This window comes from Acinetobacter sp. AYS6 (assembly GCF_025630795.1).
Taxonomy (GTDB): Bacteria; Pseudomonadota; Gammaproteobacteria; order Pseudomonadales; family Moraxellaceae; genus Acinetobacter.
In genome coordinates this window covers 123799-181469 of record NZ_JAOTNV010000009.1, presented here as the reverse complement: position 1 = coordinate 181469, position 57671 = coordinate 123799, and the positions used below count along the sequence as shown (strand labels likewise).

Genomic DNA, 57671 nt, shown 5'->3' with positions numbered 1-57671 from the left:
TGGCGAGTGGGCCAACTGGCATACCAGCTTTAAGCGCTGCCATTTCGATACGCGCTGGATGAACACCTTCGGCAAGCAAGCGCATACCTTCTTGAATGAACGTACCAAACACACGACTCGTAAAGAAACCACGGCTATCATTAACAACAATCGGTGTTTTTCCAATTTGTTGTACGAAGTCGTAGGCTTTAGCAAGTGTCTCTGCGGAGGTGTTTTTACCTTTAATAATCTCGACCAACTGCATTTTGTCGACAGGGCTAAAGAAGTGCAGACCGATAAAAGCTTTATCATCTTTACTTGCTTGAGCTAAACCTGTAATTGGCAGGGTTGATGTATTTGATGCCATTACGCCATTAGGCGCTAAATATTGTTCAGCTTCTTGAGTGACTTTAGCCTTGAGCTCTTGATTTTCAAATACTGCTTCAATAATTAAGTCACAGCCTTGTAGATCTGCTGCTGAAGCGGTAGCCGTAATCAGTGTTAAAACCTGATCACGTTTTTCTGCGGTCATACGGCCTTGTGAAACACGTTTATCAAGAAGCTTTTGTGAGTAAGCTTTACCTTTCTCAGCATTTTCAACAGATACATCTTTCAGTACAACTGGAATGCCTTTAATTGCGGCTGAATATGCAATGCCCGCACCCATCATGCCCGCACCTAACACACCCACTTTAGTCGCTTGCCATTTTGCAATATCGGCAGGGCGGCTCGCACCAGATTTAATTGCATTTAGACCGTGCCAGAAAGTGCCGATCATATTTTTAGAGATTTGGCCTGTTGTAAGCTGAGTAAAGTAGCGAGACTCAATACGCAGTGCAGTATCTACATCGACTTGAGCGCCTTCAACAGCGGCAGCCATAATCGCTTCAGGGGCAGGGTAACAACCTTTGGTTTTGTCTCTTAACATGGCGGGGGCAATTGCAAGAACTTGTGCAACTGCTGGAGTCTTTGGATCACCACCTGGAATTTTATAGCCCTTCACGTCAAAAGGCTGCTGAGATTTTGGATTTGCTTTGATCCAAGCAATTGCTTTATCTAAAAGCTCTTGTTCATTTTCAGCAGTATCGTGAATTAAGCCTAAAGATTTTGCTTTATCAACACCGAACTGTTTGCCTTCCATTAAAAATGGGAATGCATTTTGAAGTCCGAGTAGACGTACCATACGGACAATACCACCGCCACCTGGTAACAATCCTAAAGTGACTTCTGGTAAGCCAAATTTGCTTTTAGGGTCATTGATTGCAATACGGTGATGACAACTTAAAGCGATTTCCCAACCACCGCCAAGGGCTGTGCCATTTAATGCTGCAACGACTGGAATACCAATCGTTTCAATTGTGCGTAAATGACCTTTTAGCTTTTCAACCATATTGAAAAAGTCAGTCGCATGTTCAGGCTGAACTTGAATCAGCTCATCTAGATCACCGCCTGCAAAGAAAGTTTTTTTGGCTGAGCGGAAAATAACACCTGAAAGTTCTGTTTCTGCTTTAAGTTTCTGAGTCGCCTCATCGAGCGAGTCACGAAACTCGGCATTCATGGTGTTTGCAGATTGACCAGTTGAATCAAGCGTTAATATGACAATATTGTCGGCATTTTTTTCGTATTGAATTGCACTCATCTTTTATATCCCTAATTTTTATACGCGTTCAATAATGGTGGCAATACCCATTCCACCGCCAACACAGAGCGTCGCTAAACCGCGCTTTTTGTCTTGTCGTTCAAGCTCATCAAGTAGTGTGCCTAAAATCATGGCACCTGTTGCTCCTAACGGATGGCCTAAAGCAATTGCACCGCCATTTACATTGACTTTTTCAGCAGGGACGTTGAGCTCATTAATAAAACGCATAACAACAGCCGCAAATGCTTCATTGACTTCAAATAGGTCAATATCATCAATCGTAAGGCCAGCTTTTTCTAACGCTTTACGTGCAGCAGGAGCAGGGCCTGTCAGCATAATCGTTGGGTCAGTGCCGACTAATGCAGTCGCCAAAACTTTAGCACGTGGTTTTAAATTTTGTTCTTTTACCGCTTTTTCTGAGGCTAATAAAACAACAGCAGCACCATCGACAATGCCTGACGAGTTACCTGCGTGATGAACATGATTTATTTTTTGTGCTTCCGGATATTTTTGTAAAGCAACTGCATCAAAACCCATTTGCCCCATCATTTCAAAACTTGGGTTGAGCTTCGTTAGACCTTCGAGTGTGGTATTGCCTTTAATAAACTCATCTTTATCTAAAATCACCACACCTGCGTGATCTTTTACTGGTACGACTGAGTGATTGAAATAACCATTTGATTGAGCCGCCGCCGCTTTTTGTTGTGACTTCACAGCGAAATTATCAACATCTTCTCGGCTATAGCCATCTAATGTTGCAATGAGGTCGGCCCCGATGCCTTGTGGAACAAATGATGACTTAAGGTTTGTTTCTGGGTCTAGCGCCCATGGTCCACCATCGGAACCCATTGGAATGCGTGACATTAATTCAACACCACCAGCAACCACTAAATCTTCCCAGCCTGAGCGAACTTTCATGGCTGCCATGTTGACTGCTTCTAAACCTGAAGCACAAAAACGATTGATTTGTACCCCAGCAACATCATCATTCCAACCCGCTGCAATCGCTGCTGTTTTTGCTATGTCACCGCCTTGATCACCAATTGGTGTTACACAGCCCAAAACAATGTCGTCAACTTTAGATGTATCGAGTTGATGGCGCTGCTGTAATTCATTTAATAAAGTGGTGAGTAAGGTAATTGGTTTTACTTCGTAAAGAGAGCCATCTTTTTTTCCTTTTCCGCGTGGTGTGCGAATGGCATCAATAATATAAGCCTCGCTCATAACAGTTCCTTTTTTATTGCTTAAAATTTATTTGTGTTTTGAGTGTACTGGTTTTAATAGCGAGTGCAATGACGATAAGCGCACCAGTCAGGTGATGATTTTTGCCAATAGAAATACAAAAAAGCCCAAGTCGAACTTGGGCTAAATGTGAAACTAAAGAGATTTAAGAATTAGTGATAACCGTGTAGCTGGCGATATAAACCTGGGGTTACGCCTGTCCACTTTTTAAATGCACGGTGGAATGTACTGGTTTCACTAAAACCGACTTGTTGAGCAACGTCTTCAAGTGTTAATTCAGGGTTGAGTAATAAGTGAATTGCAGCATCTCGACGCAAAGCATCTTTTACGCCTTGATAGCTTTTCCCTTCAGCAGCCAAGCGGCGACGTAAGGTTTGAGGAGATAAATACAGCATTGATGCAACGTCATTAAGCGTTGGCATTTCTTCACCAATCTGGCTTTTGAGCACTTCACGAATACGAGAAGTCAGCGAGTTGGTGTTTTTGAATTTGACTAAAAGCTGAGCAGGTGCTGCTTTTAAGAACTCTTCTAGCGTTTTTTCATCTTGGCGGATTGGTAAATCAAGATAATCAGCCGCAAAGGTAATTTCAGTACGTGGTGCATCAAACTGCATGACTGGTGCAAAAAATAATGCATCATATTCATCTGCATGTGCAGGACGTGGGTAACTAAAATGAACACGCTCTAATGGCAAACGGCGTTCAATTAACCATGATGCTAGACCGTGCCAAATCATAAGCATACTTTCGGTAATGAAATGATCTGGATCTAAAGTTTTTGGAATGAGCGGAACTAGGCGTGCTTCATGCTTGTCACGTTCTAGGCTGACAGACCATTCATCGCCAAATAATTTGTAAAATTGAGATGACAGTTCAAGGGCTTGGCCCAATGTTTTTGCGTGAATAATCAACTGACACATAATGGCAAAAGTGCCCAGACGACGTGGTTGTACGTCAAATCCAACGTGTTCATCCTGTGTGACCATCCACAACATTTTTATAAAACGAGTGTATTGTTCTGGTGAGATTCGAGCTTTAGGTTGACGTAATAATTCCGCTTCAATGCCCACATGTGAAAGGAGCATTTCAACATCCATGCCAAGGCGCTTTACGCCTGTCAAAGCCGCATTCACGAAGTGGATGCTAATCGTATCGCGACTCATATTGAATCCTTCAGTCTCTTTGATGTTCACTTTAAATTGACCTAAATGACCGTCTAAAAAAATAAATTGGCGATTTACAACAGAGTAAAAGCACTTTTTACATGTTAAATTGCCGAAATGATCAAGGTAAATGGCTGAACATGACATTGTTTTAGAATATTTGCTTAACTAATATAAAAGAAAATATGAATAATAGTGGTTAAAAAAACGATGACGACAGCATTAAATGGACTTAAAGTTCTCGATTTCTCGACACTCTTACCTGGACCTTTTGCCACAATGTACTTAGCCGATATGGGTGCAGAAGTTATCCATATCGAATCTCCATCACGACCTGATCTAATTCGGATCATGCCGCCATACGCAAATGGGCAAGCAACAGCACATAGTTATTTAAATCGAAATAAACAGTCGATTGTTCTCGATTTAAAAGATCCGGCGAGTATTGAATTAATTAAAGCCAAGATTTCTGATTTTGATATTGTCATAGAGCAGTTTCGACCTGATGTCATGCACCGCTTAGGATTAGACTACTCAACACTTGCCGAAATTAACCCGCGTTTAATTTACTGCTCAATTACAGGTTATGGTCAAACTGGAAGCTATAAAGATAGAGCAGGGCATGACATTAACTATTTAGCCTTAGCTGGTATTGCTGGGTATAGCGGACGACAAGACAGTGGTCCGCCACCGCTCGGTATTCAAGTTGCAGATATTGCAGGTGGTTCCCTTCATGCGGTCATCGCTATTTTAGCTGCGGTGGTTGAACGTGAGCGTAGTGGAATGGGGCAATATATTGATATTTCCATGACTGATTGTGTTGCTAGCTTAAATAGTATGGCTGCTTCAGCCACACTTGCTGCACAGGTCGAGCAGGCTCCAGAGCATGGCATGCTCAATGGGGGCATTTTCTATGATTATTATATGACGCAAGATGGTCGTTATCTTTCAATTGGTAGTCTTGAACCACAATTTATGTCAGGTTTATCAATCGCTCTTGACTTGCCACTATTATTACAAAAAGGTGCTTCATTAGATGCCGAAGATCGACAAGAAGTTAAACAAGCTATTCAAGAAAAAATTAAAAGCAAAACATTTAAAGAATGGCATGAAATTTTTGCAAATCTTGATGTGTGTGTAGAACCTGTCTTAAGTCTAAATGAGGCATTAAATTCGCCCTTAGCACAACAACGTGGATGGATTGTGGATGTACCTTTGCAAAATAATACAGCCGATACCGAACCACAATTAGCTTGTCCAATTAAGTTTTCAAGATCAAAAATGAGATATTCCTTTATAGGTCAGAAACTTGGTGAGGGACGGTGGTAAAGAGCAGGGGCTATTTGTTATACAATGTGTATTAAGATTATTATTAGATTAATCAATTGATTAACATTTTGAATAATTTCTTTACATAAAATTAGCGTACCCTTTATAAACAAAGACATAAAAGGTATGTAAACATGAAAACACATAAATCCTTGATGGCTTCCTGTTTATCCGTTTTATCAATTACTCTTTTTATACAGCACGCACAGGCTGCTGCTGCATTTGACCCAAATAGTCCTTGGATGTTGGGTGATTGGAACGGTCAACGCACCGCGTTACAAGCACAAGGTTATGATTTTTCTTTTGGATATACCGGCGAATACGCCGGTATTTTAGATTCAAAAAATACATCTACGCATGGTAGTGCTTATACGGGGCAACTGGCATTAGGAACTCATTTTGACCTAAATAAAATTTTAGGGTGGCAAGATACCGAAGCTCAAATCACGTTAACTTATCGTGATGGGCAATCGCTTTCTGAACATTCACCAGCTTTAGCAGGGCATTTAAGCTCAGTACAAGAAGTGTGGGGGCGTGAGCAAACTTGGCGTTTAACAGATTTGTGGATTAAGAAAAAATTCATGGATCAAAAATTAGACGTTAAAGTCGGTCGTTTTGGTGAAGGTGAAGACTTTAATAGTTTTGACTGTGATTTCCAGAACTTGGCGCTTTGTGGCTCGCAAGTCGGTAACTGGGTAGGTGATCAGTGGTATAACTGGCCAGTTAGCCAATGGGCAATGCGTGTTAAATATAACTTGCAGCCTGACCTATATACGCAAGTAGGGGTATATGAATATAACCCAGAAAATCTGGACCGAGGCAAAGGTTTTAACCTAAGTACTGATGGTTCACATGGGGCAATTATTCCTGCCGAAGTGGTGTGGTCACCTAAATTAGGTGCTCAAAGCATGGCTGGTGAATACCGTTTAGGTTATTACTACAGCACTGCCGATGCCGAAGAAATTACAAATAAGGCTCAAACATCTCATAAGCAAGGTGTATGGGTAACTGCAAAACAAAAATTATTCCAGCCTGCTGATCAAACAGACCGTGGGTTGACTGGTTTTGTGAACCTGACGTTCCACGACTCTGATACCAACAAAATTGATAACATGCAAAATGTAGGCTTGGTCTATAAAGGTTTGCTCAATCAACGTCCTCAAGATGAGTTGGCATTAGGTGTTGCGCGTATCCATATCAACGATGATTGGAACGATGTCCAAACTAAAGAATATGACACTGAATACAATACCGAGCTTTACTACGGTATTCATGCGACAAACTGGCTGACTATCCGTCCAAATGTGCAATATGTTCGTCATGTTGGTGCATTAAAAAATGGTGATAACACTTGGGTAGGCGGTATTAAATTCTCAACTGCATTCTAAGCGTAATTACCCTGAAAACGGATTGTCGAGGACTAAATCATTGATTGAAGTATCCTGACCTTCCGTTTTTTCTTTATGCCTGAATTTTGTTTTAGATGTATTGGTGATGTCGATTTTTAATTTAAAACTCGGCATATCTTTCCGATAAAAATGATGATTGATAAGAGGTGGTTTATGAATCAACCTACTTCAAGATCAGGTTTAACGACTTTTACCGTAATTATTATTGGGTTATTAGCGTTATTCCTGTTAATTGGAGGTATTTGGCTCGCTACATTAGGCGGTTCAATTTACTATATTATTGCTGGTGTATTACTCCTTATTGTTGCATGGCAACTCTATAAGCGCGCATCTACGGCCCTATGGGTATATGCCGCTTTGATGCTAGGTACTATTATTTGGGGCGTCTGGGAAGTTGGAACTGACTTCTGGGCACTTGCACCTCGTTTAGATATTTTAGGTATTCTTGGTTTATGGTTATTGATTCCAGCTGTGACTCGTGGAATCAACAACCTTGGATCAAGTAAAGTTGCCTTATCTTCTACTCTAGCAATTGCAATCTTGTTGATGGTCTATTCCATTTTCAACGATCCGCAAGAAATTAATGGTGAAATCAAGACACCTCAACCAGAAACAGCTCAGGCTGTACCTGGTGTTGCTGAAAGTGACTGGCCAGCCTATGGTCGTACTCAGGCAGGTGTACGTTACTCTCCGTTGAAACAGATTAATGATCAAAACGTAAAAGATTTGAAAGTTGCTTGGACTTTACGTACTGGCGATCTTAAAACGGGTAATGACTCTGGCGAAACAACTAATCAGGTTACACCGATTAAAATCGGTAATAACATGTTTATCTGTACAGCTCATCAACAATTAATTTCGATTGATCCTGCGACAGGTAAAGAAAAATGGCGTTTTGATCCGAAGCTTAAAACGGATAAATCGTTCCAGCATTTAACTTGTCGTGGTGTGATGTACTACGATGCAAACAATACAACTGAGTTTGCAACGAGTCTTCAAGGCAAGAAATCTAACTCTACACAATGTCCGCGTAAAGTCTTCGTTCCAGTGAATGATGGCCGTTTAGTGGCTGTGAATGCTGACACTGGTAAAGCATGTACTGACTTTGGTCAAAATGGTGAAGTGAACTTGCAAGAGTTTATGCCATACGCTTACCCAGGTGGTTACAACCCAACATCTCCTGGTATCGTGACTGGTTCAACTGTTGTTATTGCTGGTTCGGTAACCGATAACTACTCAAGTAAAGAACCATCTGGTGTAATTCGCGGCTACGACGTTAACACTGGTAAACTTCTTTGGGTATTTGATACAGGCGCAGCAGATCCAAATGCAATGCCGGGTGAAGGAACTACTTTTGTTCATAACTCGCCAAACGCGTGGGCACCTTTAGCATACGATGCCAAACTTGATATCGTTTATGTACCAACAGGTGTAGGTACACCAGACATCTGGGGTGGCGACCGTACCGAGTTGAAAGAACGTTATGCAAACTCGATGTTAGCAATTAATGCTTCAACTGGTAAATTAGTGTGGAACTTCCAGACAACCCATCACGATTTATGGGATATGGACGTACCATCACAACCATCTTTAGCTGATATCAAAAACAAAGCTGGCCAAACTGTTCCTGCAATCTATGTATTGACGAAAACTGGTAATGCCTTTGTGCTTGATCGCCGTAATGGTCAACCGATTGTTCCTGTAACTGAGAAACCAGTTCCACAAACAGTTAAACGTGGACCACAAACTAAAGGCGAGCATTATTCAAAAACTCAGCCATTCTCTGACTTGAACTTGGCACCACAAGACAAATTGACTGATAAAGATATGTGGGGTGCCACTATGCTTGATCAGCTCATGTGTCGTGTATCTTTCAAACGTCTAAATTACGATGGTATTTATACTCCACCATCTGAAAACGGTACTTTAGTTTTCCCTGGTAACTTAGGTGTGTTTGAATGGGGCGGTATGTCAGTTAACCCTGATCGTCAGGTTGCTGTGATGAACCCGATTGGCCTGCCATTCGTTAGTCGTTTAATTCCTGCCGATCCAAACCGTGCAGAAACTGCAAAAGGTGCGGGAACTGAACAGGGCGTACAACCGATGTACGGCGTACCTTATGGTGTTGAAATTAGCGCATTCTTATCTCCGCTTGGTTTACCTTGTAAACAACCAGCTTGGGGCTATGTAGCTGGCGTAGATTTGAAAACTCATGAAGTGGTATGGAAAAAACGTATTGGTACAATTCGTGACAGCTTACCGAACTTGTTCCAGTTACCAGCTGTGAAAATTGGTGTGCCTGGTTTAGGTGGTTCAATTTCTACTGCCGGTAATGTCATGTTTGTTGGTGCAACTCAAGATAACTACTTACGTGCGTTTAACGTCACGAATGGTAAGAAACTTTGGGAAGCGCGTTTACCAGCGGGTGGACAAGCAACACCAATGACTTATGAAATCAATGGTAAGCAATATGTTGTGATCATGGCTGGTGGTCATGGTTCATTTGGTACAAAAATGGGCGACTATTTAGTGGCTTACGCTTTACCAGATAACAAATAAAATGCTTCTATAAAAAGAGCCCGGATTTATCCGGGCTTTTTTTATATTGATTTATATTAAAGCTTATCAATAAAACCGTTATTAAATATGCAAAAAAAGCATTTTATTGATGAATGAAAGCTCGCTATGCTATCCGCCTTAATAATGAATCTACTAGCCATACGCCATGTATTTATATACCGATTTCGACCAGCAGCTGGTTAATGAACGAGTTGCTCAGTTCCGTGATCAGACTGAACGCTATTTAGCTGGCAAACTTTCTGAAGATGAATATCGTCCGTTACGTTTGCAAAATGGTTTATATGTGCAACGCTATGCGCCTATGCTGCGTATTGCTGTGCCGTATGGCTTAATGAATTCTAAGCAATTACGTAAAGTTGCTGAAGTTTCAACTGCTTATGACCGTGGTTATGCACACGTATCTACACGTCAAAACATCCAGCTGAACTGGCCTGCACTTGAAGATGTGCCAGATATTTTGGCAGAACTTGCAACTGTACAAATGCATGCCATTCAAACCAGTGGTAACTGTATTCGTAACACAACAACTGACCAATATGCAGGTGTAGTTGCTGGTGAAATTGCAGACCCACGTCCAACATGTGAATTGATTCGTCAGTGGAGTACGTTCCACCCTGAATTTGCATTCTTGCCACGTAAGTTCAAAATTGCTGTTTCTGCACTTGAAGAAAAAGATCGTGCAGCAACTGCATTCCACGATATTGGTGTTTATATTGTGCGTAATGAAGCGGGTGAAATCGGCTATAAAATTATGGCTGGTGGTGGTTTAGGCCGTACCCCAATCATTGGTAGCGTTATTCGTGAGTTTTTACCGCGTGAAGATTTAATTGCTTACTTAGAAGCGGTTCTACGTGTTTATAACTTGCATGGCCGTCGTGATAACAAATATAAAGCGCGTATTAAAATTCTAGTTAAAGCGTTAACTCCTGAAGTGTTTGCACAGAAAGTTGAAGCTGAATTTGAACATACACGTGAAGCATTGAAAATTCAGCCAGAAATCTTGAAAAAATTGGATGAAGAGTTCACTCCTTTTGACTATCAAGATTTAGCAGATGAAGACTTCACAGCTTTATTTGCTGAGCATCCAAAATTCAAACAATGGTTCAACATCAACACACATGCGCATAAAGTGAAGGGCTATCGTATTGTTACGATTTCTCTGAAACGTGCAGGTATCGCACCGGGCGATATGACCACCGAAGAAATGAATTTTATTGCAGATCTTGCTGATAAATATACTTTCGGTGAACTTCGCACGACTCATGAACAAAACATTGCTTTAGCAGATGTGCCTCAAAAAGATTTGTTCGATGTATGGCAAGCACTTGAACAACAAAATATGGCACGTGCACATATTGGTTTTATTACCGATATCATTAGTTGCCCAGGCGGTGATTTCTGTTCACTTGCAAATGCGAAATCAATTCCTATTGCTGAAGCGATTACACGTCGTTTCGATGACTTAGATAAAGTTTATGATCTTGGTCATTTAGATCTAAATATCTCGGGTTGTATGAATGCTTGTGGTCATCACCACGTAGGTAACATCGGAATTTTAGGTGTAGATAAGAAAGGCGCTGAATTCTATCAAATTACATTGGGTGGTAATTCAGATCACGATGCATCGATCGGTGACATCTTAGGGCCATCTTTTGCAGCAGATGCTGTTCCAGATGTTATTGAAGAAGTATTAAATACTTACCTAGATTTACGTACTGAAGGTGAGCGTTTTGTTGATACATATCGCCGTGTAGGAATTCAACCATTTAAGGAGCGTGCATATGCTTAATACAGCTCTACCAGTGCTTTATAAAGATGGCACGATCGCAGACAATACTTACCAAATCATTGCTGAAGATGGTGTAGTTCCTCAAGGTGATGTTGTGGTAACAACGGCTCAACTTGACCAATTAGTTAACGTTCAAGGCAAAAAAGCTTTGTATGTGACGGTAAATGATTCACCTGAAGATCATAGCTTTCCATTAAATGAACTTGATTCAATTTTTATTGAGTTTGCCGGTTTTGGTGATGGTCGAGGCTACTCATTTGCAGCACTGTTACGCCGCCAAGGTTTCCAAGGTGAGTTACGTGCAACGGGTGATGTGTTTAAGGATGTTTTAAATTACTTAAAGCGTTCTGGTTTTGATAGTTTTGTTGTAAAAGAAGGTAAAGATGTGCAAGAAGCTGCGGCAGGTTTGCAAGACTTTACCAATCCGTATCAAGCTTCAACTGGTGTGCCAGAAGCGAGTTATCAAACAGGTGCTTAATAAATCCTGAAATAAAAAATCCCGCAATTTGCGGGATTTTTTATATTGAAAATTATGTATCAAGTTGACAGTTGACCATCCACTTTATACCAAATTGATCGGTAAACGCTCCGTATAATGCTCCCCAGAATGTTTTTTCTAGAGGCATTTCAATTTGACCATTTACAGATAGAGCATCAAACAGCTGTTTAGCTTTTTCTTGCTCGTCCTTTTCAAGATTAATTGCGATGTAGTGATTATTGCCTTGGGTAAAAACACTGTTAGGTGCACAGAACTGATCATTTGTATCTGATGCCATAAGTACAGTGTATTCATTAATGGGTAGAGAAACATGAAGAACCAGATTTTTGTTCGCTTCGGATAATGTCACACCTTCTGACGGTGGCATATCACCATAGCGACTCAACATGGCGAACTCGCCACCAAAAACTGATTTATAAAAATTAAAGGCTTGCTCTGCCTGACCTTGGAAATTGAGGTAGTGATTGAGTTGCATTGTTATTGTCCATTGTTGTTTTCGTTTAAGAGAATAAGTTAAAACTTAAAAGTGATTTTGTGGGTCATTTTTTGTAGCTTTTTCATAAAAAAATCCCACTGAAGTGGGATTTTTAAATACTTAATTTTAATTAAATGAGTTCAATTGCAACAGCTGTTGCTTCACCACCGCCAATACAAAGTGCTGCAATACCTTTTTTACCGCCAGTACGTTTCAATGCATGAATAAGCGTAAGAATAATACGAGAACCCGTAGACCCTACTGGATGACCTAGCGCACAAGCACCGCCATTGATATTCACTTTCTCAGCATCAAGCTTGAAATCATCAATTGGGCACATGGTAACCATGGCAAAAGCTTCGTTAATCTCCCAGAGGTCAACATCTTGAGCATTCCAACCCGCTTTTTTAAGTACTTTTTCAATAGCACCAACTGGAGCGATCGTAAATTCTGAAGGATGTTGAGAGTTTGAAGCTGTTGCAATAATTTTTGCAAGTGGCTGTAAACCACGTTGAGCAGCAACTTCACTTGATGTCAGCACTAATGCAGATGCACCATCCGAAATAGAACTTGCGTTTGCTGCGGTTATCGTTCCGTCTTTTGCAAAAGCTGGTTTAAGTGAAGGAATTTTATCGATCTTTGCATTTAGAGGTTGTTCATCTTGATCAACAACAACATCACCTTTGCGACTAGGTACGGTAACCGAGACAATTTCATCTTTGAAATAACCTTCTGTAATTGCCGTTTGAGCACGTTTCAAAGAACGAATTGCAAAGTCATCCATTTGCTCACGTGTATAGCCACGTGTATTTGCCATATCTTGAGCAAAAGAACCCATTAAGCGACCAGTTTCAGCATCTTCAAGTCCATCAAGAAACATATGATCCTTAATTTCACCATGGCCCATACGATAGCCAGCGCGGGCTTTGGGTAAAACATAAGGCGCATTTGTCATGGATTCCATACCGCCAGCAACAACAATTTCTGCACTGCCTGCTTTAATCATGTCGGTTGCTTGCATCACGGCTTTCATGCCAGAGCCACAAAGCTTATTAATCGTCACAGCACCTGTAGAGTCAGGTAAGCCAGCTTTGCGCATTGCTTGACGAGCAGGGCCTTGTTTTAAACCAGCAGGAAGAACACAACCCATAATGACTTCTTCGACATCAGTAGGCTGCAAACCTGCTCTTGCGATTGCTTCTTTAATCGTTACAGCACCTAATTCAGGTGCTGTAAGTCCTGATAATGATCCTTGAAAACCACCCATAGCAGTACGAGCACCATTAACAATTACGATGTCAGTCATTGTTCTAATCTCCGGTTATTCTTAATCTCAAAATAAGAAATGTTTAAAACCTAGGCAGTATATTGCAAAAATCAAAGAGAGATATCTTCTGCATTAGACTGTAGAGTTCTAACAATTTTTAAGGTCTTCTAAACGAATATGTCCCATTTTGCTCAGGACTAATTTAAAGTTTTTAAGCTGATCATAAGAACAATAAGTAAAACTGCCATTAGACTCGCGTGGTAGTCCAGAGTCTCCCTGAAATACAATACTATTTAGTTTTTTCCCGAATTTTTGAAATTTTAAAGAACCATAACGGTGATTAAGATCGATAGTAGTCAATATCTCTTCATCACTTTCTCTTTGTAGATTATGATTTGTGTCTACAAAGCTTATAAGGCTTGTATTCCAATTACTATTACACAGCATGAAGTCAACACTTGGGCAAAGTACGACATTCTTATGTCGTAGAATTGCGTCGTATTTGGCTTTTTGTATATGAATTGTGAGTAGTCGAGGCGTGTTTTTTAATTCTACCGAAGCCATAAATTGGTGGTATAAAGGAACAGCTATAGCGAACATAATCATAAGAATTGCGAGCGTTATAGTGAGTTCCACTAGTGTGAAACCGGGAGATTTAAACATTAAAATTCCTTAATATATAAAGAAATATTTTGATTTTATGCGTTCTATCAATGATTTATATAGCTTTTTATAATGAGGAAACACAAAATTAAATAAAGGTTATCAGGACGCTAGAATACTGGTAAAATCACCCTAAGCGAAACAAAGAAGTTGTTCATATTTGCTAGTTGAGTAAAAAATTACCGAATTACAACGGAAATTGTAAGTAATTTTGTCAATAATTTACTTGATTAAAATTATCAAGCACTTGGAAAGTCTATCAAGTGTTTGTATGATTCAAATGTGAATAGCTTAAAAATAATACTGGGGTAAAAATATCTCAGGGGCCAATAAATTTAGGCTGAGCTTGAACAACAATTGTTATCTCTGGAGGATATCCATGAAATTGAGTCGTATTGCACTTGCTATGCTTGTTGCTGCTCCATTAGCTGCTGCTAATGCTGGCGTAACTGTTACACCATTATTGCTTGGTTACACTTTCCAAGACAGCCAACACAACAATGGCGGCGACAAAGGTGAGTTAACTAATGGACCTGAACTACAAGACGATTTATTCGTTGGTGCAGCTCTTGGTATTGAGTTAACACCATGGTTAGGTTTCGAAGCTGAATATAACCAAGTTAAAGGTGATGTAGACGGTCTTGCTGCTGGCGCTGAATACAAACAAAAACAAATCAACGGTAACTTCTATGTTACTTCTGATTTAATCACTAAAAACTACGACAGCAAAATTAAGCCATACGTATTGTTAGGTGCTGGTCACTACAAATACGAAATTCCTGATCTTTCTTATCACAACGATGAAGAAGGTACTTTAGGTAATGCTGGTTTTGGTGCTTTCTGGCGCTTAAACGATGCTTTATCTCTTCGTACAGAAGCTCGTGGTACTTATAACTTTGACGAAAAATTCTGGAACTATACAGCTCTTGCTGGTTTAAACGTAGTTCTTGGTGGTCACTTGAAGCCTGCTGCTCCTGTAGTAGAAGTTGCTCCAGTTGAACCAACTCCAGTTGCTCCACAACCACAAGAGTTAACTGAAGACCTTAACATGGAACTTCGTGTGTTCTTTGATACTAACAAATCAAACATCAAAGACCAATACAAGCCAGAAATCGCTAAAGTTGCTGAGAAGTTAACTGAATACCCTAACGCTACTGCACGTATCGAAGGTCACACAGATAACACTGGTCCACGTAAGTTAAACGAACGTTTATCTTTAGCTCGTGCTAACTCTGTTAAATCAGCTCTTGTAAACGAATACAACGTTGATGCATCTCGTTTGTCTACTCAAGGTTTCGCTTGGGATCAACCGATTGCTGACAACAAAACTAAAGAAGGTCGTGCTATGAACCGTCGTGTATTCGCGACAATCACTGGTAGCCGTACTGTAGTTGTTCAACCTGGTCAAGAAGCAGCAGCTCCTGCAGCAGCTCAATAATTTGAGTTCTTGAACAGTAAAAAAGCGACTCGTTAGAGTCGCTTTTTTTATTGCGATTTTTAAAATATTTAGTCATTTCTATCTCTCCTTAATAATAATTACTCTCGATCTTGGTCTAAATTATTTACCAATCACCTTTTCTCAATTGCTGTTTAGTATCTTGTCTATCTCTACGATGTTGAGCACGAGGTTTCTCCGTTTCATGCATTCCACCTTTGTGAAGTAAAGGGGAAAGAGCTAATTGATTACGGACTTTGATTTTTGGCATTTCTTTAATTTTCATGTTTTAACCTTTAATACATAAAACTTGTTTAAGTGTGTGAACAACTTCAATAAGGTCAGCCTGATTTGCCATGACTTCATCAATATCTTTATAAGCACTTGGGATTTCATCAACAACACCACTGTCTTTACGGCATTCAATACCTTGGGTTTGTTCAATAAGATCTTGCTGGTTAAAAAGAGTTTTTGCCTTGCTTCGACTCATCTTGCGACCTGCTCCATGAGAACAAGAACAAAATGACGCAGGGTTTGCCTTACCTCTGACGATATAAGAGCGTGCTCCCATTGAACCTGGAATAATGCCTAATTCATCTAAGCCTGCTCGAATAGCACCTTTTCGGGTAATCAATAAACTTTCACCGAAATGTGTTTCACGGCTTACATAATTATGATGACAATTAATAGCCTCTTTGGTCATTTGAAAAGAGGGTAGAAGTGGACGAATAGCTTCTAAAATTAAACGCATCATTTCTTTGCGATTTTCAAAAGCATATTCTTGGGCCCACTCTACAGCTTCTACATAATCATCAAAGCTGTTTGAGCCTTCAGCAAAATAACTTAAATCTTTATCAGGCACATGACCAAAGCGATGTTGAGCTTCTTTCTTGGCTAACTCAATAAAATAAGTCCCAATGACGTTACCCAGACCTCTGCTACCTGAATGTAGCATTACCCATACGTCTTGATTTTCATCAATACATAATTCTATAAAGTGATTACCACCACCTAAAGTACCAAGTTGTTTTTGCCATGTTGCATCAAATTGTCGAAGCATTCGAACAAGTCCAGGATGCTTTTTGATAATAGGCTCTAAGCGTTTTTCAAGCGGAATAATGTTAGATGCCTTTGCCTTAACCTGTTTATGTAAAGCAAAGCCAACAGGGACTTTACGTTCAATTGCATCGCGTAAACGACTTAAGTTATCCGGTAATTGTGAGGCCTTTAGGCTTAAGCGAATTGCATTCATTCCACAGCCAATATCTACACCTACAGCAGCAGGAATAATGGCATGTTTAGTTGGAATAACACTGCCTACAGTCGCGCCTTTTCCTACGTGAACATCTGGCATCACAGCAATATGTGAATAGATAAATTGCAGTTGAGCCATTTTCTTGAGTTGTTCGATACTTTCACTATCTATATCTTGAGTGAAAATTTTAACGGGAACACCGTAAAGCGCTTCCTCATTTAATATTTTTTGTATGCCCATAATTTTTCTCTTATTTTTGTCCGTGCAGGCATAAAAAAACCTAGCGAATGCTAGGTCTTAAATTTGAGCATTCGGACAAGTGAAGTGAATTTGTACACTTGTCCGTGAGCTGACATCGTGCCAAATTATTTAATCTGTTTTACCTTGTAGTGTTGGCATGATGTCCTCCTTATTAAAAAGCGCCGTTGAAAATCTGAACGGCATTTTACGCTTTTTAAATCAAAGATCAAGCTTTTGACCTTTGATTTAATTTTAATTACCGATTTTAGTCTTGCTCTGGCTTTACATTCATTTGGTCGTAAGCGATCAGTTTGGTTTTATTTTTCCACTTATAGCCTAACCAAATAATTAAGAACAATGGCAAACTAATATAGGTTGAAAGTAGTCCTAACCAGTCAATTTTCCCACCTAAAATAGCTTGATAATTTTGTCCCAAAATAATGATTGAGCAGAGGATAAATGCAAACCAAGGTGCAAATGGGAAAAATTTGGCACGGTATGCTAAATCTTCTAATTTATACCCTTGAGCAATATAACCTTTGCGGAAACGATAGTGTGAAATCGCAATGCCCAACCAGACAATGAAACCACACATCCCTGACATATTAAGTAGCCAGTTAAAGACTTGTTTTTCACCAATAAATGTTGTCAAGAAACAAAATGCAGCGATAAATGTTGTGGCGTATAGTGCATTCATCGGAACGCCACGACCATCAAGTTTTGCAAACCACTTTGGTGCACGGCCTTCTTGAGCCATTTTAAATAACATACGAGTTGATGAATACATGCCTGAATTACCTGCTGACAAAATCGCAGTAAGAATGACAGCATTCATTAAACTAGCTGCAAAAGCAAAGCCAACTCTCTCATAGAGCAATGTAAACGGAGAAAGTGCAATATTTTCAGTGGTGGCAGCTTGTAGTAAGTTTGGGTCATCATAGGCAATTAGCGTGCCGATAATGAAGATACATAAGATATAAAATAATAAGATTCGCCAGAAAATCTGTTTGATTGCAAGTGGAATCGTTTTCTTTGGATCTTTAGATTCACCAGCAGCAACTCCTACCATTTCAGTCCCTTGGAAAGAGAATCCAGCAATCATTGCTACACCGATCATCGCCTGTAAACCACCTACAAAAGGTGCATCTTTATAGGTCCAGTTCCCAAAAGCTGCGACGCCTGGGGTTAGCATAATCTTGATGATCATGGCTAAACCAATGATAATAAAGGCAACAATGGCGATCACTTTTACCATTGAGAACCAGAATTCGCTTTCGCCGAATCCTTTTACGGTCATGGCATTGATTGCAAAAATTACGATGAGGAATAGGGCACTCCAATAGAAACCTGGAATATCAGGAAACCAGAACTTCATAATAAATTGAACTGCAACAAGTTCGAATGCAACCGTAATTGCCCAGTTATACCAGTAGTTCCAGCCTAGAGCGAAACCAAAGCCCTCTTCGACATAACGACTGCCGTATGTAAAAAAAGCACCAGAAGTTGGAGTGTGGGTTGCAAGCTCACCTAAGCTGGTCATTAAGAAATAAATCATAATACCAATGAGAGAGTAGGCGAGCAGCGCTCCACCTGGGCCAGCATTTGCAATGGTTGATCCAGAAGCAAGGAAGAGGCCTGTACCAATGGAACCACCAATGGCGATCATATTCAGATGACGAGCCCCAAGCTTACGCTGGAGTTTTTCAGGAGCATGTGTTTCGCTCATGGAGATTCCTTACATAGATTGTTATGCACAGGCATATAACACCTTAAAGCCTTGAAGATCAGTTTTAATCTGGCACTGACCAAAGTGCTTCTCAATTAAGATCGAATAGTTTAAAAAACGGTTTGCTACAATCCATAGCTCACCTGATGCCTTTAAATGTTTTTTAGCGTTCTGGCAGAGTCCTTCACTTGCATCATAGTTGGTATGAATACCTTGATGGAAAGGGGGATTACTGACAATGGCATCGAGTTCTGTTGGAGCGTCTGCAATACCTATGACAGGCTGCAATCTCAACTGGTCTGAACCTATTCCATTTCGACTAAAAGTCATTTCCGTTGACCGTAAAGCGAAAGCATCAATATCTAGGGCATGAATAATATTACTTGAATTTATTTTTGCCAAATAGCAACTAATAATTCCAGCACCACACCCGAAGTCGGCAATTCTACCTGATTTCACCTGATTAAGATAAGGGAGTAAAACAGCAGTTCCGACATCTAGATGATTTTGGCTAAAAACACCGGGTAGGGCACAAATCGTAAGCTCTTGTTCATTCACCTGAACAGTGTAAGTTTTAAGCCAACTTTCCAGAGGTTTAATTTTTTCGGTCTTTTCTATCTTTAAGTGCCACAATTGACAGTGGCGGGCACTATCAAGTTTTAGTATTTTGCCGAAGCTTTGTAATTGTTTGGCAGCTCTTTCTACGCCACCCTTTTTTTCACCCACTAAAAAAACAGATTGACTGGTTTTAAGATGACTCATTACTACATGCAAAATGTAATTTAAGAGCTCTTTAGATTTTGGAACAAAAATGATTGCTTGATCGAATTCTTGTGAGGGAAACTCAACTGAGAAGTGTGCTTTTGTTCCACTATTTATAAAGCCTTGATAGTCGGCATGGTTCCATGTCCAGACTGATGCATCAGTCCCAGCGGGTAATTGACTGACTAAGGCATCATTGGGCGCATTAATTAACAAGATTCTACCTTTTAAATAGTCTTGCTGTCTTAATACCACTTCACTTCTAGGATCCATGTACATCTCTCATGAAGAAGAATGCCCAGTGGGAACTGGGCAGTAATCAAAATTAAAAATTAGTTATTTATGAGTTTCAGGAAGTACAACATTTAGAATTAATGCTGCTATACCACCTGTCGCCACGCCAGAGCTAAAAATATTTTTAAATAATTCTGGCAAGTGCTCTAAAATTTGAGGAACTTGAGCAACACCTAAACCTAATGCAAGTGAGATGGCAATAATTAATAATGCTCGGCGATCAAGATGAATAGATGCAAGAATATTAATGCCTGATGCAGCTACTGCACCGAACATGACCATAACAGCGCCACCTAATACCGCTTGAGGAACTGCTTGTATAACGCCAGCTACTGCAGGGAATAAACCTAATAAAATGAGTAAAGCAGCAATCCAGATACCTACATAGCGGCTAGCTACCCCAGTGAGTTGAATTACACCATTATTTTGAGCGAAAACAGAACTCGGAAAAGTATTAAATAAGCCAGCTAGTAAAGAGTTTGCACCATTCACTAATACACCACCTTTAATGCGTTCCATCCATACTGGACCATTAACAGGCTGGTTTGAGAGTTTACTGGTTGCTGTCACATCACCAATGGCTTCTAAAGAGGTCACCAAATAAATGAATGCCATTGGGATGAATAATCCCCACGAGAAGCTCAAACCAAAGTGCATTGGTGTAGGAATTTGTACAAGTGGTGCATCTTTAATACTCGAGAAGTCTAGATGTCCCATAAATCCAGCAAGAATGTAGCCAATGACTAAGGCGATTAAAATAGCTGAGCTTTTAATCCAAACTACTCGAATACGATTTAGCACAATAATAATAGCAAGTACGCTACATGACATAATAAGGTTGTCTGCACTTGCAAAAGTATGATCTTGCATGGCTTGATAGCCACCACCCATACTAATCAAGCCTTCTTTAATAAGCGTTAAGCCAATTAATAAAACAACAATACCAGTCACCAAAGGCGTAATGAGTCTTTTTACCCATGGAAGAATTTGTGAAACACCCATTTCAATAAAGGAACCGGCAATGACTACACCAAATATTGCAGCCATAACTTGGTTTACAGGTGTTCCTGCGGCAACCATTGCACTACCAATACCAATAATAGGGCCAATAAAGTTAAAACTTGTGCCTTGAACAATAAGAAGACCTGCACCAAACGGACCAACTTTTTTACACTGTAGAAATGTAGCAATGCCCGAAATAACCAAAGACATCGATAAAATCATGTTAGTTTCGGTGCGTGAAACGCCTAAAGCTAAGCAAATTAAAAGGCCAGGTGTAACAATTGGTACAATAATCGCAAGTAAATGCTGGAAAGCTGCTAAAAAAGCGATCAAAGGTTTTGGTCGATCATTTAAACCATAAACAAGGTCTAAATGGTCTTGAGAGTGTTGATTGGACATGGGTGTAGGTCCGCCGCAATTTTGCAAATTGGCGCTATTCTAATCGAGATAACTATCTTTACAAAACGAAATACAGGCTATTAGAAAATTTTTTTGTCAATGTCAATAAACTGTCACTACTCAAGAGTAGTGTTTTTCTGTATAATTTGCCCTCAAATTTCAGGCGTTTCGAATTTTCATGTCAGATATCAAAAATCTCCGTAATATCGCAATTATTGCGCACGTCGACCACGGGAAAACCACACTTGTCGATAAACTACTTCAGCAATCAGGTGCTCTCGGTGACCGAGCAGGCGAGATTGAGCGTGTCATGGACTCGAACGCGCTTGAAAGTGAACGTGGTATTACTATTCTTGCAAAAAACACTTCTATTACTTGGTTGGATAAACGTACTGATACAACTTACCGTATCAACATCGTTGACACCCCGGGACACGCCGACTTCGGTGGTGAAGTAGAACGTGTTATGTCGATGGTTGACTGCGTATTGCTTTTAGTTGACTCTCAAGAAGGTCCAATGCCACAAACTCGTTTTGTGACACAAAAAGCGTTTGCTCGTGGTTTAAAGCCAATCGTTATTATCAACAAAGTTGACAAGCCAAGCGCACGTCCAGACTGGGTTATCGATCAAGTATTTGATTTATTTGATAACCTTGGTGCAACTGATGAACAGTTGGACTTCCCAGTCGTTTATGCATCAGGTTTACGCGGTGTAGCTGGTCCTTCTCCAGAAGAACTTGCAGAAGATATGACTCCGTTGTTTGAAACGATTGTAGACATCGTTGAACCGCCAGCAGTTGATGCTGAAGGTCCATTCCAAATGCAGATTTCATCACTTGACTATAACAGCTTCGTAGGCGTTATCGGTGTTGGTCGTATTCAACGTGGTTCAGTAAAATTAAATACTCCTGTTACTGTAATTGACAAAGAAGGCAATACACGTAACGGTCGTATCTTAAAAATCATGGGTTACCATGGTTTAGAGCGTATTGATGTTGATTCAGCATCTGCTGGTGATATCGTATGTATTACTGGTATTGATGCGCTTAACATTTCTGACACGATTTGTGATCCGAAAAATGTTGAAGCATTACCAGCTTTATCTGTAGATGAACCTACAGTATCTATGACATTCCAAGTAAACAACTCTCCGTTTGCTGGTAAAGAAGGTAAGTTCGTAACTTCACGTAATATCCGTGAACGTTTAGATCGCGAATTAATTCATAACGTAGCTTTACGTGTTGAAGATACTGACAGTCCAGACCGTTTCAAAGTATCTGGCCGTGGTGAACTTCACCTTTCAGTTTTAATTGAAAATATGCGTCGTGAAGGTTTCGAAATGGGCGTGTCACGTCCACAAGTAATCATGAAAGAAATCGACGGTCAAAAACAAGAGCCTTACGAAAACGTAACTTTTGACGTTGAAGAACAGCATCAAGGTGCTGTTATGGAACAAATGGGCTTCCGTAAAGGTGAAATGACAAATATGGAAGTTGACGGTAAAGGCCGTATCCGTATTGAAGCAACTGTACCTTCACGTGGTTTGATCGGTTTCCGTTCTGAATTCTTGACCATGACTTCTGGTACAGGGATCATGACATCAAGCTTCTCGCATTATGGTCCAGCTAAACAAGGTACTGTTGCGAAACGTCAAAATGGTGTGTTGATTTCAATGGTTCAAGGTACTTGCTTGGGCTATGCATTATTTACACTTCAAGACCGTGGTCGTTTATTTGCTAAGCCACAGTTAGAAGTATATGAAGGCATGATCATCGGTATTAACTCTCGTTCAGATGATATGGTTGTTAACCCAACTAAAGCGAAACAGTTAACTAACGTTCGTGCATCTGGTACTGATGAAGCATTAACTTTAACACCTGCAATGGAATACACGCTTGAACAAGCGCTTGAATTCATTGAAGATGATGAGTTAGTAGAAGTGACTCCAAAGTCAATTCGTATCCGTAAGCGTTACTTAACTGAAAACGAACGTAAACGTAACCGTGATAAATAATTTTTCTTAAATGAAAAAGAAAAAACCGCTAAATTAATTTAGCGGTTTTTTATTAGTTATTATTTAAATTAAAGTAAGCTTAAAAACATATTTTTCTTATCGGAGAATATGTTGTTAAAGTGTGAAATAACTTTCTTTTTTTGATAAAAATATTAAATTATCAATATCATGGCGAGTACTATCTAAATGGATAAGATGCCAATGAAAAAGAAAAATATGACGTGTTTCGACCCCCGACATCTGGAGATGTTTAGATGAGTATTATTCAAGAATTTAAAGAATTTGCCATTAAAGGCAATATGATGGATTTAGCCATTGGTGTGATTATTGGTGGTGCTTTTGGCAAAATCGTGGACTCTTTAGTTAAAGATATCATCATGCCGCTTATCACTGTAATTACTGGTGGTGGTGTTGATTTCTCTCAAAAGTTTATTGTGTTAGGTGCAAACCCTAATAACTTACAATCTTTAGATGCTTTGCAAAAAGCAGGTATTAATGTTTTAACTTATGGTAACTTTCTCACCATTTTAATTAACTTCCTGATTTTAGCTTGGGTTGTATTCTTAATGGTGAAATTATTAAATAGACTTCGCCGTGATAAGAATGAGCCAGAAGCTCCGGCTGCAACTCCTGAAGATGTTCAATTATTGCGTGAAATTCGTGATGAGTTGAAAAAACAAGCCTAATAAAGTTTGAAATAAAAAACGGTACCGAGAGTGCCGTTTTTTATTACTTAACATTTTATGCGGGTCTAAAGATATTGATAAAATTGTAAAGCTACTAATAAGTTCAGCTAAGCATATTGAAAACGGGGATAAATAAATGAATCAGCTTTTTGTTTATGGCACTTTATGTCCAAATAAAGCAAATGCTCATATTTTAGAGCAGATTGGCGGTCACTGGAGCAAAGCCAGTGTGCGCGGTGTGATTCATATTTTAGATTGGGGGCCCGACAAAGGCTTAAAAGCAATTGTTTTAGATTCAACAGCCGATTGGGTGGAAGGCTATCTGTTTAGTACAGAAAAACTTGCTGAAAACTGGCAAATGCTTGATGATTTTGAAGGTTTTCAATACCAGCGTGTCATAGCAGATGTAAAGCTTGAGTCAGGAGAAATGGCTAAGGCTTGGACTTATCAGATGAATGTACAGGCCCAAGCTTCTGAGAACCATAATTAAAAATAATGGAATTAACGCAAACTGCCCATCCTGAATTTAACTTCTAAAAGATGATAGCCAAATTGGCTTTTGATTGGGCCTTGTAGCACACGTTCAGCAGCTGTAAAAACAATTTTGTCGATGACGGGCACCAATTGGCCTTTTTTGACTTCACCAAGTTCACCACCACGCTTTGCCGAGTTACAGGTGGAATATTGTTTAGCAAGCTTGGCAAAGTCAGCGCCATTTTGTAGCTTCTTTTTTAGCTGTTCGGCTAAGTCTTTATCTTTGACTAAAATATGTCGGACAATTGCTGTTTGCATGTTGTCTTCCTCCAAAAAATTAAGGCTTTCTCAGCTTTTTAAGCGGTTGGCACTGTGGGCAAAATACGCTGGCACGCTGACCAAGTTTCAAGTTTTCTAATGGGGTTTCACAGTTAACACACATTTCTCCGGCACGCCCATAAGCGAGTAAAGTCTGTTGAAAATAACCATTTTCACCCATGGCATTGCTGTAGTCTCGTAAAGTCGAGCCGCCTAAATCAATTGCCGACTTTAAAATGCGTTTAATCTCGACAACCAGTTTCTCAATCTGTTGCATGGTTAAATCACCAGCGGGCTGGGCTGGGTGAATACCAACATTAAACAAGCTTTCAGTTGCATAGATATTGCCTACACCAACCACTACGTGGTTATCCATAAGTGCAATTTTTATGCCGACAGCTTTGTTTTTAAGTTTGGAAGCTAGATATTCTGCATGAAAGTCGTCACTTAAAGGTTCAGGCCCTAAAGTATCTATAAGTTTGCCTTGAGTTTGTGGGGTAAGCCAAAGAATACAGCCAAAACGACGTGGGTCATGATAGCGTAACTGTTGATCTTCAAATTGAATAATCAGATGATCATGTTTTCTCAATTCATCGTTCGGTTGACACAGGCGAAAGCTACCTGACATGCCTAAATGCCAAAGCATTTGATCTTGTTCAAACTCTGCCAAAATATATTTAGAACGTCGATTTAACCCAATGAGACGTTGCCCAACGAGTTTTTGAACATCATCGGGGATAGGCCAGCGTAAGCTCGGATTGCGTACTTCAACACTTAGAACTTTTTGATTCAATAGAGGAAATAAACTGGTTTTGGTTGTTTCGACTTCGGGTAACTCAGGCATGCCAACTCGCAGAATTAACAGATATACTGGATTAATCAAGTATAACGTGTGGTATGTAATATTTCAGAGATTACTATGTCAGATATTTTACCATTAAGCTGGTTTCAACGTGAGACCTCAGAAGTGGCTTATGACTTAATTGGCTGCGTATTATGTAAACGACAACCTGATGGACAAGTCATCCGGTGTACGATTAGTGAAACAGAAGCTTATTTGGGTGTTCGTGATAAAGCTTGCCATAGCTACAATGATAAACGTACAGCTCGAACAGATGTGATGTATCGACCTGGTGGTACGATTTATGTTTATTTGATTTATGGCATGTATGAAATGCTCAACCTCATTACTCAGACAGAAGGCATCCCTGAAGGGGTAATGATTCGCTCTGCATTTTTAAATGGTGCTTCAACTAAAAAAGAATTTAAGCTTTTAGCTGGACCCGGCAAATTAACACGCTATTTAGGTATTGATCGGACTTTAAAAGGTCAAACCTTGGGAGAGGAGTCTGGACTGTGGGTTGAAGCAGCATCAACGCAGCCTGAAGTGGTATTGACGCCACGGATTGGAATTGACTATGCCGAAGAAGCAAAAGACTGGCCAGAACGATATTGCTGGAAAGATCATCCATCTTTAAGCCGTTAGTTCAATTGAACGAATCAATTCGTTAAGTTTTAACAAAAACTGTTCCAGATTTACAACAATGCAGATTGAATTCAATATCCAGACAAGTCACTACTTTTTGTTATCATAACTACAATATAAATAAAGGAAATAAGCATGTCCTTATTACGCTTAGACCGACTTCATTACTGTATTTTGATGAGTATGGGCTGCTTTTCTAGCCCACTTGTTTGGGCAGAAGACCTAGCACAAGACGTGACTGTATTGCCAACGTTACATGTGGAAGCCACGCGTACTGATACAACCTATTTGCAGACGCCAGCTTCGGTTTTTCGAATAGATGCACCTCAACTCGAGACTTCTTCACAAGTAAATTTAACCGAAGTTGTGAAGGGTATACCGAGTTTACAGCTTCGCAATCGTGAAAATTATGCACAAGATTTACAGTTATCTATGCGTGGTTTTGGTGCACGTTCCACTTTTGGTGTCCGTGGTATTCGCCTGTATGTAGATGGTATTCCTGCAACAATGCCAGATGGACAAGGCCAAACGTCTAATATCGATTTAAGTAGTCTGGATCATGTTGAAGTTCTAACGGGACCTTTTTCCTCACTGTATGGAAACTCATCGGGTGGGACGATTTTAACTTCTACTAAAGAAGGTCAAGGGAAAGACTCAATTGAGCTGAGCTATTCGGGAGGCAGCCACGATAAAAGCCGAGCAGGATTCGTGCTACAAGGTGGGGCAAAGGGTGCGAATGAACCAAGCTATGTTATTAGTTCATCATACTTCGATACTGATGGTTACCGAGAACATAGCGGTGCAGAAAAAGTATTAAATAATGCAAAACTCAGTTGGAATCTTGATGATGGTAGCAAAATCAACTGGATAACCAACTATGTCAAAATTCATGCAGATGACCCGCAGGGTTTAACGCATGACCAGTGGAATGCTAATCCAAAGCAACAAGTTCCATTTTTAAAGCAATTTAATGTCCGTAAAGATATTGAGCAAACTCAAACGGGTGTGACTTGGTCTAAACCGATTAATGATAAAAATGAACTCTATGCCATGGCATATTTAGGTAATCGCCAAGTTACTCAATATCAATCCATTCCAAAAGGTGAAGTAACGTTAAAAAATGATAAGCCAGTTTATACAGGTCAAAAGAGTCCGAAGCATGCTGGTGGGGTCATTGATTTTGAACGTAATTATTATGGTGCTGACTTCCGTTGGACAGGTAAAGAGTTACTTCCAAATACCACTGTAAGTGTCGGTGTGGCACTTGATGCAATGGATGAAGAACGTAAAGGTTTTGAAAATTTTAATACAAATAATGTTTATGGGGTGAAAGGTAATTTACGCCGAGATGAAGATAATACTTTATGGAATATCGACCCTTATTTACAAGCTTCATGGCAGTTTTTACCAACATGGCGGTTAGATACGGGTGTGCGTTATAGCAATGTCCATTACAAGTCAAAAGATCATTTTACTTCAGGGCCTGATGAGTATGGCACTGTTAACGGTGATGATAGTGGCAAAACAGATTACGATAAAGTTTTGCCTTCTGCTGCTTTAAGCTGGCAAATTTTACCTGAACTCATGGCCTATGTGAGTTATGCCAAAGGCTTTGAAACGCCAACTTTTACTGAAATGGCTTATCAAACTGATAACTCAAAGTCAGGTTTTAACTTTGATTTAAAACCATCCACAAGCGATACCTATGAAACAGGCTTAAAGTCACAGAACCATTTAGGTGATTTTACGTTAGCAGTTTTCCAAACAAAAACTAAGAATGATATTGTTTCAGCTGGAAGCTTAGATGGGCGTTCAACATTCCGTAATGCAGATAAAACCTTACGTGAAGGTGTAGAGTTTGCATGGAATAAAAAGTTGTGGCGAGATTTAACAGCGACAGCTAGCTATACATATTTAGATGCAACTTTTGATGCTGATATTCCAGCTTTAGGAAGTATTGCTCAAATTCCATCGGGTAATGCCATTCCTGGAATTGCTAAAAACCAAGCTTATGCCTCTTTAGCTTGGCAGCCATCGCACGGTCTATATGGCGGTGTAGATGTACAGTATATGGATAAAGTATACGTGAATGATACCAACAGTGACGCAGCGCCAAGCTACAGTGTAACCTCAGCTAATGTGGGTTATGCATGGGTAATGGGCGACTGGAAAGTGAATAGCTTTGCCCGTGTAGATAACCTATTTGATAAAAACTATGCAGGTTCAGTGATTGTAAATGATTCAACTCAACCAGTTGGACGTTACTTTGAACCAGCGGATGGACGTAACTGGAGTGCAGGTTTACGTGTAATTAAGCAATTCTAGGAATTAAAAATGGCAAAATTATTTGAAACGGTTAACTTTGGTTCACTACAACTGGTCAATAGAATTGTAATTGCTCCGATGTGCCAATATTCGGCAACAGATGATGGTGAAATTACCTATTGGCATGAACAGCAATGGGCGAATTATGCATTGTCTGGTGCAGGCCTTTGTATTGTAGAAGCGACTGCCGTACAACCTGAAGGTCGAATTAGTTATGCAGATCTTGGGCTCTGGAATGATCAGCAACGTGACCAAATCAAAGCGTTGTTAGCTAAGGTTCATACACTTTCACCGATGCCATTTGGAATTCAGTTAGCACATGCAGGGCGTAAAGCATCTACTGAAAAGCCGTGGTTAGGCAAAGGTCAAATTGCAAAAGATCTACCTCATGGTTGGCAAACGGTTGCTCCAAGTGAAAGTACTTTTTCTGTTCATGATGCAGCACCGCATGCTTTGACCATTGCTGAGATTAAACAAGTCCAACAAGACTTTGCAGCAGCTGCAAAACGTGCTGTAGAGGCTGGATTTGAGTTGATTGAAATTCATGCGGCGCATGGTTATTTACTACATCAATTCTTATCACCAATTGCCAATCAGCGTACTGATGAATATGGTGGTTCTTTAGAAAACCGTATGCGTATGACCCTTGAGGTTCTTCAGGCAATTAAATTGGCTGTACCTGAAGGTTATCCTGTAGGTGTTAGATTATCTGCGACCGATTGGTTAGAGAGTATAGAGCACTGGGATGTTGAGTCTACAGTGGGACTATCAAAAGCTTTAGAGCAGTTGGGCGCAGCCTATGTTCATGTGTCTAGTGGTGGTCTACACGAGCATCAATCTATTACGATTGGGGCAGGTTACCAAGTTCCATTTGCTGAACAAGTCAAAAAGCATGTGTCCATTCCAGTCATTGCTGTAGGGTTAATTACTGAGCCAGAACATGCCGAACAAATTCTGGAAAACCAGCAAGCTGATGCTATTGGTCTTGCTCGTGCAATGTTGTACGACCCAAGATGGCCTTGGCATGCAGCAGCGGCTTTAGGTGCAGAAGTTAAAATTGCGCCTCAATATTTACGTTGCCAACCTCATGGATTAAAGCAGCTTTTTCACTCTTTTTAATTGTATTGGGCAAAGTTATCTTTGCCCATTTTTCTTTCGCTAAGTGAGGACGGTCAGTGGTTTTTCAGGTTATTTTACCTATCTTGATATTGCTATTGATGGGCTATGTTTGTGTCCTCATCAAATTGGTAACGCCTGAACAGATCAGGGCACTTAGCGCATTCGTAATTAAAATTTCTTTGCCTGCTTTTTTAATTCATTCTTTGGCAAATAAAAACTTACAAGACATTTGGCACCCAGCTTATTTTCTTGCTTATGGCGGTGGGTCTTTAATTTTATTTTTCTTGGCTTTTATTCTTTATCGAAAATATTTTAAAAATAGTTTAACCCATAGCGCCGTTATCTCGATGGGCGCATCTATGTCCAATACTGGATTTATGGGAACAGCTATTTTGACTATGCTGATTGGTAACCATGCAGCAATCTATATTTCTTTAACCCTAATTATTGAAAATTTATTGATTGTGGCACTCATGCTCATTTTGGCTGAAGCGGGATTACATCAACAACAAAATCTTTTACCGCTTTTAAAACAGACTTTTTTAAATTTACTCAAAAATCCTGTCATTATCGCTATCTTGGTTGGCATGGGATGCATCCTTTTCGATGTTAATCTCCCTACAACTCTTGATCAGTCTTTAGAGTTACTTGGGCATACAGCTTCGCCTTTGGCCTTGTTTGCTATTGGTGGGAGTTTAGTGGGTATTGGAATCACAACAGTAAATACAGAAAGTGTTTTGTTGGCGATATTTAAAGTTATCCTCATGCCATCTGTTATTTTTGCACTTTTTTTAATAACTCCAAATGTAAGCCGTGAGATGCTTTACGCAGGAACATTAATTGCTGCTTTACCCATGCCGATTGCTTTTGGAATTTTTGGACAAGCCTATGGTTTAAATGAAAAAGCATTAACGCCGCTTATGATTAGTACGATTGTTGGTTTCATTGGCGTTAGCGGACTTATTGCTTTGTGGTGGTAAAAGAAAAGCCCCGTAAGGGGCTAATCATTCACTATTTTTTGGGTGTTGGCTGTGCTGGAGCATTAGCAGCCTGTTTACTTTTTTCTGCAATAATCTTATCAACCGAAGCTAAAGATTCTCTAGCGTTGGGAACATTTTGATTGGCAAGTTCAGTAAAGATTTTTTTGGCCTCAGGTAAATTTTGCGGAATGATATTGCCATTCGCCATCATGGTTGCTAAAGCCATCGACGCAGGAGCATAACCTTTCTGCGCAATTGACTGGAGGGCTTCGATGCCTTGGCGTTTCATGAGTGGATTTTTATTCTCAACACCTTGGCTTATATCATAGAGTGCTTTCACCTGAGTAGCAGGATAATTACCCTTTCTAATTAAAGGCGCTAACTTTTGAAGAGCAATTTGATGTGACTGCGGTTTTTTCTGAGCAAATAAAATTGTCGCAATTTTCACAGTTGCATCATCAGAACCTTGAGCCGATGCCTTTTGAATATATTGACTGAATTTGTTGCTGTCTTTGGCAACGCCTAATTCACCAGTCTCATAAATTTGTGCAAGCGTGTAACTTGCTTGGGCATAGCCTTTATTAGAGGCATCTTCATAATATTTAATAGCTTTAGAAGAATCTTTTGCTGTACCTTGGCCCATTTGAGTCATATAGCCTAAGTTATAGATGGCTTGGGCATTACCTGTTTGGGCTAGACGTTGCATTTCCTGAAATGCAGCAGAGTAATTTTTTGCTGCGTAGAGTTGTTCAGCATGTTTGAAAACATCGGTTTTAGCAGCAGTCGCTGTGTTATCAGCTGCAAAAATTGATGCACTTGAAAGGGTGATTAGGCTTGCGATTAGTAATTTCTTCATTTCTTTTTAACCTTTTACTTCGTAGCTACATCATTCCATTGATGTATTAAATAGTTTCAATTTCTCATCATAGATATTGATTGCTGAAAGTAAACAGCCGATTTGTATATAAAGCGCTGCACTTTGGGCAAATTGTGGAGAAAAAATACCCACTCATGTCAATAAACCAGAGTGGGTAATATTCTTATTTTGCTGAATTGAGTAATGCTTCAATTTGCTTAGCATCACTTGGCACACCAGAGAGTCTTTGACCATTTTGTAAGAACAAAGTCGGTGTTCCATCAATATTTAACTTATTACCTAAAGCGATATTTTTCTGAATTGGGCTTGAGCAACTTTTGCTATTAGTCGGTAATTTGCGGTTAAGCATATAGTTCGTCCAAGCTTCTGCCGGATTTTTTGAGCACCAGATTTGATTAGATACTTTTTCGGCGTTTGGATGCAAACTAGTGAGAGGATAAAGGAACACATATACCGTTACGTTATCAACACCAACCATATTTTGTTCTAGGTGCTGGCAATATGGGCAATCTGGGTCACTAAAGATATAGATCGTACGTTCGCCTTTACCTTTTACATATTTAATCGCTTGATTGAGCGGTAAGCTTTTAACATCAATCTTACCCAATTCGGCAATTCGTTCATCTGTCATATTTTTTTGTTGTTTGATGTCGACTAAGTTACCAACAAAAAAGTATTTGGCATCTTGGTTGGTATAGACAATGCGGCCGCTTGTATACACTTCATAAATGCCTTGTACAGGCGATTGATATACACCTTTTACAGGCAAGTCTGGATAATTCGTCTTAAGATTTTGTTCAAGTGTTTTAACATCAGCATGAGCAGAACCGAAAATAGCCAAACTCAACATGAGTGTAGCAAGTTTAGATTTCATCTTTTTTCTCTTTAATTTCAACAGGGATAATGATGGCATATAAAACTTAAAAAATTGACGTCCTAATCTAATGAATTCATTAGTATTTTGTATCTATAAAAAAGCCCACAAACTTAGAAGTGGGCAGTTCGAACTAACAAAGATTATTATTGTGGTCTTGCAACATCGCCACTTAAAGCTTCTGGTAACTCAAGAACTTGAAGACCTAGCTCTTGTAAAGCAGCAGGTTTAGCCACCACTAAAGCCAGATAGCCATCATCATTTGCAATACTATTAACGACTTCAACATCATTATGTAATTGAGTTGCTGCGGCAGGTGTTTCACCTGTACCTTGTACGACATGTAACCAATGTTTTGGTTTTGCTTTAAACCAAAGACGCGCCACAATCTCCTGACCTAGGTAACAACCTTTATCGTAATTGACACCTTCACGTTGATGTAAACGCAATTCTTGTGGCTGGAATTCATGTTCAGTTGCCTGTGTGATCCACGCTTGGCCAGTCATAATGGCTTGTTTTTGCCAGTCAGATATATCGGTTTCTTGTGTAGAGAACTCAGTTTGATGACCTGCAATTTTTGGAAATACAGTGCCTTGTTCAGTTAAGGTCATTTTTGAAAATGCACCATATTTTTTAATATGTTTAGTAAATTCTTCTGCTTGATCTTGAGTAACTACAATTTCAAAACTTTCAGCATTAATCTTTTTTAGCCAGAGTCCAAAGTGAATACGACCTTTTAGGTCACAAATGGCTGTATAGCGAGTTTCATTTTCCGTTAAACGTTCAGTATCTACAGTAACTTGACCTTGTAAAAACTTCTGTGCATCTACACCGTTTAAAGCATATGAGGAGAAAGCGAGCAGACTCATAATTAATCTCAAATTCAATATGTTTCTTTATGATTGCTGACTATTTTGCTCCATTTTTAGTAAAAAATCAGCCATAGTTTTCGTAATTTGATTTTGTCAGAAAAACTATTTTGTTTGAAAAAAAACCAAAAATATACGTTTGGATAAATCTGAAGGTTTAAGCTAATAAGCATAATTTCGATAATTTAAAAGAAATTAAAATAAGGAGAATATGATGGCAACAGGAACAGTGAAATTTCATCGCGTATTTAAGGCGCCAGCCGAGAGAGTTTACCGTGCATTTTTAGATCCAGACGCTTTAGTAAAATGGTTGCCGCCCCATGGTTTTACTGCAAAGGTCCATAGTTTTGATGGAAATGTGGGTGGCTCATATAAAATGAGTTTTACCAATTTTTCAACAGGTTCAACACACGATTTTGGGGGAACATATATTGAATTAGTTCCAAACGAATTAATTCGCTATAACGATCAATTCGATGATCCAAATTTACCAGGCACTATGCAAGTCACCATTACTTTAAAAACTGTAATGGTGGGTACGGAAGTGCACATTACACAAGAAGGAATACCTGAAGTTATTCCTGTAGAAGCCTGCTATTTGGGATGGCAAGAATCCTTATCTTTACTGACATTGTTAATCGAAGCAGATATCCCAGATCAATAAGCTTTCTAAAATTTTAATTAAATATTTAAAAAGTGAGTGGAGCTAAATCTGCTCACTTTTCTTTTATAAGCTCTATCCAAAATGAAAAAAATATTGAATGATTTTATAAGGCTAAAATATAAATCATAGGCAGAGAAAGATTATGGATATCCACATTAAAAGAATTTATGAAGATACTGAGCCTAGTGATGGAAAGCGTATTTTAGTTGACCGTCTATGGAGTAGGGGAATAAGTAAGGAAAATGCTCATTTGGATTTGTGGCTAAAAGAGATAGCATCTTCGACAGAACTTAGAAAATGGTTCCATGCAGTAACTCCTGATCATTGGCAAGAATTTAAGCAGCGTTATTTAAAAGAACTTGAAACAAACCCCGCAGTTGAAGAGCTACAACACATCGCAGCAGAACATACAGTTACGCTTTTATATTCAGCAAAAGATGTAGAGAATAACCATGCAATTATTTTGAAAGAATATTTATTAAGTAAAAACTCAAAGTAAATATATAAATTTTTTTTTGGTAAAAGTGTTTTATTTAAAACTTTAAAAAATGAGTCATATCTCGCATAATATACTTTTTGAGATTTTTTTCATGTCTTTGCCAAATTGCCCAAAATGCCAATCAGAATATACTTACCAAGATGGCGACTTATTAATCTGTCCTGAATGCTCAAATGAGTGGAAAGAAGGGGAAGCATCGCTTACCGAAGAACAAGAAATTATTAAAGATGCTAATGGAAATATATTAGCTGATGGCGACAGCGTCACTGTTATTAAAGACTTAAAAATTAAAGGTTCATCTTCAGTTGTGAAAGTAGGCACAAAAGTAAAAACCATTCGCTTAGTTCCAGATGCAAGTGATGGCCACAATATCGATTGTAAAATTGATGGCATTGGTCAGATGAAATTAAAATCTGAATTTGTAAAAAAAGCTTAAATTGTTAATTTTCATTACATTTCAGTAGAGATATGCACCTATATCTCTACTTTTTAAATTTCTAACATCCTTCTAATTTTATTACGAAAAAGTATAAAAAATGGGCTGTTCAAAGAATGATAGCCCATTTATATTGTCATAAATAACAAATAACTTTCGTCCAGAATAATAACGAAAGTCATACCCACACCAACAAAAAAATGAGGTTTTTATGGCAGGATGGTACGAAATTTCACTAGCGAGTGATGGACAATACCGCTTTATTTTAAAGGCAGGAAATGGTGAACCTATTTTAAATAGCGAGCTATATAAGGCTAAAGCTTCTGCGGTAAATGGTATTGAATCAATTCAGAAAAATAGTGGTGATGACGCACGATATGAGCGTTTAACTGCAAAGAATGGGAAACCTTATTTCAATTTAAAAGCTGCAAATCATCAAATTATTGGCACAAGTCAATTCTATGCGAGCGAAGCTTCACGTGACAAAGGAATTGAGTCTGTTAAAACCAATGGTTCATCAACCAATATCAAGGACTTAACGGTTCAGGCATAAAATTGAGTTAAAAAAAAGCAGCTTCTAAAAGCTGCTTTTTTATTTGTTTATTTATTAACGCGCTAACTTAGCTAAAAGTTCTTCTTTCGTTAAATTGCTCGCTTCAGCATCGCGACGGCCTTTATATTCAAAAGTACCAGCATCAAGACCTTTTTCACCAATTACAATACGGTGTGGAATACCCATCAATTCAAGGTCAGAGAACTTAACACCTGGACGTTCGTTACGATCATCAAGCAACACATCAAAACCTTGAGCTTGAAGTTCTGCATAAAGTGCTTCTGCTGCTTCAAGAGTACGTGGTGATTTGTGTGCATTCATTGGAACAATTGCAATTTCAAAAGGTGCAATGGCTTGTGGCCAGATAATACCTTTGTCATCGTAGTTTTGTTCAATTGCAGCTGCAACAACACGTGTTACACCAATACCGTAACATCCCATGGTTACTGTAAATGGTTTGCCATCTTCACCTAGAACTTTACAACCTAAAGCTTCAGAGTATTTAGTACCAAGCTGGAAAATATGACCTACTTCAATACCACGTTTAATTTGTAGTGTGCCTTTGCCATCTGGAGATGGGTCGCCTTCAACCACATTACGCAAATCAAAAACTTCAGTAATTTGCGCATCACGTTCCCAGTTTACACCTACCGCATGTTTATCAGTTTCATTTGCACCAGCAACGAAGTCTGAAAGAACAGATGCAGCACGGTCAACAATTACAGTTAAGCCTTTTTCGACTAAACCTTGTGGACCTGTAAAGCCAGCAGTTAAGCCAAACGCTTGAAGTTGCTCTTCGGTTGCAAAAGTAAGAGGAGCAGCCACTAAAGGATGCTTCTCAGCTTTAATTTCATTAAGTTCGTGGTCACCACGTACAAATAGAGCAACGACAGGAATATTACCTTTTTCGTCTGCAACACCTTGGACCAATAATGCTTTAACCGATTGCTTTGGATCAGCATTTAAGAATTGGCATACATCATCAATTGTTTTTTGGTTTGGTGTTTCAACCAATTTAAATTCTTGTGTAGGTGCCGCACGTTCACCCACTAAAACAGCCTCAGCCATTTCAACGTTTGCTGCATAATCAGATTCAGTTGAAAATGCGATGTCATCTTCACCACTAGAAGCCAATACGTGGAATTCATGTGAAGCTGAACCACCAATAGAACCTGTGTCGGCTTGAACTGGGCGGAAGTCTAGACCTAAGCGAGTGAAAATACGGCTATAGGTGTCGTACATCACGTCATAAGTTTCTTGTAACGACTCTTGAGTTGCATGGAAAGAATAAGCATCTTTCATGATGAACTCACGTGAACGCATTACACCAAAACGTGGACGAATTTCATCACGGAATTTGGTTTGAATTTGGTAGAAATTTACAGGAAGCTGCTTATAACTTTTAAGTTCGTTACGCGCCATGTCTGTAATAACTTCTTCATGCGTTGGCCCAAGTACAAATGGGTTCGTATGACGATCTTTAAAGCGTAATAATTCAGGACCATATTGTTCATATCGACCCGATTCTTCCCAAAGACTTGCGGGTTGAGTCACGGGCATGAATACTTCCATTGCACCTGAGCGGTTCATTTCTTCACGAACAATCGCATCTACTTTTTTAAGCACACGTGTTCCCATCGGCAGCCATGTATATAAACCAGATGCCAATTTACGAATCATCCCCGCACGTAACATGAGCTGGTGTGAAATTACTTCAGCATCATTTGGGGTTTCTCTCAACGTTGCAAATAAAAAGCGGCTTGCGCGCATGGAAAAAGTCCTAAAAGTTAAGCGTTATAAAAACGCAGATTATACGATAATCGCTGCATTATGACATGAATCGTCGAGTTTGACGCAGCATAAAGTTTTTCAAGTCATCTAGATAAGTGAAAATGACGGGTACAACCACAAGAGTCAATAGGGTAGAAGTAATCACGCCCCCAATCACAGCGTGAGCCATTGGTGCGCTTTGCTCACCACCTTCGCCAAGACCTAAAGCTAGAGGAACCATCCCCATCACCATGGCACTTGTTGTCATTAAAATTGGACGTAAACGGGTTTTGCCTGCTTGTAAAATAGCATCGTAACGGCTTGTCCCCTGATCCATTGCTTTCTTAATAAAATCGATCAGCAAAATCGCATTTTTAGTGACGAGCCCCATCAACATGATAATGCCAATAATTGAAAATAGGTTCAGGGTGCTGTTGAATAAGAATAGGGCAAGAAAAACGCCAATGAGTGACAATGGTAAAGAGGTCATAATGGCAGCTGGATGAATAAAGCTATTAAACTGAGAACCTAAAACGATATAGATAAATACAATCGATAGGGTGATGGCTGTTAATGCATATCCAGCAGATTCAGCCATGTCAGCATTTGCCCCTTGAGTATCAAATGTATATCCAGCAGGTAGTTTAAATGCCTTTTGCATTTTATCGATGTCTTGACCAATGTCCCCGCTAGGGCGGCCTGAGGTATTCGCCTCAATCAGTACTTCACGCTCAAGATCACGTCGGTTAATTTGTGAAGCGCCGAGTTTTTCTTCGGTTGTTGCAACTGCGCTAAGTGGAACTAATATATTTTGCCCAGTTGCATTGGTCTTATTGGAATTGAGATATAGGTTCTGCACATCTTGCGGAAGCATACGTTTATTTTCATTTAAACGGACATTCACATCATAATTTTCGCCATCGCGATCTTCCCAAGTCGTTACGTTATCGCCAGCAATTAATGGACGAATCGCATTGGCAATCTGAGAAACAGATAAACCCAAATCACTTGCCAGTACACGATTAATATGAACACCCAGAGTCGGTTTCGGTTCTTTCAATGAACTTTCTAAATCAACTACACCTTTAATTTTTTCCATTTCAGCAATAAAACGATCTGAAATTTTCTGTAGCTCATTTAGGTCAGATCCTTTAATAGAGATCATGATTGGCTTTTGTCCGCCAGAGACAGAATCTTGTGCTGCGGCAACAGAAGTCACTCGAATACCCGCTACACTTTGCAAACGATCGCGGAACTCATTGTTGAGTGTATTCAGATCTGAGCTACGTTCTTGTTTTGGCTTTAAGGTCACACCTAACCCTGCATGGTTTTTACCAGAGTCTACTTCACTGTTGACCACGCCATAAGTAGAAACCACATCGGGGAATTGTCTAATAATTTTATCGACTTGATGTAATTTCGCTTGGGTATATTCCAAAGATGCATCTACAGGGGTTTCAAATTGAATACGAACTTCACCTTTGTCTGGGGTAGGTACAAATTCAGTTCCAATCAGTTTAGACAGTCCTAGTGCCGCAAATAATGAAGCAATTGCAATAATGACTGTGATCAAACGGAAACGTAAAGCCAGTTTTAAGAGATTTTCATAAACATGAGTAAGCCGATCTAACACATTAGAAATATGGTTAAAAAAGCGTTGTAGCCAATTATCTTTTTTCTTAACCGGATCTTTCCAATGAGCAGACAACATTGGATCGAGCGTAAAACTAATAAACATTGAAATTAAAACAGCTGTACTGACCGTTACGCCAAACTGATAAAAGAAACGTCCAATCAGTCCGCCCATGAAGGCAACAGGTAAAAATACCGCTACAATCGTCAGCGTGGTTGCGAGTACGGCTAAACCAATTTCTTTCGTGCCATCAAGGGCAGCAGTCACATGATCTTTGCCAAGTTCAGTATGTCGGACGATATTTTCCCGAACTACAATCGCATCATCAATTAAAAGACCAATACTGAGTGATAGGGCTAATAGCGTCATCATATTAATACTGAAACCAAAAGCCCAAATGAAGGTTAGGGTTCCTAGCAGAGTAATTGGTAAGGTTAAGCCTGTAATGACGGTAGAGCGGAAAGAGCCTAAAAATAATAGAACAATTAAAACGGCTAAGGCGGCACCTTCAATAATGGTGCGGGTTACATCTTTAATTGAAGCACGAATTCCTTTCGAGCTATCGGCCACAACTTTGTAGTTTAAACCCGCAGGCATTTGTGTTTTTAATTTCTCTAAAGTTTGGTAGGTTTTATCGACGACCTGAACTACATTGGCATCAGAACTTTTTAAAATATCAACAGATACCGCAGTTCTTCCATTATAAAATGCACTCGATTGTAGTTCAGCTTGTGTGTCCTCAACAGTTGCTACTTGCTTTAAAAAAATGGGTGAACCATTTTTATTGGCAATCACCAAATCACCAAAAGCAAGCGGATGGATAACTTTTGATTGAATCTGTACAACCAGTTCAGAATTTTTTTGCTGTAATGTCCCTGCAGGCACTTCAATATTTTCATTTTTTAAGGTGTTAATGACCTGATCAATACCAATGCCGTAACTTTGTAATTGTGCAGGAATAACCTTTATTCGGATTTGCCGCTTTGCATCACCCAATAAATTCACATTACCGACACCCGAAACCGTTTTAAGCTGAGGTACGATACGTTTATCTACATATGAACTTAATTGCGCCAAACTCATGCTGTTTGATTCAAATACGACTGACATGATTGGGCTAGAGGAGGGGTCGTAGCGTTGTACAATCGGTGTATCAATTTCATCACGAAATTGGGCGGTGACAGGTGCAATTTTGTCACGAACATCTTGTGCTGCAAGGGCAGATGAGGTATCGAGATTAAACTCAGCCACAATCATCGAAAAGCCTTCACTTGAGCGTGAAGTGATTTGTTTAATCCCTGAAATTGTATTGATCTGATCTTCGAGTTTTTTTGTAATATCTGACTCAACTGCTTCGGGTGAAGCGCCAGCATATTGCGTAGTCACTACTACGAATGGGAAATCGACGTTTGGAAACTCTTCAACCGTCATACGTTTCCAAGAAGCTAACCCGAGTACCATTAAGCTGATCATCATCATAATGGTAAAAACGGGATATTTCACACTGATTCGAGTAAACCACATACGCTATTTGCTACCTTATTTATTTTTTTCGGTTGTAACCGTCACTTTTTTATTAATGTCGGAATCATCAAATTGAATACGGCTCACTAGATCTGTGCGTTGTAAACCATCAACTAGAGCAATATTGTCGTTATAGCGCTGTTCAATCACACGAATTTTAACTTTTTGAATGGTGTGATTACGTACCACCCATACAAAAGGATCATGTTGTATATTTTGAATACTATCTAAAGGAATCGTTTGGCCTTGCTGAGTGTCATTACGGAGAATATTTCCATTAATGAAAGCCCCAATACTTAACGAATCAATTTTTTCTTTAGGAACCGCAAAGAATTCGATTTGTCGGCTATCTTGATCTGCAACAGGTGAAATACGTGTAAGCGTCGCATTTAATTGTTTAGAATTTCCCTGAATCTGATATTGAATACTGCTACCTACTTTAAGAGCAGACTGTTGTTCAATTGGTAACTTGGCCTGTATTTCAAGTTGGTCTGGATTTACGATCTCAAATAATGTTTGACCAACTGATACAGTCTGACCAGGTTCTACTTGTCGTTTAGTAATTACACCTGAAATTGGGCTAGTAATAATGCCATCTTGATCGGCTTTACGAGCAATATCAACATTCGCTTGCTGGGCTTTTACACTTTCAAGTTGGCCTTTATAGTCAACCTGACTCTGTTCAAACTCGACACGAGCAATAAATCCTTGATTAAACAATCTTTGCTTTCGGTTCATTAAATTACGTGCAAGTTCAGCTTGAGATTGAGCTGAAGCAAGGTTAGCGCGTGCTTGTGCTAATCGTGCAACATTGTCCTGATTATTTAATCTGACTAAAACTTGGCCTTTTTGTACCTGCTGGCCAACATTTGCAGTTACAGTGGTCGCTGTGGCGCTCACTTGAGCCTGAATCGAACTTTGCTGAACTGCTCGAATTGTTCCTGTAAATGCGGTTTGAGAGTCAAGTGCTCCCTCTTTAACGGCAATCAGGTCTTGAGGAATGAGTTCAATTTTTGAGGGAGCTGTTGCTGTAGTTTTGGGAGTTTCTTGCTGATTACATGCAGCTAAAATCAAACATAAACTAATAATACTCAATTTAAAAACAGTAGAAGGGGTGAGATGCATTTTATGCATACAGCAACATCCTATAATTCAAATTTTATTTTGCCCCTATTCTTGATAAACCTTTACAGTTATTCAAGCTTTTTTAAACGTTCGATAATATTTTCATACTCGCTATTGGTACGGCGGTAGGTCTTGGAAAGAGTTTCAAGTGTTTGTTTAACCCGATTAATATTATTTAGATTGTTTTCAATCAAAGTCTTATGACGTTCAGGAACTGTTTCTCCTTTTCTGAAATATTCCATTTCTTGACGTTTAAATAAAATTTTATCTTGTTGTAACTGGTTGAGTTGTTCCTGTTGATAGTTAATTTGCTTTTTTATCGCAAGTAATGCTTGATCTCTTTTAATCAAAGCGGTCTTACTATTGCTATACGCTTTTTTTAATTTGATATCTTGTTCTCTATGCCGTGCCGATAATGCTCGTTGACTTGATTGATTTAAATCAGCCTCTGCATTATATGAATGATTTCTTTTAATCACTTGCATATTTCGATCTAGCACTTCATAACCGTAACGTATATGAGCAGGAGTGACTGAAGTACTGATATTTGCCGTACCGTGTTGATCATAATAACGATACCAGACCACTTTAGATGTATCTGCTATAGCAGAGGTTGTTGAGAAACAGAGCGAACCGAAGGAAATAATGCCTATAGATACAGACAAGCAGTTCCTATAAAAGGCATATTTCATCCGATCATTCATTGAAAATCCCCAAAAAAGATAGCTAAATCGCTTATTTTTAAATAATTAATCTTTATTATATTAGTTATTATTTAGCTGAATAAAAATATAGTCATTATAAAAAAAATGATAATTTTAATTAAAGTGTGATGAGGTTAAAAGTTATTGTTTATAAATGAGAAAGTAGACAAAAATGTCTCATTGAAAATAGACCTTGAGATATGTTAAAAATGCTTATAAATGTGTAAAAACAAATTTAAGTTAAATTGCATTTATATTTTATATTTATGGGGATGGAAGATTAAATGGAAGATGCATTCCAAAATCTGAAAGTAATGGTGATTGATGACTCAAAAACCATTCGCCGTACAGCAGAAACCTTATTACAGCGAGAAGGCTGTGAAGTGATTACCGCTGTGGATGGATTTGAAGCTTTGTCCAAAATTGCAGAAGCAAATCCGGATATTGTTTTTGTCGATATCATGATGCCTCGTTTAGATGGTTATCAAACTTGTGCTTTGATTAAAAACTCTCAAAATTATCAGAACATTCCCGTTATCATGCTCTCTAGTAAAGATGGTTTATTTGATCAGGCAAAAGGGCGTGTGGTAGGTTCAGATGAATACTTGACGAAACCCTTTAGCAAAGATGAATTGTTAAACGCGATTCGTAATCATGTAAGTTCATAGCAAGTAATTTGAGGGCAAAAAAATGGCACGTATTCTCATTGTAGATGATTCACCAACAGAAACTTTTCGTTTTAAAGAAATCCTAACCAAACATGGTTATGACGTGCTTGAAGCATCAAACGGTGCGGATGGTGTAACTCTTGCAAAAGCAGAGCAACCAGACCTTGTATTAATGGATGTGGTCATGCCTGGTGTAAACGGTTTTCAGGCAACACGCCAGATTAGTCGTGGGGAAGACACTAAGCATATTCCGGTGGTCATTGTGAGTACTAAAGATCAGGCAACGGACCGGGTATGGGGTAAACGTCAAGGTGCAATCGATTATCTGATTAAACCTATTGAAGAAAAGCAATTGATTGATGTAATTAAACAATTTCTAAATTAACTCATCCATCCATAAAAACATAAATAACGGGATTATGTGCCCGTTTTATAGGATCGAGTATGGCAGCGAACGGATTTATCGAGTTACTTCGTTTGTCTAAACGGGGTAATAAGAATTACGCTTCAGTTCAAAATGAAGCACAGCGATGGTCAGGGATTGCTTTTGAAATGAGAGGGCAATACTTCGTCGCACCACTTGGGGAAGTGTCAGAAGTTATCTATCCACCAAAATATACGCCTGTTCCAAATACCCAAAGTTGGGTAAAAGGATTGGCTAATATTCGGGGAAGATTAATTTCTGTGTCTGATCTGGCACATTTTATTTTAGGGCAACGAAGTTCATTTTCGTCAACTCAAAAAGTATTATGCATTAGCCATCGCGACCAGTATGTGGGGTTGGTCGTAGATCAGGTTTTGGGGATTCAGCACTTTAATAAAAAAAGCTTTTTTTCTCAAAGTTTAGACTTAGAGGAAAACTTAAAAGAGTATTGCCAAGGTTATTTTCACCAACATAACCAGCACTGGCATGTCTTTTTATTTAGTCGGTTATTGCAAAATCCACATTACATGAATGCATCGACAAAATTTATAAACTAATTTTTACGCTGTGAAAAACAGCGTATTTTTCTGGGGAAAAGCTATGGGCTTTAAGCTTAAAAAGAAAGGCGGCAATCGTGTTGCGTCCGAAAAATCGGGTGTCAATTTTATTGCAACAATCCAGTCAAGAATTGAGCAATTTGCCAGTTTATTTGGGGAAAGTGAAAAGTCCAAGCCTATCCTGTATGCAGCACTTGTATGTTTTGCTCTTGCGCTAGTTTCTCTCGCCTATCTGTTCTATAACGTTCCACGTCATAACCAGTTAATCCGAAGCCTCGGTGAGTTACGTTTGTTATCTCAAACGATTTCTAAACAAGCAACAGAGGCAACAGAGTCGGGTTCTCAAGAAGCGATCACAAAGCTACAGCAATCTCAAAAAGACTTTGATGAAAACTTACTTGAGATTGAAAATATTCATGGTAAGTCGACTGATGAATATCAAAAAGTTGAAGTCATGTGGACTGGTGTTTCAAAAAATATTGATTTGATTTCATCTCACCAGAAAGTTCTTAACCAGTTATATGACACTAACATCTCAATTAGTGAAACGGTTCCCGAAATTCAGGCTGAATATAACTTGATGGTTGACCAAATGGCTCGTCAAGGTTTGCCAAGTAGTCAGGTAATTATAGCTAAAAACCAGGTGTTTATTGCTGAACGTATTTTACGTTCTATTAACTCGGTACTAAGTGGTACAGATGGAAACATATCGACTAGTGATTTTAGTGTGGATATTGATACATTTGGTACATATTTAAATGCTGAACTTAATGGTAATGCTGAATTAGGGGTAGATCGTATTGCTGATCCAGCTTTGCGTGAATCTTTAGAAAGTATTAAAAATGAATATGACAAAGTTTTAAAAGCTGCAGCTACTACAGTTTTGAAAAATGGTAATCAAATTGTGAATGTGCGTCAGGCATCTTCTCAGATTTTTTCTAAATCTGATGTCCTGTTAGATAACTTGGGGCATTTATCTGACGTAGCAAGAAAGAACTGGCTCACTTTACTCTTAGGTGCAGTGCTGATCAGTTCTTTAGCAGGCTTAATCTTCTCTGTATTTAAGTTAATTACATTACGTAGTGTAATGGATAAGCAACGTGTTACTCGTTTACAAGACGAGTATGACCGTAACCAAAACGCAATTTTACGTTTACTCGATGAAATCGCCGATCTTGCAGATGGTGACTTACGTTCATATGCAACTGTATCTGAGGATTTTACGGGAGCAATTGCCGACTCAATTAACTTCGCGATTGACCAATTACGTGACCTTGTCTCCCGAATTCATGAAACTTCTCAGGAAGTTGCCCGCTATACGCAAGATACTCAAAATATTACTAACCAGTTGGCAGAAGCATCAGAGCATCAAGCACAAGAAATTGCTGGTGCATCAACCGCAATGAATGAAATGGCGCAATCAATTGACCAAGTATCTTCAAATGCATCTGAATCTGCCGAAGTAGCAGAACGTTCGGTACAAATTGCTTCTAATGGAGCACAAGTGGTAAATCGTTCAATTGAAGGTATGGACACAATTCGTGAACAGATTCAGGAAACTTCCAAACGTATTAAACGTTTGGGCGAGTCTTCACAAGAAATTGGTAACATCGTATCGTTAATTAACGACATTGCTGACCAAACAAACATTCTTGCATTAAATGCAGCAATTCAAGCATCTATGGCAGGTGAAGCAGGACGTGGTTTTGCCGTGGTTGCAGATGAAGTACAACGTCTTGCAGAACGCTCTGCATCGGCAACTAAACAGATCGAAACGCTAGTTAAAACAATTCAGACCGATACTAACGAAGCTGTTATTTCAATGGAACAAACAACAACTGAAGTTGTGCGTGGAGCGAATTTGGCAAAAGACGCAGGTATTGCCTTGGATGAAATTCAAAAAGTATCTGGTGATTTGGCAAGCTTGATGGCTAGCATCTCTGACGCAGCAAAACTTCAGTCTGCATCTGCGAGTCACATTGCTACCACTATGACTGTAGTACAAGAAATTACTTCGCAAACCACAACTGCAACATTCGATACAGCGCGTTCTGTTTCTGAATTAGCAAATATGGCAGAGTCATTACGTGAATCGGTAACGGACTTTAAATTACCTGATTAAATTGGGGATGAAGATAGCTGTTTCTATAATAGCTATTCTTCTAAAAAGTATTAACAACACCAGATAAATATTGGGGACACAGCTATTTATCTGGTGTTGACTCTGTCGTTTTTCTCCATCTAGGAGACAAGCAAAAGAAGCCTTTGCTATGAAAGAAATACTAAAAACTTTAACTGAAGCAATGATGCTACCGGAAGATAGCTATTCACAACAAGATGCAGAATTCCTTGATATCTTTGTTGAAGAAATTGAAGAGATTTTTGTTGAATTACAATCTTTGATTCATGAATGGATGCAATCTAAAAATGTTGCTACGCTGACTGAAATCCGTCGCCATTTTCATACTTTAAAAGGTTCTGGACGAATGATTGGAGCGAAATCTTCTGCAGAGCTTGCTTGGACTGTAGAAGATACACTAAATCGGGTAATCAATGAGAGCCTCAGATTAACTCCTAACATCCAACAATATGTTCAGTTGGTATTTAAGTTCTATTTTTTTAAATTAGTAGACGATTTTAAATCTAAAAAGCAACATACCTTAGATTTTAGACCTCTTATTTTATTGGGACAACAATTACAACAACAGCAAAGTTTAGAGCCTGCTTTAGACGAACTTTTATTATTGTCGGATACGCTTACTGCTGAAACTAAGACTGGTTTAGAGGTGAATGATTTAGAACACGAATCAGATAATTTAACTCTAGAAACCACCATAGAAAGTGAACATAACCTCGCTGAAACCTTAATTTTATTTATGGAAGAAGCGGAAGAGCACTTAGCGACCATCGATCAGTTTTTAGAACAAGAAATACATCAGCACGAGAGTTATAATGCGCTAATCCGTGCATTACATACGTTGCGCGGTAGCTCAGCAATGGCTCACATAGAAGCAATTTTTGATGCCAGTACCAAGGTTGAGCATTTATTCAAAATCTTATTACAAGAAGAGCTTTCTTCTCATTCAGAAGAAATTTTGCTACTCCGTGATTACCGTCATTTTATTCGAAATTGTTTAGATTTATTGGCAGTGCATAGCTCTGATGAGCAATTAGGCTCTAATCTGAAACAATTCAATGAGATTTGGGATGCTTATATGGAGCAGCATGGTGAGCATTCAAGCCCGCTCATGCCTTCGCATGGTCTAGTCTCTCAGTTATTACAGCTAGATGTTTCCGAATTACTTGATGCAGAGTTAGATTTTGAGAAAGGGGTTCGTACCGAGTTTCCTCATTATCTTGAACGTTTAAGTGAACAAGCTGATTTGTTATTGCAACACACTCAGTCTCAAGCAATGATTGGTTTATATGAATATACGAATCAGCTTAAATATAGCTATGATGTATTGCTTGATCGACCTGATTTATTGCAATCAGATTATATTTTTGAAATTTATCAAAAAGCACATCAACAATTAATTCAGTTATTTGATGCGTTAGCTGCGGGACAACGAGTAAGTATTATTGAGCAACACCAAAATGTTTTGGAAGATTTAAAACTATATACCCAACATATTCCAAGCCTTAATAATGAACCATTAGAAAATCATCAGGAAATTGTTGATTCACTATTTAGTATTGATCTAGAACACACAGAAAAAGAGCCTCTGGCATCTATCGAAAATGTATTAACTGATCATGTTGCAATGAGTCAGAGTGTACATTTAGATCGCCAGTTTATGTCTACTGAGCACGTAAACCGTTACTTTGATTCAGAGCTGTTAGATATTTTCCTTGAAGAAGCTGATGAGTTGCTTGAGGGAATGGATACAGATCTTAATATTTGGATTAATGATCAAGAGAACTTTGCTGCTCTTAATAATCTGATGCGCTATTTGCATACCTTAAAAGGTGGGGCAAATATGATTCAGGCAAATTATATTGGTTTAATTGCACATGAATTAGAAAGTATTTATGAGCGCCTAATTCAAAGACAGTTAATTGCTTCATCTGCGCTCATTGATTTTATTCGTCTGGTCCAAGATGATTTAGCTGATCGTCTACAAATCGTGCGTGAGCAGCACCTAGATTATGCTGCTTCTCATACTGTTCAAGCACTTAAGAATGCAGGTAAGGTATATGATTCACTTGAGCCTGTTGTTAAAGAGATACAAGCAGAGTCTGAAATAGATGTTATATCGGAATTAAATTTTGAAGTATTACAACAAGAAGCTATACACAATACTGCGCTAAATCCTGATGAGTTAACTTCTAATTTTGAGCAAATTGTTGAGCCTAATATTAGACGTGTTGAACATACAGAATTACAGACTTTTGATGCAGAAGGTTGTGCAGTCAGTATCGAAGATCAGGATATTGATTCTGTTGTCGAGCAGACATTTATGGAGGAAGCGGCCGAGCTGTTAGAGATGGCCGATCACTTATTAAAGCAGTGGTTTGAGCAGCGTACTAATCGTAGTATCTTGCTTCAGTTACAAAGAGCAGTGCACAGCTTGAAAGGTGGTTCCCGTATGGTGGGACTTGAAACCGTACAAGCGATAGCTTATCAACTCGAAAACGCATTTGAAAAATTTGCGCTTCATCATTTTAGCTCAAATATTTATGACAACTTATTAGAGAGCGCGATTGCTTGGTTAAAAGAGGCAATTTTCAAGCAAAATTATCAACATTTCGATGGATTACAACGAAGTTTAGAAAATATCCAGTTTATTGAAACTGCAATACAAATTCCTAATAAGTTGACTAGAACTGATCTATTTAGTACCGAACCTGTCATGAGCTTCGTGCAAGGTGATGGGGCAGAACCACCACCAATGATGGGAGCGTGGGAACAAGCGCAGCATCTTGAACAAAATAACGAGATGATCCGAGTTTCAGCAGATTTAATCGAGAAAATGATTGATTTGTCTGGCGAAAATTCGATTAATCGTTCGCGAATTGAAATGGATCTAAGTCAATTTGGTCATACACTCGTGGAAATGGAATTAGCCATTCAACGACTTGCAGACCAGTTGCGTCGAATGGAAGGTGAATTAGAAACTCAGATTATTGCAAAACATGGTATTGAGCACTCTCGTTATACAGAATTTGATCCTCTAGAAATGGACCAATATTCTTCATTGAATCAATTATCGAAATCACTTGCTGAGTCTGCATCGGATTTGGTGGATTTCAAAAATACATTATCCGAAAAAATCAGAGATACCGAAAGTTTATTGGTACAACAATCACGTATTCAGGCCGAAATTCAAGAAGGGCTAATGCGGACACGTCTAGTGCCATTCTCTCGATTGTTACCTCGTTTACAACGAATTGTGAGACAGACTTCTACTGCATTGGATCGACCAGCAGAGCTTTTTGTTAACAATACCGAAGGTGAGCTAGACAGGACAATGCTAGAGCGTTTGGTTACACCACTTGAGCACATGCTTCGAAATGCAATTGACCATGGTCTAGAAGATCGTGTGCAACGTGAACAAGCGCAAAAACCAGAAACTGGACGTATTGAACTGAATATTCACCGTCAAGGTACGGATGTTGTTGTTACATTTAAAGATGATGGCCGAGGTATTGATATCGAGAAAGTCCGTCAAAAGGCCTTATTGTCTGGTTTGATTAATTCTGAACAAGTATTAGAACATCAAGATATTTTACAGTTGATTTTCCATCCAGGGTTAAGTACAGCCGACCAAGTCACTCAGATTTCAGGTCGTGGTGTGGGGCTAGATGTTGTACAAAGTGATATTAAAGCTTTGGGCGGGCATGTGAGTGTCGACTCTGTCTATGGCCAAGGAACAATCTTTACAATACGTGTTCCAACCACAGTAGCGGTTAGTGATGCATTAATGGTTAAAGTTGCCGATCAACAATTTGCAATTCCGTTAGCTCAAATTGATCGAATTGTTCGAGTTTCACCAACATCATTAGAACAGTATTTTGGAAGTACACAAGAGTTCTTTGATTTTGAAAATAAACGCTATCCATTACGCTATTTATCTGAGTTTGTTGGTAATCAACCGATTCCACGTTTAAGTGGGATGATGTATTCACTACCAGTATTAATGATTAAGGCCAATAATGGACAAACCATTGCATTATTGGTTGATCAGCTTATTGGTTCACGTGCACAGATTGTAGTTAAGCCAATCGGGCAGCAGTTCTCTAGTATTGGTGCGATTGCCGGCGCAACTATTTTAGGCGATGGTCAAGTTTGTCTAATTTTAGATGGACAAAATATTGCTCGCCAAATTCAGTCTACTCGCCGACATAAGCCGCTTAATGAAGCTGTCTATAGACCACGTGAATCTGACGAACGTCGTCTTATTATGATTGTAGATGACTCTGTCACCGTCCGTAAGGTAACGACTCGTTTACTTGAACGTCAGGGCTATGATGTAGTCACTGCGAAAGATGGTATTGATGCAATTGAGCAATTGGAAAATATTAAGCCAGATCTGATGTTGCTTGATATTGAAATGCCGCGAATGGATGGCTTTGAAGTACTTAATCTGGTGCGACATCATGATCTACATCAAGATATGCCAGTCATTATGATTACATCAAGAACTGGAGAAAAACATCGTGAACGAGCATTTGCTTTAGGGGTTAATCAATACATGGGTAAACCTTTCCAAGAAGAAGACTTACTTCACAATATTGATGCCTTTTTCATGACATCTGAAGGGGAACTCGCCTAATGAAAACCCATATAAGTAAATCTTTAATTAATGAAATGGATCAGCAAGAACTTCAACATTTAATTACTGTTTCAACTGGTTTTATAGATGCATATGTTATTGAATGTGATCAGCAAGTGCCGATGCTATTGCCACAAAACATCGTGTTATCGGCTATGGATGTTAAAAATGGCATTAAGCATATTGAGTGGCATGACGTAAAACTTCCTGTCTATTCAGTGCACAATGAGGTTGATTCGCGAGCGGTGGCATTAGTTATTGAAAGTGAAGACATTAGCCAACGTTTTGCACTCATCTGTAAATCGATGCCAGTTTCGGTTCGTTTACGTATTTCTGAAGTCGTAGATGAAAATGAAGATATACAAGACGCTTTGCAGCACCCAACTGTATTTAAATATGTGCGAATGGAGGATGAACGCTACCACGTTCCTAATTTGCAATATATCGAAAATTCGCTTCATGTATAAAAAAAGGAACTCATTTTGAGTTCTTTTTTTTATACAAACTAAATAAAAAATTAAGAAATTAAAAGATATATTGCGACTTTGAAAAATAGCTAAATATTATTGTATAAATCCAATTTCTTACTCTTAACTTCATAAATCAAAAATATCAAAAAATTTAGGAAAAAAGGGGAAGAAAAACATTGAATAATATATTTTGTTTACATAATATGTGTTTTTATAATTTAATGTAAATATAGTTATTATGGATATTGCTTCAATTAAAAATTTCATCCAAAAAAATAAAGTAAGACATTTATCAAATAAAGTTCTACATACCCATCCTTCACCTAAAATGTGGAAAACAGATTTAAAAGAAGAAGAAAATAATTACTTTTTATTAAATACAGATGCTCAATATAAGTCTATAAATTTATATTTAGGTATTCCATATTGTATTCCTACTGATCCACCTCATTGTGGATTTTGCCTTTTCCCTACACAAGATTATAAAGGTAAGCGGGAAATGGACTATTATCTGGATTTTTTAAATAGGGAAGCCCAGTTATATAAAGAATTTTATCAAGGAGCTAAACTTGAAAGTTTGTATGTAGGAGGAGGTACGCCTAATTTACTTCAACCTAATGACTATATGAAACTGACTAACATTGTATCTTCTCTTTTTCCCGATGCTGGTATATCTAAACCTATAGAAATGACATTAGAAGGTATCCCTCAACTTTTTAATGAAGATAAAATAAGAGCAATTAAAGATGCAGGTTTTAACCGTGTCAGTATGGGAGTACAACAGGTTAATGATGAGTTAATCGCGACAAGTGGTAGAAAACAAACGAGAAAGCAGGTTTTTGATGCAATTGAGTTGTTTCATAAGTACTCTTTATCTTGTAACGTCGATTTGATCTATGGCTGGCCAAATCAAACGGTTGAGGCAATGCTAGTAGACTTGGAAAGTATTGTTCAATCAGGAATAAAACATATTACTCATTATGAGCTTAATATCGCTGGTCGTTCTGACTTTGCGACAAAACAAAAGCAAAATACGCCTTCTATTGAGAAAAAAATTGAGATGTATAACATTGCTAAACAATTCTTACTAAGTAAAGGTTATAAACAAAAAACAGTATATGATTGGGAAAAAGAAGATAATAACCAATTAATTTCAGAGAAATATTTATATGAAGATAACCTTAGAGACTGCTTAGATGCTAATGGGCAAAGTAAAATGACCACAATGAGTGGATTGGGCTATGCAGCCGTTAATATGCGATTGCAACCTAACTTATCAGAAACGAAGTCTGTTTCAGCAATGAATCATCGAAACCTAACTGAATACTACAATGCAATATCTTTAAATAAACTTCCTATTGAACGTATGTTTGTTCATGATACTGAAGACGTAAAGTTGATTTGGATATTTCAAGCATTACAAGAAATGAAAATTAATACCAAAAAATATGAGAAAATTTTTAATAGTGATATTAAAGACGATTATAAGTCTATTTGGGATGCATTAGCCGAAGAGGGTTGGGTAGAGCATAGCGATGAATATATTAAGCTTATTAATGAAGGCGAGTTTTATACACCACTCATTCAAGCATTATTAAGTCAACCTAGAATAAAATTTTTGCAACAGTAGAAAATAAATGTCAATTTATAAAGAGCTGCATATTTTAAAAACAGATGACCATGCTGAGTTTGCTTTATGGGAAATTGCTAAAAGCGAGAACACTCTGATAAAAAAAGAAGCAATTTTCTTATCTCATGGTGCATTTTCAGACAAAACTGTTTGTATGGGTATTGCAGATTATTTGGCAAATCAGGGTTATATCTGTTTTATTTTAGAATGGCGTGGGCACGGCACAAGCCCAAAAACAGATATTCCATTTAACTTTGAAACTGTTGCGCTATATGAATATAAGGCCGCATTTCACTATATTTATCATCATTTTAATATAGCCTCTTTACACTGTGTGACTCATAGTGGGGGAGGTTTATGCCTAACTATGTTCTTAATTAATTATCCAGAATATTTAAAGAATATCCAAAGTATTACTTTTATAGCTTGCCAAGCATTTGGAGCCATAAACAACACATTTGATTTTATTAAACTCTTTTCTGCAAAACTCGTTGTTAAAGGTCTAGGCCAGATACCCGCTAATAAATTTAAGTTAGGTCGAGTAAATGAAAGTTACTACACTATGCGACCATGGTTTAACTGGAATTTAAAGCAAAATTTTATTAGTGAATTTAAAAATATTGATTATAAAAAACATATGAGCTCTATTCGAGTCCCAATATATTCTATCAGCGGAACTGGTGATAAATTTATAGCACCAGTTAAAGGGTGCCATAAATATTTAGAAGCCTTTGAAAATGAAAGTAATATATTTCGTGAGTTTGGGCTTTCTAATAATAATCTAGAAAATTATTCTCATAGTAGAATCGCACTTAGTCAAAATGCTACTAAGGAAGTCTGGCCCACTATATTGCATTGGATAGATAAGCATTCAGAAAATGCTCTTTAAGTACTTTGTATAAAACTAACTATCTGGATTAGGGAATACGAATCACTTTCTAAGACTCTCAAAGAATGGATTAACTTTAAGATAAGAAAAAGCACCCTAAAGTGGATGCTTTTTTATTCATTGAGCTTTAATATTTTAAGCTAATAAATTTTCTAAAATTTGTTCATAAATATCAGTCAGGGGATCGAGATCATGCACGTCAACATGTTCATTAATTTGATGAATTGTTGCGTTAAGAACCCCTAATTCCAATACCTGTGCGCCTGTTGGAGCAATAAAACGTCCGTCAGAAGTACCGCCACTTGTTGAAAGCTCAGTTTCATTGCCAGTTACATTTAAAATAGCAGTTTGAGCAGCATTAACGAGTTCACCGACTGGGGTCAGGAATGGTAAACCAGACAAATTCCAAACGATTTCATATTTTAAACCGTGTTTATCTAAAATGTCATGAACACGCTGTTTAAGCTGTTCAGCTGTCACTTCTGTTGAGTAACGGAAGTTAAAAGTAACTTCTAAAGTACCCGGAATTACGTTGGTTGCACCAGTTCCAGCATGAATATTTGAAATCTGAAATGATGTTGCTGGGAAATATTCATTTCCATTATCCCAAACAGTTTGGCATAGCTCTGTTAAAGCGGGTGATGCCTCATGAATTGGGTTAAGTGCTAAATGTGGATAAGCAACATGACCTTGTTTACCTTGGACCTTTAATACTGCATTAAGCGAACCACGACGCCCATTTTTAACAATATCACCTAATTTATGAGTACTTGAGGGTTCACCTACCAAACACCATTTAATTTTTTCGTTACGTTCTTCAAGAGTCTCAATAACCTTGACCGTACCATTAACAGCAGGGCCTTCTTCATCAGAAGTAATCAGAAATGCGATAGATCCTTTATGGTTGGGATGTTTTGCTACAAAACGCTCAGATGCGACAACCATAGCTGCCAAAGCTGTTTTCATATCTGCCGAACCGCGACCATATAATTTTCCATCGCGAATTTCTGGTGCAAATGGGTCTGAATTCCACGCTTCTAATTTACCTGTCGGGACGACATCCGTATGACCTGCAAAACAAAATACAGGTTCTTCAGTTCCGCGACGTGCCCAAAGATTATCTACTTCGCCAAAACGCATTGGTTCAATATGAAAACCAACTTGGCGTAAGCGCTCTGCCATGATGGTCTGGCAGGTGTGATCAATGGGAGTAACAGAAGGTTGTTGTAAAAGTTCTAGGCTAAGCGAGAGAGTATCTGAATGGTTCATACCGGAAATTGCGTGCTGATCAGGTGAAATATAGTCCGATATAATAGGCGAATCTCTACGGGATGGGTACGTAAAAATAAAAAAACCCTATCGGAACGATAAGGTTTTTTCGTGACAACTCTAACTTACATTTTATCTTGTGTTTTTTCAGCAGTATTTGTTACAGCATCACCTGCTTTAGAAACGTCTTTACCAAAACCCTTAAACGTATTACAGCCTGTTAAAACAACAGCAATCATTACAGAAGCAACTAAAACTTTTTTCATCATTTTCTCCGTTTAAATTTAATAATGAAGTAAATTTAGATTAAAAAACAAACGGAAAAAGAAACATGACTGTTTAATAGTAAAAACGTTATAAAATGTTTCTAGAATCTTAAATTTATTGTTAATTATTTAAATTTCTGCATGTTGGACTTAAATTTTAAGTGTGAAGGATGTCTAAACATATAAGACAGTATCTCTTCACTATTTTTGCAATATAAACCTTCTGTCCACCAATAAGCTGAATCCGAACTAGGCCGCTTATTTGGACACAGCCATTCTTGCCTTTCTAATCGATAAAAAGAAGATTGAGGAATTATAGTGCCCCAATATCCCAAACGACGCTTTAAATTTATCCAGTCAGGTAGGGACTGCTGAAAATTTAAATCTAAAGGAAGATAAAGTTGTCCCTTTAAAACTGCAAAACGGTTTTGAATTTCGAAGTTCAATGCTTCAGAAAACTGAAATTGTTTGTTCGTAAAGTGATAAAGCTTTTTGCTTAAAGTATCTTGACGGTTCAGGCCGATCCATTGTTCTAAATTTAAATCTTCTTCACCCAGATAATATTTTAAGGCTACTTCCCAATGTTCAATTTTTTGAGATTCTTTATTTAAAATTAAAAAATCCAGCTCGCCTAAAGTTTTTGCTCCCTCAATTTTTTGAATACTATGTCCTAATAATTGATAGGGATGATACTGATCTTCTTGTAACCAAAACCAGAGGAGATGTTCAAAACGTAAACCTAAGCGTGTACTTTTAAGCCGAGATAAAAACTGAATTAAAGGTTCTGGTGACTGATCAAGTTCTTCCAAGCGTGGTAAATAATTTTGAAAATGAACTTCCCAAAATTCATTTGGATGTAGCTTAAAGGAATGTTGTATACATAGATTTTTCGGTAGTTGGCAAAGTAAATTTGGACTAGCAATACAAAACGCGAGCTGTCGAACTATAGGATGTTGAAATTGAAGCCATGGCTCGAAATAGGAGGTTTTAATTGAAGCAATATTCATATATTTAATACTCGAAGAATTCATCCTAATTTCATAACGGATCAACAAAAAATAGTAGAAAAACACTTTATACTAACGCTAACAGCAGGTTAAGGTTTATATATGCGAACATTGTTCTGGCGCTCTTTAGTCGTGATTTTTATCACGCTAGGCATTATTGGAGCAATTTTACCAGGTATGCCGACAACAGTGTTTTTGATTCTGGCTGCTTGGGCAGCTTCAAAAGGCTGGCCACAAATGGATAATTGGTTGTTAAATCATCCTAAATATGGTCCAACACTACGTGATTGGCGAGCCAATGGCACAGTACCTCGTAAAGCGAAGTGGATTGCAAGCATCATGATGGCGATTAGCGGAATTATCATGCTATTTACTTCAGCGCCACTTTTGGTCAAGGCTTTTACTGATATTACTATGTTCATCGTTGCAGTTTGGTTATGGCTACGGCCCGAGCCAAAAATAGAAGATTGATAATCTTTTATTTTTGGCGCAAGACAAGCAGTGAAACTGCGCGTAGGTATAAAAAGATTGATAATCTTTTATTTCAGTGCAAGAGAAGTCCTTACAATAATTTTTTAATTAAAACTCAAAATATTTGAGTTGATATATAAGAGAATAAGTCCAATGTCTCAATTTAAACTCGAAGATGCTGATGTTCTTATCGATTTAGAAAACCAAACATTAACTTTGCCTAAACATAATAAGTTTTATGTCATTTCTACAGGAAAGAATGGAATTGGTGAGCAGGAAAACACGGGTAGAACACCCCGTGGATGGCATAGAGTGGCAAAGAAAATTGGTGCCGATTCTCCTCAAAATGCAGTTTTTATTGCACGTAAGCCAACTGGGGAAGTCTATAGCACTGAGTTAGCTGCCCAATACCCTGAACGAGACTGGATACTTTCTCGTATTCTTTGGTTAGATGGGTTAGAAGAAGGTTTTAACAAAGGCGAAGACCACGACACCATGCAGCGTTACATTTACATTCATGGAACTCCAGACACGCAACCAATGGGGGTGCCAATGTCGCATGGGTGCGTCCGAATGCGTAATGAAGAAATCATTGAGCTATTTGATTTAGTGGCTGAAGATGCATTAGTTTATTTATCTGAACAATCTTTAACCTGAGAGCGAGTTTTATCTAATCTTGATGAGCTGTGTAAAGGTGGTAAATATTGAAATAAGTGTTTAAATAAAATACAAAAAAATGTTTTTTACTTAATAATGACTTATTTTTAATCATTCATTCGCATTTTTTTAAAAAGAAGTCGAAAAGCGTTTGACACCTGTTAAAGATTCTCTATAATGCACCTCACAAACGATGAAGACGTTAAGGGCGCTTAGCTCAGTTGGTAGAGCGTCTGCCTTACAAGCAGAATGTCGGCGGTTCGATCCCGTCAGCGCCCACCAAGCCTTTACGTTAAGCTCTCAAGTGCAGCGGTAGTTCAGTTGGTTAGAATACCGGCCTGTCACGCCGGGGGTCGCGGGTTCGAGCCCCGTCCGCTGCGCCACTTAAGACTTAACATCGTTTACCCCACAATTTCGATATTGTGAAAGTGCAGCGGTAGTTCAGTTGGTTAGAATACCGGCCTGTCACGCCGGGGGTCGCGGGTTCGAGCCCCGTCCGCTGCGCCACTT

The 57671-nt window shown here is 38.6% G+C and carries 51 protein-coding genes and 3 tRNA genes (1 of these 54 running past the window's edge); 30 read left to right on the top strand and 24 right to left on the bottom strand.

Annotated features, from left to right (window positions below; genetic code table 11):
- The 3 genes from OD757_RS15320 to OD757_RS15310 all read right to left on the bottom strand — a co-directional run.
- Positions 1-1618: the 5' portion of a 3-hydroxyacyl-CoA dehydrogenase NAD-binding domain-containing protein gene (locus OD757_RS15320; RefSeq protein ID WP_263032392.1), read on the bottom strand. 518 nt of this gene lie to the left of the window's left edge; 1618 of the gene's 2136 nt are visible here — the first part of the coding sequence; the start codon lies at positions 1616-1618; its stop codon lies off the left edge, out of view.
- A gap of 18 nt (positions 1619-1636) precedes the next feature.
- Positions 1637-2842: an acetyl-CoA C-acetyltransferase gene (locus OD757_RS15315; protein WP_263032391.1), complete on the bottom strand. Its 1206-nt coding sequence runs from the start codon at positions 2840-2842 to the stop codon at positions 1637-1639.
- A gap of 170 nt (positions 2843-3012) precedes the next feature.
- Entirely contained in the window at positions 3013-4023 is a 1011-nt protein-coding gene (locus OD757_RS15310) for an AraC family transcriptional regulator (protein ID WP_004789200.1), read from the bottom strand.
- 210 nt (positions 4024-4233) lie between these two features.
- Between OD757_RS15310 and OD757_RS15305 the strand changes: the two genes are divergently transcribed.
- From OD757_RS15305 to OD757_RS15285, 5 genes are all read left to right on the top strand, one after another.
- A complete protein-coding gene (locus OD757_RS15305) occupies positions 4234-5352 on the top strand; it encodes a CaiB/BaiF CoA transferase family protein (protein WP_263032390.1) in 1119 nt (372 codons plus the stop codon).
- A 155-nt stretch (positions 5353-5507) separates the two neighbouring features.
- Positions 5508-6740, top strand: coding sequence for a carbohydrate porin (locus OD757_RS15300; protein ID WP_263032441.1), 1233 nt, complete (start codon positions 5508-5510; stop codon positions 6738-6740).
- Between the two features lie 174 nt (positions 6741-6914).
- On the top strand, positions 6915-9320 hold the full coding sequence (locus OD757_RS15295; RefSeq protein WP_009389461.1) for a glucose/quinate/shikimate family membrane-bound PQQ-dependent dehydrogenase: 2406 nt from the start codon (positions 6915-6917) through the stop codon (positions 9318-9320).
- Between the two features lie 166 nt (positions 9321-9486).
- Positions 9487-11130 carry a nitrite/sulfite reductase gene (locus tag OD757_RS15290; protein WP_004789205.1) on the top strand — a complete coding sequence of 548 codons (1644 nt, stop codon included), beginning with the start codon at positions 9487-9489 and terminating at the stop codon, positions 11128-11130.
- Positions 11123-11608, top strand: a complete 486-nt coding sequence (locus OD757_RS15285) for a DUF934 domain-containing protein (RefSeq protein WP_009389607.1) — start codon at positions 11123-11125, stop codon at positions 11606-11608. The genes OD757_RS15290 and OD757_RS15285 overlap by 8 nt, the downstream gene beginning before the upstream one ends.
- Before the next feature lie 52 nt (positions 11609-11660).
- Here the strand turns inward: OD757_RS15285 and OD757_RS15280 are convergent, their stop codons facing one another.
- The 3 genes from OD757_RS15280 to OD757_RS15270 form a co-directional block, all read right to left on the bottom strand.
- Entirely contained in the window at positions 11661-12104 is a 444-nt protein-coding gene (locus OD757_RS15280) for a VOC family protein (RefSeq protein WP_009389331.1), read from the bottom strand.
- Positions 12105-12234: 130 nt separating this feature from the next.
- On the bottom strand, positions 12235-13410 hold the full coding sequence (locus OD757_RS15275) for a thiolase family protein (RefSeq protein ID WP_005036248.1): 1176 nt from the start codon (positions 13408-13410) through the stop codon (positions 12235-12237).
- Positions 13411-13518: 108 nt separating this feature from the next.
- Positions 13519-14034, bottom strand: coding sequence for a GspH/FimT family pseudopilin (locus OD757_RS15270; RefSeq protein ID WP_263032389.1), 516 nt, complete (start codon positions 14032-14034; stop codon positions 13519-13521).
- A gap of 379 nt (positions 14035-14413) precedes the next feature.
- On the opposite strand from OD757_RS15270, the gene omp38 reads away from it, so the two are divergent.
- A complete protein-coding gene (omp38, locus tag OD757_RS15265; protein WP_049838091.1) occupies positions 14414-15472 on the top strand; it encodes an outer membrane protein Omp38 in 1059 nt (352 codons plus the stop codon).
- 124 nt (positions 15473-15596) lie between these two features.
- Here omp38 and OD757_RS15260 read toward each other — a convergent pair whose 3' ends face one another.
- The 5 genes from OD757_RS15260 to OD757_RS15240 form a co-directional block, all read right to left on the bottom strand.
- Complete coding sequence (locus OD757_RS15260) at positions 15597-15755, bottom strand: hypothetical protein (RefSeq protein WP_263032388.1); 159 nt, start codon at positions 15753-15755, stop codon at positions 15597-15599.
- 3 nt (positions 15756-15758) lie between these two features.
- Entirely contained in the window at positions 15759-16964 is a 1206-nt protein-coding gene (locus OD757_RS15255) for an RtcB family protein (RefSeq protein ID WP_263032387.1), read from the bottom strand.
- A 265-nt stretch (positions 16965-17229) separates the two neighbouring features.
- Positions 17230-18690 (bottom strand): amino acid permease, encoded by a 1461-nt coding sequence (locus OD757_RS15250; RefSeq protein ID WP_263032386.1) that lies wholly within the window; start codon positions 18688-18690, stop codon positions 17230-17232.
- Positions 18691-18711: 21 nt separating this feature from the next.
- The gene (locus OD757_RS15245) at positions 18712-19725 is read right to left on the bottom strand and encodes a methyltransferase (protein ID WP_263032385.1); all 1014 of its coding nucleotides are present in this window, start codon (positions 19723-19725) and stop codon (positions 18712-18714) included.
- Between the two features lie 63 nt (positions 19726-19788).
- Entirely contained in the window at positions 19789-21147 is a 1359-nt protein-coding gene (locus OD757_RS15240; RefSeq protein ID WP_009389690.1) for a uracil-xanthine permease family protein, read from the bottom strand.
- 178 nt (positions 21148-21325) lie between these two features.
- Here OD757_RS15240 and typA point away from each other — a divergent pair, with 178 nt between their 5' ends.
- The 3 genes from typA to OD757_RS15225 all read left to right on the top strand — a co-directional run bounded on the left by typA (position 21326) and on the right by OD757_RS15225 (position 24337).
- Complete coding sequence (gene typA, locus OD757_RS15235; protein WP_009389420.1) at positions 21326-23161, top strand: translational GTPase TypA; 1836 nt, start codon at positions 21326-21328, stop codon at positions 23159-23161.
- Positions 23162-23415: 254 nt separating this feature from the next.
- Complete coding sequence (gene mscL / locus OD757_RS15230) at positions 23416-23847, top strand: large conductance mechanosensitive channel protein MscL (protein WP_032055316.1); 432 nt, start codon at positions 23416-23418, stop codon at positions 23845-23847.
- Between the two features lie 136 nt (positions 23848-23983).
- Positions 23984-24337 carry a gamma-glutamylcyclotransferase family protein gene (locus OD757_RS15225; protein WP_009389707.1) on the top strand — a complete coding sequence of 118 codons (354 nt, stop codon included), beginning with the start codon at positions 23984-23986 and terminating at the stop codon, positions 24335-24337.
- A gap of 11 nt (positions 24338-24348) precedes the next feature.
- Here the strand turns inward: OD757_RS15225 and OD757_RS15220 are convergent, their stop codons facing one another.
- Together OD757_RS15220 and mutM are read right to left on the bottom strand one after the other, a co-directional pair.
- Positions 24349-24639: a peptidylprolyl isomerase gene (locus tag OD757_RS15220; protein WP_263032384.1), complete on the bottom strand. Its 291-nt coding sequence runs from the start codon at positions 24637-24639 to the stop codon at positions 24349-24351.
- Between the two features lie 19 nt (positions 24640-24658).
- Positions 24659-25483 carry a bifunctional DNA-formamidopyrimidine glycosylase/DNA-(apurinic or apyrimidinic site) lyase gene (gene mutM, locus OD757_RS15215; protein ID WP_263032383.1) on the bottom strand — a complete coding sequence of 275 codons (825 nt, stop codon included), beginning with the start codon at positions 25481-25483 and terminating at the stop codon, positions 24659-24661.
- Between the two features lie 75 nt (positions 25484-25558).
- Between mutM and OD757_RS15210 the strand changes: the two genes are divergently transcribed.
- The 4 genes from OD757_RS15210 (at position 25559) to OD757_RS15195 (ending at position 30549) form a co-directional block, all read left to right on the top strand.
- A complete protein-coding gene (locus tag OD757_RS15210; protein ID WP_263032382.1) occupies positions 25559-26125 on the top strand; it encodes a DNA-3-methyladenine glycosylase in 567 nt (188 codons plus the stop codon).
- A 135-nt stretch (positions 26126-26260) separates the two neighbouring features.
- Positions 26261-28450, top strand: coding sequence for a TonB-dependent receptor family protein (locus OD757_RS15205; RefSeq protein ID WP_263032381.1), 2190 nt, complete (start codon positions 26261-26263; stop codon positions 28448-28450).
- A gap of 9 nt (positions 28451-28459) precedes the next feature.
- On the top strand, positions 28460-29569 hold the full coding sequence (locus OD757_RS15200) for an NADH:flavin oxidoreductase/NADH oxidase (RefSeq protein ID WP_263032380.1): 1110 nt from the start codon (positions 28460-28462) through the stop codon (positions 29567-29569).
- Between the two features lie 56 nt (positions 29570-29625).
- Positions 29626-30549: an AEC family transporter gene (locus OD757_RS15195; RefSeq protein ID WP_263032379.1), complete on the top strand. Its 924-nt coding sequence runs from the start codon at positions 29626-29628 to the stop codon at positions 30547-30549.
- 31 nt (positions 30550-30580) lie between these two features.
- Here the strand turns inward: OD757_RS15195 and OD757_RS15190 are convergent, their stop codons facing one another.
- The 4 genes from OD757_RS15190 to OD757_RS15175 form a co-directional block, all read right to left on the bottom strand.
- Positions 30581-31405 (bottom strand): tetratricopeptide repeat protein, encoded by an 825-nt coding sequence (locus tag OD757_RS15190; RefSeq protein WP_263032378.1) that lies wholly within the window; start codon positions 31403-31405, stop codon positions 30581-30583.
- A 184-nt stretch (positions 31406-31589) separates the two neighbouring features.
- Positions 31590-32300 carry a DsbC family protein gene (locus OD757_RS15185; protein WP_009389633.1) on the bottom strand — a complete coding sequence of 237 codons (711 nt, stop codon included), beginning with the start codon at positions 32298-32300 and terminating at the stop codon, positions 31590-31592.
- A 146-nt stretch (positions 32301-32446) separates the two neighbouring features.
- Positions 32447-33169, bottom strand: coding sequence for a YgfZ/GcvT domain-containing protein (locus tag OD757_RS15180; RefSeq protein ID WP_263032377.1), 723 nt, complete (start codon positions 33167-33169; stop codon positions 32447-32449).
- Between the two features lie 56 nt (positions 33170-33225).
- Positions 33226-33342 carry a hypothetical protein gene (locus OD757_RS15175; protein WP_263032376.1) on the bottom strand — a complete coding sequence of 39 codons (117 nt, stop codon included), beginning with the start codon at positions 33340-33342 and terminating at the stop codon, positions 33226-33228.
- Between the two features lie 38 nt (positions 33343-33380).
- Between OD757_RS15175 and OD757_RS15170 the strand changes: the two genes are divergently transcribed.
- The 4 genes from OD757_RS15170 (at position 33381) to OD757_RS15155 (ending at position 35321) form a co-directional block, all read left to right on the top strand.
- Entirely contained in the window at positions 33381-33833 is a 453-nt protein-coding gene (locus OD757_RS15170) for an SRPBCC family protein (protein WP_263032375.1), read from the top strand.
- A gap of 142 nt (positions 33834-33975) precedes the next feature.
- A complete protein-coding gene (locus OD757_RS15165; protein ID WP_263032374.1) occupies positions 33976-34332 on the top strand; it encodes a DUF488 domain-containing protein in 357 nt (118 codons plus the stop codon).
- Positions 34333-34423: 91 nt separating this feature from the next.
- The gene (locus OD757_RS15160; RefSeq protein WP_263032373.1) at positions 34424-34768 is read left to right on the top strand and encodes a zinc ribbon domain-containing protein YjdM; all 345 of its coding nucleotides are present in this window, start codon (positions 34424-34426) and stop codon (positions 34766-34768) included.
- Positions 34769-34979: 211 nt separating this feature from the next.
- Entirely contained in the window at positions 34980-35321 is a 342-nt protein-coding gene (locus OD757_RS15155) for a YegP family protein (RefSeq protein ID WP_009389333.1), read from the top strand.
- A gap of 54 nt (positions 35322-35375) precedes the next feature.
- On the opposite strand, the gene OD757_RS15150 is transcribed toward OD757_RS15155, so the two are convergent.
- The 4 genes from OD757_RS15150 to OD757_RS15135 all read right to left on the bottom strand — a co-directional run bounded on the left by OD757_RS15150 (position 35376) and on the right by OD757_RS15135 (position 42077).
- Positions 35376-37091, bottom strand: coding sequence for a proline--tRNA ligase (locus OD757_RS15150; RefSeq protein ID WP_263032372.1), 1716 nt, complete (start codon positions 37089-37091; stop codon positions 35376-35378).
- Positions 37092-37149: 58 nt separating this feature from the next.
- Positions 37150-40248 (bottom strand): efflux RND transporter permease subunit, encoded by a 3099-nt coding sequence (locus OD757_RS15145; RefSeq protein ID WP_263032371.1) that lies wholly within the window; start codon positions 40246-40248, stop codon positions 37150-37152.
- Between the two features lie 15 nt (positions 40249-40263).
- Positions 40264-41373: an efflux RND transporter periplasmic adaptor subunit gene (locus tag OD757_RS15140; protein WP_263032440.1), complete on the bottom strand. Its 1110-nt coding sequence runs from the start codon at positions 41371-41373 to the stop codon at positions 40264-40266.
- Positions 41374-41441: 68 nt separating this feature from the next.
- Positions 41442-42077 (bottom strand): hypothetical protein, encoded by a 636-nt coding sequence (locus OD757_RS15135; RefSeq protein ID WP_034677903.1) that lies wholly within the window; start codon positions 42075-42077, stop codon positions 41442-41444.
- A 284-nt stretch (positions 42078-42361) separates the two neighbouring features.
- Here OD757_RS15135 and pilG point away from each other — a divergent pair, with 284 nt between their 5' ends.
- From pilG to OD757_RS15095, 8 genes are all read left to right on the top strand, one after another.
- Complete coding sequence (gene pilG / locus OD757_RS15130; protein WP_000389061.1) at positions 42362-42745, top strand: twitching motility response regulator PilG; 384 nt, start codon at positions 42362-42364, stop codon at positions 42743-42745.
- Positions 42746-42767: 22 nt separating this feature from the next.
- On the top strand, positions 42768-43130 hold the full coding sequence (locus OD757_RS15125) for a PleD family two-component system response regulator (RefSeq protein WP_009389403.1): 363 nt from the start codon (positions 42768-42770) through the stop codon (positions 43128-43130).
- Between the two features lie 59 nt (positions 43131-43189).
- Positions 43190-43726: a chemotaxis protein CheW gene (locus OD757_RS15120; protein ID WP_009389381.1), complete on the top strand. Its 537-nt coding sequence runs from the start codon at positions 43190-43192 to the stop codon at positions 43724-43726.
- Between the two features lie 43 nt (positions 43727-43769).
- Positions 43770-45848 (top strand): methyl-accepting chemotaxis protein, encoded by a 2079-nt coding sequence (locus OD757_RS15115; protein ID WP_263032370.1) that lies wholly within the window; start codon positions 43770-43772, stop codon positions 45846-45848.
- Positions 45849-45996: 148 nt separating this feature from the next.
- Positions 45997-50502, top strand: coding sequence for a hybrid sensor histidine kinase/response regulator (locus OD757_RS15110; RefSeq protein WP_263032369.1), 4506 nt, complete (start codon positions 45997-45999; stop codon positions 50500-50502).
- On the top strand, positions 50502-50969 hold the full coding sequence (locus tag OD757_RS15105) for a hypothetical protein (protein WP_263032368.1): 468 nt from the start codon (positions 50502-50504) through the stop codon (positions 50967-50969). Before OD757_RS15110 ends, OD757_RS15105 begins: the two co-directional genes overlap by 1 nt.
- Before the next feature lie 241 nt (positions 50970-51210).
- The gene (locus tag OD757_RS15100; protein ID WP_263032367.1) at positions 51211-52602 is read left to right on the top strand and encodes a coproporphyrinogen-III oxidase family protein; all 1392 of its coding nucleotides are present in this window, start codon (positions 51211-51213) and stop codon (positions 52600-52602) included.
- 7 nt (positions 52603-52609) lie between these two features.
- Positions 52610-53491 (top strand): alpha/beta hydrolase, encoded by an 882-nt coding sequence (locus tag OD757_RS15095; RefSeq protein WP_263032366.1) that lies wholly within the window; start codon positions 52610-52612, stop codon positions 53489-53491.
- Between the two features lie 135 nt (positions 53492-53626).
- Here the strand turns inward: OD757_RS15095 and dapE are convergent, their stop codons facing one another.
- From dapE to OD757_RS15080, 3 genes are all read right to left on the bottom strand, one after another.
- On the bottom strand, positions 53627-54760 hold the full coding sequence (gene dapE / locus OD757_RS15090) for a succinyl-diaminopimelate desuccinylase (protein ID WP_263032365.1): 1134 nt from the start codon (positions 54758-54760) through the stop codon (positions 53627-53629).
- 125 nt (positions 54761-54885) lie between these two features.
- Positions 54886-55029 (bottom strand): entericidin A/B family lipoprotein, encoded by a 144-nt coding sequence (locus OD757_RS15085; protein ID WP_263032364.1) that lies wholly within the window; start codon positions 55027-55029, stop codon positions 54886-54888.
- A 122-nt stretch (positions 55030-55151) separates the two neighbouring features.
- Positions 55152-56033: a DUF1853 family protein gene (locus tag OD757_RS15080; RefSeq protein ID WP_263032439.1), complete on the bottom strand. Its 882-nt coding sequence runs from the start codon at positions 56031-56033 to the stop codon at positions 55152-55154.
- Positions 56034-56135: 102 nt separating this feature from the next.
- On the opposite strand from OD757_RS15080, the gene OD757_RS15075 reads away from it, so the two are divergent.
- The 5 genes from OD757_RS15075 to OD757_RS15055 all read left to right on the top strand — a co-directional run bounded on the left by OD757_RS15075 (position 56136) and on the right by OD757_RS15055 (position 57668).
- Complete coding sequence (locus OD757_RS15075) at positions 56136-56504, top strand: YbaN family protein (RefSeq protein ID WP_009389725.1); 369 nt, start codon at positions 56136-56138, stop codon at positions 56502-56504.
- A 153-nt stretch (positions 56505-56657) separates the two neighbouring features.
- On the top strand, positions 56658-57161 hold the full coding sequence (elsL, locus tag OD757_RS15070) for a cell wall-recycling L,D-carboxypeptidase ElsL (RefSeq protein ID WP_009389609.1): 504 nt from the start codon (positions 56658-56660) through the stop codon (positions 57159-57161).
- A 206-nt stretch (positions 57162-57367) separates the two neighbouring features.
- Positions 57368-57443 (top strand) — tRNA-Val (locus OD757_RS15065).
- 24 nt (positions 57444-57467) lie between these two features.
- Positions 57468-57544 (top strand) — tRNA-Asp (locus OD757_RS15060).
- A 47-nt stretch (positions 57545-57591) separates the two neighbouring features.
- Positions 57592-57668: transfer RNA gene (locus OD757_RS15055), tRNA-Asp, on the top strand.
- The last annotated feature ends 3 nt before the right edge of the window (positions 57669-57671 follow it).

Coding starts and splice junctions, on each gene's coding strand:
- OD757_RS15315 (WP_263032391.1), bottom strand. CDS start 2,842: ATGAGCGAGGCTTATATTATTGATGCCATTCGCACACCACGCGGAAAA.
- OD757_RS15310 (WP_004789200.1), bottom strand. CDS start 4,023: ATGAGTCGCGATACGATTAGCATCCACTTCGTGAATGCGGCTTTGACA.
- OD757_RS15305 (WP_263032390.1), top strand. CDS start 4,234: ATGACGACAGCATTAAATGGACTTAAAGTTCTCGATTTCTCGACACTC.
- OD757_RS15300 (WP_263032441.1), top strand. CDS start 5,508: ATGGCTTCCTGTTTATCCGTTTTATCAATTACTCTTTTTATACAGCAC.
- OD757_RS15295 (WP_009389461.1), top strand. CDS start 6,915: ATGAATCAACCTACTTCAAGATCAGGTTTAACGACTTTTACCGTAATT.
- OD757_RS15290 (WP_004789205.1), top strand. CDS start 9,487: ATGTATTTATATACCGATTTCGACCAGCAGCTGGTTAATGAACGAGTT.
- OD757_RS15285 (WP_009389607.1), top strand. CDS start 11,123: ATGCTTAATACAGCTCTACCAGTGCTTTATAAAGATGGCACGATCGCA.
- OD757_RS15280 (WP_009389331.1), bottom strand. CDS start 12,104: ATGCAACTCAATCACTACCTCAATTTCCAAGGTCAGGCAGAGCAAGCC.
- OD757_RS15275 (WP_005036248.1), bottom strand. CDS start 13,410: ATGACTGACATCGTAATTGTTAATGGTGCTCGTACTGCTATGGGTGGT.
- OD757_RS15270 (WP_263032389.1), bottom strand. CDS start 14,034: ATGTTTAAATCTCCCGGTTTCACACTAGTGGAACTCACTATAACGCTC.
- omp38 (WP_049838091.1), top strand. CDS start 14,414: ATGAAATTGAGTCGTATTGCACTTGCTATGCTTGTTGCTGCTCCATTA.
- OD757_RS15260 (WP_263032388.1), bottom strand. CDS start 15,755: ATGAAAATTAAAGAAATGCCAAAAATCAAAGTCCGTAATCAATTAGCT.
- OD757_RS15255 (WP_263032387.1), bottom strand. CDS start 16,964: ATGGGCATACAAAAAATATTAAATGAGGAAGCGCTTTACGGTGTTCCC.
- OD757_RS15250 (WP_263032386.1), bottom strand. CDS start 18,690: ATGAGCGAAACACATGCTCCTGAAAAACTCCAGCGTAAGCTTGGGGCT.
- OD757_RS15245 (WP_263032385.1), bottom strand. CDS start 19,725: ATGGATCCTAGAAGTGAAGTGGTATTAAGACAGCAAGACTATTTAAAA.
- OD757_RS15240 (WP_009389690.1), bottom strand. CDS start 21,147: ATGTCCAATCAACACTCTCAAGACCATTTAGACCTTGTTTATGGTTTA.
- typA (WP_009389420.1), top strand. CDS start 21,326: ATGTCAGATATCAAAAATCTCCGTAATATCGCAATTATTGCGCACGTC.
- mscL (WP_032055316.1), top strand. CDS start 23,416: ATGAGTATTATTCAAGAATTTAAAGAATTTGCCATTAAAGGCAATATG.
- OD757_RS15225 (WP_009389707.1), top strand. CDS start 23,984: ATGAATCAGCTTTTTGTTTATGGCACTTTATGTCCAAATAAAGCAAAT.
- OD757_RS15220 (WP_263032384.1), bottom strand. CDS start 24,639: ATGCAAACAGCAATTGTCCGACATATTTTAGTCAAAGATAAAGACTTA.
- mutM (WP_263032383.1), bottom strand. CDS start 25,483: ATGCCTGAGTTACCCGAAGTCGAAACAACCAAAACCAGTTTATTTCCT.
- OD757_RS15210 (WP_263032382.1), top strand. CDS start 25,559: ATGTCAGATATTTTACCATTAAGCTGGTTTCAACGTGAGACCTCAGAA.
- OD757_RS15205 (WP_263032381.1), top strand. CDS start 26,261: ATGTCCTTATTACGCTTAGACCGACTTCATTACTGTATTTTGATGAGT.
- OD757_RS15200 (WP_263032380.1), top strand. CDS start 28,460: ATGGCAAAATTATTTGAAACGGTTAACTTTGGTTCACTACAACTGGTC.
- OD757_RS15190 (WP_263032378.1), bottom strand. CDS start 31,405: ATGAAGAAATTACTAATCGCAAGCCTAATCACCCTTTCAAGTGCATCA.
- OD757_RS15185 (WP_009389633.1), bottom strand. CDS start 32,300: ATGAAATCTAAACTTGCTACACTCATGTTGAGTTTGGCTATTTTCGGT.
- OD757_RS15180 (WP_263032377.1), bottom strand. CDS start 33,169: ATGAGTCTGCTCGCTTTCTCCTCATATGCTTTAAACGGTGTAGATGCA.
- OD757_RS15175 (WP_263032376.1), bottom strand. CDS start 33,342: ATGCTTATTAGCTTAAACCTTCAGATTTATCCAAACGTATATTTTTGG.
- OD757_RS15170 (WP_263032375.1), top strand. CDS start 33,381: ATGATGGCAACAGGAACAGTGAAATTTCATCGCGTATTTAAGGCGCCA.
- OD757_RS15165 (WP_263032374.1), top strand. CDS start 33,976: ATGGATATCCACATTAAAAGAATTTATGAAGATACTGAGCCTAGTGAT.
- OD757_RS15160 (WP_263032373.1), top strand. CDS start 34,424: ATGTCTTTGCCAAATTGCCCAAAATGCCAATCAGAATATACTTACCAA.
- OD757_RS15155 (WP_009389333.1), top strand. CDS start 34,980: ATGGCAGGATGGTACGAAATTTCACTAGCGAGTGATGGACAATACCGC.
- OD757_RS15150 (WP_263032372.1), bottom strand. CDS start 37,091: ATGCGCGCAAGCCGCTTTTTATTTGCAACGTTGAGAGAAACCCCAAAT.
- OD757_RS15145 (WP_263032371.1), bottom strand. CDS start 40,248: ATGTGGTTTACTCGAATCAGTGTGAAATATCCCGTTTTTACCATTATG.
- OD757_RS15140 (WP_263032440.1), bottom strand. CDS start 41,373: ATGCATCTCACCCCTTCTACTGTTTTTAAATTGAGTATTATTAGTTTA.
- OD757_RS15135 (WP_034677903.1), bottom strand. CDS start 42,077: ATGAATGATCGGATGAAATATGCCTTTTATAGGAACTGCTTGTCTGTA.
- pilG (WP_000389061.1), top strand. CDS start 42,362: ATGGAAGATGCATTCCAAAATCTGAAAGTAATGGTGATTGATGACTCA.
- OD757_RS15125 (WP_009389403.1), top strand. CDS start 42,768: ATGGCACGTATTCTCATTGTAGATGATTCACCAACAGAAACTTTTCGT.
- OD757_RS15120 (WP_009389381.1), top strand. CDS start 43,190: ATGGCAGCGAACGGATTTATCGAGTTACTTCGTTTGTCTAAACGGGGT.
- OD757_RS15115 (WP_263032370.1), top strand. CDS start 43,770: ATGGGCTTTAAGCTTAAAAAGAAAGGCGGCAATCGTGTTGCGTCCGAA.
- OD757_RS15110 (WP_263032369.1), top strand. CDS start 45,997: ATGAAAGAAATACTAAAAACTTTAACTGAAGCAATGATGCTACCGGAA.
- OD757_RS15105 (WP_263032368.1), top strand. CDS start 50,502: ATGAAAACCCATATAAGTAAATCTTTAATTAATGAAATGGATCAGCAA.
- OD757_RS15100 (WP_263032367.1), top strand. CDS start 51,211: ATGGATATTGCTTCAATTAAAAATTTCATCCAAAAAAATAAAGTAAGA.
- OD757_RS15095 (WP_263032366.1), top strand. CDS start 52,610: ATGTCAATTTATAAAGAGCTGCATATTTTAAAAACAGATGACCATGCT.
- dapE (WP_263032365.1), bottom strand. CDS start 54,760: ATGAACCATTCAGATACTCTCTCGCTTAGCCTAGAACTTTTACAACAA.
- OD757_RS15085 (WP_263032364.1), bottom strand. CDS start 55,029: ATGATGAAAAAAGTTTTAGTTGCTTCTGTAATGATTGCTGTTGTTTTA.
- OD757_RS15080 (WP_263032439.1), bottom strand. CDS start 56,033: ATGAATATTGCTTCAATTAAAACCTCCTATTTCGAGCCATGGCTTCAA.
- OD757_RS15075 (WP_009389725.1), top strand. CDS start 56,136: ATGCGAACATTGTTCTGGCGCTCTTTAGTCGTGATTTTTATCACGCTA.
- elsL (WP_009389609.1), top strand. CDS start 56,658: ATGTCTCAATTTAAACTCGAAGATGCTGATGTTCTTATCGATTTAGAA.